The organism is Flavobacterium cheongpyeongense, from assembly GCF_003202435.1.
GTDB classification, from domain to species: Bacteria; Bacteroidota; Bacteroidia; order Flavobacteriales; family Flavobacteriaceae; genus Flavobacterium; species Flavobacterium cheongpyeongense.
On record NZ_QJHK01000010.1, the window covers coordinates 115,343 to 170,959 of the forward strand.

Annotated in this window: 49 protein-coding genes and 1 pseudogene (1 of these 50 running past the window's edge); 33 read left to right on the top strand and 17 right to left on the bottom strand. The window is 34.8% G+C overall.

Annotated elements, in window-relative coordinates; all coding sequences use genetic code 11:
- From DMB65_RS12720 to DMB65_RS12745, 6 genes are all read left to right on the top strand, one after another.
- On the top strand, positions 1 to 64 hold the 3' portion of the coding sequence (locus tag DMB65_RS12720) for a DUF5522 domain-containing protein (RefSeq protein WP_110307016.1). It extends 119 nt beyond the left edge of the window; 64 of the gene's 183 nt are visible here — the last part of the coding sequence; its start codon lies off the left edge, out of view; its stop codon occupies positions 62 to 64.
- Positions 65 to 270: 206 nt separating this feature from the next.
- The gene (locus DMB65_RS12725) at positions 271 to 2,247 is read left to right on the top strand and encodes a urocanate hydratase (RefSeq protein ID WP_110307017.1); all 1,977 of its coding nucleotides are present in this window, start codon (positions 271 to 273) and stop codon (positions 2,245 to 2,247) included.
- A 30-nt stretch (positions 2,248 to 2,277) separates the two neighbouring features.
- On the top strand, positions 2,278 to 2,817 hold the full coding sequence (locus DMB65_RS12730; protein ID WP_110307018.1) for a DUF4136 domain-containing protein: 540 nt from the start codon (positions 2,278 to 2,280) through the stop codon (positions 2,815 to 2,817).
- 339 nt (positions 2,818 to 3,156) lie between these two features.
- Positions 3,157 to 4,401: a threonine ammonia-lyase IlvA gene (gene ilvA / locus DMB65_RS12735; RefSeq protein ID WP_110307019.1), complete on the top strand. Its 1,245-nt coding sequence runs from the start codon at positions 3,157 to 3,159 to the stop codon at positions 4,399 to 4,401.
- Positions 4,402 to 4,481: 80 nt separating this feature from the next.
- Positions 4,482 to 4,865, top strand: a complete 384-nt coding sequence (locus tag DMB65_RS12740; RefSeq protein WP_110307020.1) for a group III truncated hemoglobin — start codon at positions 4,482 to 4,484, stop codon at positions 4,863 to 4,865.
- Positions 4,866 to 4,916: 51 nt separating this feature from the next.
- Positions 4,917 to 5,360: a hypothetical protein gene (locus tag DMB65_RS12745; RefSeq protein ID WP_110307021.1), complete on the top strand. Its 444-nt coding sequence runs from the start codon at positions 4,917 to 4,919 to the stop codon at positions 5,358 to 5,360.
- Between the two features lie 28 nt (positions 5,361 to 5,388).
- Here DMB65_RS12745 and DMB65_RS12750 read toward each other — a convergent pair whose 3' ends face one another.
- A complete protein-coding gene (locus DMB65_RS12750; protein WP_110307022.1) occupies positions 5,389 to 6,474 on the bottom strand; it encodes a DKNYY domain-containing protein in 1,086 nt (361 codons plus the stop codon).
- A gap of 236 nt (positions 6,475 to 6,710) precedes the next feature.
- Between DMB65_RS12750 and DMB65_RS12755 the strand changes: the two genes are divergently transcribed.
- A complete protein-coding gene (locus DMB65_RS12755; protein ID WP_110307023.1) occupies positions 6,711 to 8,468 on the top strand; it encodes an aromatic amino acid hydroxylase in 1,758 nt (585 codons plus the stop codon).
- Between the two features lie 78 nt (positions 8,469 to 8,546).
- Here DMB65_RS12755 and DMB65_RS12760 read toward each other — a convergent pair whose 3' ends face one another.
- The gene (locus DMB65_RS12760) at positions 8,547 to 9,167 is read right to left on the bottom strand and encodes a DUF4230 domain-containing protein (RefSeq protein ID WP_110307024.1); all 621 of its coding nucleotides are present in this window, start codon (positions 9,165 to 9,167) and stop codon (positions 8,547 to 8,549) included.
- A 254-nt stretch (positions 9,168 to 9,421) separates the two neighbouring features.
- Between DMB65_RS12760 and DMB65_RS12765 the strand changes: the two genes are divergently transcribed.
- Both DMB65_RS12765 and DMB65_RS12770 read left to right on the top strand, forming a co-directional pair.
- On the top strand, positions 9,422 to 9,796 hold the full coding sequence (locus DMB65_RS12765) for a SpoIIAA family protein (RefSeq protein ID WP_110307025.1): 375 nt from the start codon (positions 9,422 to 9,424) through the stop codon (positions 9,794 to 9,796).
- A gap of 21 nt (positions 9,797 to 9,817) precedes the next feature.
- A complete protein-coding gene (locus tag DMB65_RS12770) occupies positions 9,818 to 10,318 on the top strand; it encodes a pyridoxamine 5'-phosphate oxidase family protein (RefSeq protein ID WP_110307026.1) in 501 nt (166 codons plus the stop codon).
- A gap of 46 nt (positions 10,319 to 10,364) precedes the next feature.
- On the opposite strand, the gene DMB65_RS12775 is transcribed toward DMB65_RS12770, so the two are convergent.
- Positions 10,365 to 11,375, bottom strand: coding sequence for an LLM class flavin-dependent oxidoreductase (locus DMB65_RS12775; RefSeq protein ID WP_110307027.1), 1,011 nt, complete (start codon positions 11,373 to 11,375; stop codon positions 10,365 to 10,367).
- A gap of 170 nt (positions 11,376 to 11,545) precedes the next feature.
- Here DMB65_RS12775 and DMB65_RS12780 point away from each other — a divergent pair, with 170 nt between their 5' ends.
- The 4 genes from DMB65_RS12780 to kdpA all read left to right on the top strand — a co-directional run bounded on the left by DMB65_RS12780 (position 11,546) and on the right by kdpA (position 15,525).
- Positions 11,546 to 12,886 carry a sigma-54-dependent transcriptional regulator gene (locus DMB65_RS12780; protein ID WP_110307028.1) on the top strand — a complete coding sequence of 447 codons (1,341 nt, stop codon included), beginning with the start codon at positions 11,546 to 11,548 and terminating at the stop codon, positions 12,884 to 12,886.
- A 272-nt stretch (positions 12,887 to 13,158) separates the two neighbouring features.
- Positions 13,159 to 13,440, top strand: a complete 282-nt coding sequence (locus DMB65_RS12785) for a DUF7674 family protein (RefSeq protein ID WP_110307029.1) — start codon at positions 13,159 to 13,161, stop codon at positions 13,438 to 13,440.
- Between the two features lie 184 nt (positions 13,441 to 13,624).
- Positions 13,625 to 13,702 carry a K(+)-transporting ATPase subunit F gene (gene kdpF, locus DMB65_RS12790; RefSeq protein ID WP_073418200.1) on the top strand — a complete coding sequence of 26 codons (78 nt, stop codon included), beginning with the start codon at positions 13,625 to 13,627 and terminating at the stop codon, positions 13,700 to 13,702.
- A 104-nt stretch (positions 13,703 to 13,806) separates the two neighbouring features.
- Entirely contained in the window at positions 13,807 to 15,525 is a 1,719-nt protein-coding gene (kdpA, locus tag DMB65_RS12795) for a potassium-transporting ATPase subunit KdpA (RefSeq protein WP_110307030.1), read from the top strand.
- 80 nt (positions 15,526 to 15,605) lie between these two features.
- Here the strand turns inward: kdpA and DMB65_RS12800 are convergent, their stop codons facing one another.
- On the bottom strand, positions 15,606 to 15,965 hold the full coding sequence (locus tag DMB65_RS12800; RefSeq protein WP_110307031.1) for a four helix bundle protein: 360 nt from the start codon (positions 15,963 to 15,965) through the stop codon (positions 15,606 to 15,608).
- A 70-nt stretch (positions 15,966 to 16,035) separates the two neighbouring features.
- On the opposite strand from DMB65_RS12800, the gene kdpB reads away from it, so the two are divergent.
- The 3 genes from kdpB (at position 16,036) to DMB65_RS12815 (ending at position 20,181) form a co-directional block, all read left to right on the top strand.
- Entirely contained in the window at positions 16,036 to 18,093 is a 2,058-nt protein-coding gene (kdpB, locus tag DMB65_RS12805; protein ID WP_110307032.1) for a potassium-transporting ATPase subunit KdpB, read from the top strand.
- Positions 18,094 to 18,189: 96 nt separating this feature from the next.
- Positions 18,190 to 18,741 (top strand): K(+)-transporting ATPase subunit C, encoded by a 552-nt coding sequence (locus DMB65_RS12810; protein WP_110307033.1) that lies wholly within the window; start codon positions 18,190 to 18,192, stop codon positions 18,739 to 18,741.
- Between the two features lie 804 nt (positions 18,742 to 19,545).
- Positions 19,546 to 20,181: a hypothetical protein gene (locus DMB65_RS12815; protein WP_110307034.1), complete on the top strand. Its 636-nt coding sequence runs from the start codon at positions 19,546 to 19,548 to the stop codon at positions 20,179 to 20,181.
- On the opposite strand, the gene DMB65_RS12820 is transcribed toward DMB65_RS12815, so the two are convergent.
- Complete coding sequence (locus DMB65_RS12820; RefSeq protein WP_110307035.1) at positions 20,178 to 20,480, bottom strand: hypothetical protein; 303 nt, start codon at positions 20,478 to 20,480, stop codon at positions 20,178 to 20,180. The genes DMB65_RS12815 and DMB65_RS12820 overlap by 4 nt on opposite strands.
- Positions 20,481 to 20,645: 165 nt before the next feature.
- Between DMB65_RS12820 and DMB65_RS12825 the strand changes: the two genes are divergently transcribed.
- Positions 20,646 to 21,380: a hypothetical protein gene (locus tag DMB65_RS12825; RefSeq protein ID WP_110307036.1), complete on the top strand. Its 735-nt coding sequence runs from the start codon at positions 20,646 to 20,648 to the stop codon at positions 21,378 to 21,380.
- 514 nt (positions 21,381 to 21,894) lie between these two features.
- On the opposite strand, the gene DMB65_RS12830 is transcribed toward DMB65_RS12825, so the two are convergent.
- Together DMB65_RS12830 and DMB65_RS12835 are read right to left on the bottom strand one after the other, a co-directional pair.
- On the bottom strand, positions 21,895 to 23,673 hold the full coding sequence (locus DMB65_RS12830) for a cytochrome-c peroxidase (protein WP_110307037.1): 1,779 nt from the start codon (positions 23,671 to 23,673) through the stop codon (positions 21,895 to 21,897).
- An 81-nt stretch (positions 23,674 to 23,754) separates the two neighbouring features.
- Positions 23,755 to 25,212, bottom strand: a complete 1,458-nt coding sequence (locus tag DMB65_RS12835) for a PhoX family protein (RefSeq protein WP_110307038.1) — start codon at positions 25,210 to 25,212, stop codon at positions 23,755 to 23,757.
- Positions 25,213 to 25,548: 336 nt separating this feature from the next.
- Between DMB65_RS12835 and DMB65_RS22145 the strand changes: the two genes are divergently transcribed.
- Positions 25,549 to 25,704, top strand: coding sequence for an SMP-30/gluconolactonase/LRE family protein (locus tag DMB65_RS22145; protein ID WP_165834931.1), 156 nt, complete (start codon positions 25,549 to 25,551; stop codon positions 25,702 to 25,704).
- A 191-nt stretch (positions 25,705 to 25,895) separates the two neighbouring features.
- On the opposite strand, the gene DMB65_RS12840 is transcribed toward DMB65_RS22145, so the two are convergent.
- The gene (locus tag DMB65_RS12840) at positions 25,896 to 26,336 is read right to left on the bottom strand and encodes a cupin domain-containing protein (RefSeq protein ID WP_110307039.1); all 441 of its coding nucleotides are present in this window, start codon (positions 26,334 to 26,336) and stop codon (positions 25,896 to 25,898) included.
- Between the two features lie 224 nt (positions 26,337 to 26,560).
- Here DMB65_RS12840 and DMB65_RS12845 point away from each other — a divergent pair, with 224 nt between their 5' ends.
- The 7 genes from DMB65_RS12845 (at position 26,561) to DMB65_RS12875 (ending at position 35,117) form a co-directional block, all read left to right on the top strand.
- Positions 26,561 to 27,028 (top strand): response regulator, encoded by a 468-nt coding sequence (locus DMB65_RS12845; RefSeq protein ID WP_230470670.1) that lies wholly within the window; start codon positions 26,561 to 26,563, stop codon positions 27,026 to 27,028.
- A gap of 393 nt (positions 27,029 to 27,421) precedes the next feature.
- Entirely contained in the window at positions 27,422 to 28,015 is a 594-nt protein-coding gene (locus DMB65_RS12850; RefSeq protein ID WP_110307040.1) for a TetR/AcrR family transcriptional regulator, read from the top strand.
- Positions 28,016 to 28,325: 310 nt separating this feature from the next.
- On the top strand, positions 28,326 to 29,465 hold the full coding sequence (locus DMB65_RS12855) for an efflux RND transporter periplasmic adaptor subunit (protein WP_230470671.1): 1,140 nt from the start codon (positions 28,326 to 28,328) through the stop codon (positions 29,463 to 29,465).
- A gap of 11 nt (positions 29,466 to 29,476) precedes the next feature.
- Positions 29,477 to 32,641 (top strand): efflux RND transporter permease subunit, encoded by a 3,165-nt coding sequence (locus DMB65_RS12860; protein ID WP_110307042.1) that lies wholly within the window; start codon positions 29,477 to 29,479, stop codon positions 32,639 to 32,641.
- A gap of 130 nt (positions 32,642 to 32,771) precedes the next feature.
- Entirely contained in the window at positions 32,772 to 34,190 is a 1,419-nt protein-coding gene (locus DMB65_RS12865; RefSeq protein ID WP_110307063.1) for a TolC family protein, read from the top strand.
- 325 nt (positions 34,191 to 34,515) lie between these two features.
- Complete coding sequence (locus DMB65_RS12870; RefSeq protein ID WP_110307043.1) at positions 34,516 to 34,896, top strand: DoxX family protein; 381 nt, start codon at positions 34,516 to 34,518, stop codon at positions 34,894 to 34,896.
- 11 nt (positions 34,897 to 34,907) lie between these two features.
- Positions 34,908 to 35,117 (top strand): hypothetical protein, encoded by a 210-nt coding sequence (locus tag DMB65_RS12875; RefSeq protein WP_110307044.1) that lies wholly within the window; start codon positions 34,908 to 34,910, stop codon positions 35,115 to 35,117.
- Between the two features lie 332 nt (positions 35,118 to 35,449).
- Here DMB65_RS12875 and DMB65_RS12880 read toward each other — a convergent pair whose 3' ends face one another.
- On the bottom strand, positions 35,450 to 35,647 hold the full coding sequence (locus tag DMB65_RS12880; RefSeq protein ID WP_196239573.1) for a hypothetical protein: 198 nt from the start codon (positions 35,645 to 35,647) through the stop codon (positions 35,450 to 35,452).
- Between the two features lie 333 nt (positions 35,648 to 35,980).
- Here DMB65_RS12880 and DMB65_RS12885 point away from each other — a divergent pair, with 333 nt between their 5' ends.
- Positions 35,981 to 38,254 carry a glycosyltransferase gene (locus DMB65_RS12885; RefSeq protein WP_110307045.1) on the top strand — a complete coding sequence of 758 codons (2,274 nt, stop codon included), beginning with the start codon at positions 35,981 to 35,983 and terminating at the stop codon, positions 38,252 to 38,254.
- Positions 38,255 to 38,646: 392 nt separating this feature from the next.
- The gene (locus tag DMB65_RS22150) at positions 38,647 to 38,802 is read left to right on the top strand and encodes a hypothetical protein (RefSeq protein WP_165834933.1); all 156 of its coding nucleotides are present in this window, start codon (positions 38,647 to 38,649) and stop codon (positions 38,800 to 38,802) included.
- Between the two features lie 260 nt (positions 38,803 to 39,062).
- On the opposite strand, the gene DMB65_RS12890 is transcribed toward DMB65_RS22150, so the two are convergent.
- Positions 39,063 to 40,088 (bottom strand): helix-turn-helix domain-containing protein, encoded by a 1,026-nt coding sequence (locus tag DMB65_RS12890; protein ID WP_110307046.1) that lies wholly within the window; start codon positions 40,086 to 40,088, stop codon positions 39,063 to 39,065.
- Positions 40,089 to 40,253: 165 nt separating this feature from the next.
- Here DMB65_RS12890 and DMB65_RS12895 point away from each other — a divergent pair, with 165 nt between their 5' ends.
- The 3 genes from DMB65_RS12895 (at position 40,254) to DMB65_RS12905 (ending at position 41,935) form a co-directional block, all read left to right on the top strand.
- The gene (locus tag DMB65_RS12895; protein WP_110307047.1) at positions 40,254 to 40,748 is read left to right on the top strand and encodes a DNA-deoxyinosine glycosylase; all 495 of its coding nucleotides are present in this window, start codon (positions 40,254 to 40,256) and stop codon (positions 40,746 to 40,748) included.
- An 86-nt stretch (positions 40,749 to 40,834) separates the two neighbouring features.
- A complete protein-coding gene (locus DMB65_RS12900; RefSeq protein ID WP_110307048.1) occupies positions 40,835 to 41,422 on the top strand; it encodes a DUF4142 domain-containing protein in 588 nt (195 codons plus the stop codon).
- Between the two features lie 78 nt (positions 41,423 to 41,500).
- The gene (locus tag DMB65_RS12905) at positions 41,501 to 41,935 is read left to right on the top strand and encodes a DUF6526 family protein (protein ID WP_110307049.1); all 435 of its coding nucleotides are present in this window, start codon (positions 41,501 to 41,503) and stop codon (positions 41,933 to 41,935) included.
- Between the two features lie 91 nt (positions 41,936 to 42,026).
- Here the strand turns inward: DMB65_RS12905 and DMB65_RS12910 are convergent, their stop codons facing one another.
- The 4 genes from DMB65_RS12910 to DMB65_RS12925 all read right to left on the bottom strand — a co-directional run bounded on the left by DMB65_RS12910 (position 42,027) and on the right by DMB65_RS12925 (position 47,023).
- A complete protein-coding gene (locus tag DMB65_RS12910; RefSeq protein ID WP_110307064.1) occupies positions 42,027 to 43,256 on the bottom strand; it encodes a sterol desaturase family protein in 1,230 nt (409 codons plus the stop codon).
- Positions 43,257 to 43,402: 146 nt separating this feature from the next.
- Positions 43,403 to 44,689 (bottom strand): Glu/Leu/Phe/Val family dehydrogenase, encoded by a 1,287-nt coding sequence (locus tag DMB65_RS12915; protein WP_196239574.1) that lies wholly within the window; start codon positions 44,687 to 44,689, stop codon positions 43,403 to 43,405.
- A 469-nt stretch (positions 44,690 to 45,158) separates the two neighbouring features.
- A complete protein-coding gene (locus tag DMB65_RS12920; protein WP_110307050.1) occupies positions 45,159 to 46,013 on the bottom strand; it encodes a DMT family transporter in 855 nt (284 codons plus the stop codon).
- A gap of 98 nt (positions 46,014 to 46,111) precedes the next feature.
- Positions 46,112 to 47,023, bottom strand: a complete 912-nt coding sequence (locus DMB65_RS12925; protein ID WP_110307051.1) for an EamA family transporter — start codon at positions 47,021 to 47,023, stop codon at positions 46,112 to 46,114.
- Positions 47,024 to 47,119: 96 nt separating this feature from the next.
- Between DMB65_RS12925 and DMB65_RS12930 the strand changes: the two genes are divergently transcribed.
- On the top strand, positions 47,120 to 48,547 hold the full coding sequence (locus DMB65_RS12930; RefSeq protein ID WP_110307052.1) for an aminotransferase-like domain-containing protein: 1,428 nt from the start codon (positions 47,120 to 47,122) through the stop codon (positions 48,545 to 48,547).
- Positions 48,548 to 48,990: 443 nt separating this feature from the next.
- Here DMB65_RS12930 and DMB65_RS12935 read toward each other — a convergent pair.
- Together DMB65_RS12935 and DMB65_RS22430 are read right to left on the bottom strand one after the other, a co-directional pair.
- Positions 48,991 to 49,749, bottom strand: a pseudogene (locus DMB65_RS12935) (IS91 family transposase); the annotation flags it as partial.
- 117 nt (positions 49,750 to 49,866) lie between these two features.
- A complete protein-coding gene (locus tag DMB65_RS22430; RefSeq protein WP_230470672.1) occupies positions 49,867 to 50,016 on the bottom strand; it encodes a tyrosine-type recombinase/integrase in 150 nt (49 codons plus the stop codon).
- 895 nt (positions 50,017 to 50,911) lie between these two features.
- Here DMB65_RS22430 and DMB65_RS12945 point away from each other — a divergent pair.
- Positions 50,912 to 52,033, top strand: a complete 1,122-nt coding sequence (locus DMB65_RS12945) for a sensor protein KdpD (protein WP_110307053.1) — start codon at positions 50,912 to 50,914, stop codon at positions 52,031 to 52,033.
- A 72-nt stretch (positions 52,034 to 52,105) separates the two neighbouring features.
- A complete protein-coding gene (locus DMB65_RS12950; protein ID WP_110307054.1) occupies positions 52,106 to 53,827 on the top strand; it encodes a HAMP domain-containing sensor histidine kinase in 1,722 nt (573 codons plus the stop codon).
- A gap of 78 nt (positions 53,828 to 53,905) precedes the next feature.
- Here the strand turns inward: DMB65_RS12950 and DMB65_RS12955 are convergent, their stop codons facing one another.
- Positions 53,906 to 55,315, bottom strand: a complete 1,410-nt coding sequence (locus DMB65_RS12955; protein WP_110307066.1) for an APC family permease — start codon at positions 55,313 to 55,315, stop codon at positions 53,906 to 53,908.
- Between the last annotated feature and the right edge of the window lie 302 nt (positions 55,316 to 55,617).

A 55,617-nucleotide genomic window follows, 5' to 3' on the forward strand; every position in this document is an offset into this window, starting at 1 on the left:
CGGATGCCGACATTGCCCTTATGGCTTTGATAAAAATACAGGAAGAATCAGGAAATCTAATTAGATAATGCGTCAATTTGAAAATTAGATAATTAAAACAAATGTAAAAGTTCAATATGGATATCTATTCACGAAAATTCAGGGTTACAATACACAAATCCTATCACAGATCGGATGTCCGTTATCCTTAGTTCATTTTTTAACAGAAAATTAATCCGTTGCCTGAAAAACGTAGCAGCCTAGAATCCCAGTAACTTAGAATCAAAAAAAATGACTTTCAAAGAACAAATACAACAAGGAATTCCTTCTATATTACCTACAAAAAAAGAGTACGATTTAAGTATTAATCATGCACCAAAACGAAAAGAAATCCTTTCGGCAGAAGAAAAAAAACTGGCTTTAAAAAACGCTTTACGCTATTTTGAACCAATACACCACGCCGAATTGATTCCTGAATTTTCAGAAGAATTAGAAAAATACGGCCGAATTTATATGTATCGTTTTCGTCCGGATTATAAAATGTACGCAAGACCAATTGACGAATATCCCGGAAAATCACTGCAGGCGAAAGCGATTATGCACATGATTCAGAACAATCTGGATTATGCTGTGGCACAACACCCTCATGAATTGATTACGTACGGAGGAAACGGAGCTGTTTTTCAGAACTGGGCGCAATATTTACTGACGATGCAGTATTTATCTGAAATGACAGATGAACAGACTTTAACCATGTATTCAGGGCATCCGATGGGATTATTTCCTTCGCATAAAGAAGCGCCAAGAGTGGTAGTGACAAACGGAATGGTGATCCCAAATTATTCCAAACCGGACGACTGGGAAAAAATGAATGCTCTCGGCGTTTCGCAATACGGACAAATGACGGCAGGAAGTTATATGTACATTGGTCCACAGGGAATTGTACACGGAACTACGATTACGGTTCTAAACGGATTCAGAAAAATAAAACAAAATCCGGAAGGCCGTTTATTTGTAACTTCCGGATTGGGCGGTATGTCCGGTGCACAACCAAAAGCCGGTAATATTGCGGGCTGCATTACAGTCTGCGCCGAAGTAAATCCGAAGATTACAAAAATCCGACACGAACAAGGCTGGATCAATGAAATCGTAACTTCTACTGAAGAATTGGTTGCCAGAGTCAATTCGGCAAAAGCCAAAAAAGAAACGGTTTCCATCGCTTATTTAGGAAACGTGGTAGAAGTATGGGAATGTTTCGATCAGGAAAACATTAAAATCGATCTGGGTTCAGATCAGACTTCGCTTCATAATCCGTGGGCAGGTGGTTATTATCCGGTTGGGATTTCTTTTGAAGAAGCCAATGAAATGATGGCCAATACTCCTGAAGTATTCAAAGAAAAAGTCCAGGAAACTTTACGCAGGCACGCTGACGCCATCAACAAACACACCGCAAAAGGAACCTACTTTTTTGATTACGGAAATGCCTTTTTACTGGAAGCTTCACGTGCCGGTGCCGATGTAATGGCCGATAACAATATTGATTTTAAATACCCAAGCTATGTTCAGGACATTATGGGACCAATGTGTTTCGATTACGGGTTTGGACCTTTTCGCTGGGTTTGTACCTCAGGAAAACCAGAAGATTTATTAAAAACAGATACCATTGCCTGTCAGGTTTTGGAAGAAATGGCAAAAACGGCTCCAAATGAAATTCAGCAGCAAATGCAGGATAACATCAAATGGATTAAAGGGGCACAGGAAAATAAATTGGTCGTAGGTTCTCAGGCCCGCATTTTGTATGCCGATGCCCAAGGAAGAACTAAAATTGCGGAAGCCTTTAATCAGGCGATTGCAAAAGGCGAAATTGGAGCAGTCGTTTTAGGCCGCGATCATCATGATGTTTCGGGAACGGATTCTCCGTACAGGGAAACTTCGAATATTTATGACGGCTCTCGTTTTACGGCAGATATGGCAATCCAGAACGTTATTGGTGACAGCTTTAGAGGAGCCACCTGGGTATCCATTCATAATGGCGGAGGAGTTGGCTGGGGAGAGGTCATAAACGGTGGATTTGGTATGGTTCTTGATGGTTCTACAGAGGCTTCAAGACGTTTAGCATCAATGCTTTTTTGGGATGTCAATAACGGGATTTCAAGACGAAGCTGGGCCCGGAATGAAGGTGCTGTCTTTGCAATAAAAAGAGCAATGAAAGCTGAGCCACTATTAAAAGTGACTTTACCTAACCTGGTTGATGAAAACTTACTATAAGTAAAACAAAAACATTTAATACTAAAATTTATGAAAACATTCAAATTAGTTCCGATTTTGCTGCTATTGATTCTTACTTCCTGCAGCAGTATTACAGTATATTCTGATTATGATAAAAATGTAGATTTTGCATCTTATAAAACGTATGCTTTCTTTAAGCCCGGAATTGACAAGGTAGAGATTTCTGATTTGGATAAAAGACGTATCCTTCATGCAATAGAGAGCGAAATGCAGGCAAAGGGATTTACTAAAAGTGAAACCCCGGATGTGTTAGTAAACATTTTTACTAAATCGAGAGAGCAGGTAGATGTAAACCAATTTAACGCCGGATGGGGTTACGGATGGGGATGGGGATGGAATCCATGGATGATGTACGGTGGAAACAGAACCACAGTTTCTACATCTACAGAAGGAACTTTATACATCGATCTGATTGATGCAAAAAAGAAAGAAATGATCTGGCAAGGAGAAGGAATTGGGGTTTTGACCCGAAACATCGATAAAAAAGATGAAAGAATTGCTGAATTTGTAAACAAAATTTTAGCTCAGTATCCTCCGGTTAAAAAATAGTTCTCGGTCTCAGTTTTCAGCTTTTTTATAAAACTTAAAATAGTTGTGGACGACTTCAAAAAATAATTAATACATTTGTTATTAAGACAACAAAAATGAAAAACCTTAATAACATTATCCTCTCTATTAAAATTATTGTAATTCAGCAGTAATGGCGGGGTGTTGTATAAATTAAGTAAACAAATACAATTTATTAAACCTCCCAAACCGGGAGGTTTTTTATTTGGAAAATAATTAAATATAGCCACGAATTGCACTAATTAGCTCGGATTATTTTTTAAAATTTAAGCAGTAAAAATTAGAGCTAATTTGTGTAATTCGTGGCAAAAAACAAAAATCATGAATTTATTTACCGAAGTACTGAATGCAAAAAAACAGCTTGAAAAGGTTGTTGCTACCACTCCACTCAACCAAAATTTAAATCTTTCAGACGAATTTAAAGCCACTATTTTATTAAAAAGAGAAGATTTACAAATTGTCCGTTCGTATAAAATCAGAGGAGCTTATAACAAAATTTCTTCTTTAACAGATGCTGAAAAACAAATTGGAGTGGTTTGTGCCAGTGCCGGAAATCATGCTCAGGGTGTTGCTTATTCCTGTCATTTGTTGCAGATAAAAGGAAAAATTTATATGCCAAAAACTACCCCAAAACAAAAAGTAAAACAGGTACAGCTATTCGGAAAATCGTTTGTTGAAATTGTACTGACAGGAGATACTTTTGATGATGCTTACGCCTCGGCAATGGCGGACACCATTAAAAACCACAAAATATTTATTCATCCGTTTGATGATGAAAAAGTTATGGCAGGTCAGGGAACTGTGGGATTAGAGATTCTTGAAAGTTATAAAGAACCTATTGATTATATTTTTGTCCCTATTGGTGGTGGTGGGCTGGCATCCGGTTTGTCTGAAGTGTTTAAACATTTAAGCCCAAACACAAAAATTATTGGTGTCGAGCCCAAAGGTGCCCCTTCGATGAAAACTTCTATTGAAGCAAATCAAAACACGGTCCTTAAAACGATTGATAAGTTTGTTGATGGTGCCGCTGTAAAACAAGTGGGGGATAAAACTTTTGAAATCTGTCGTCATAATCTTGAAGACATTATTCTCGTTCCTGAAGGCAAAGTGTGCACCACGATATTACGTTTATACAATGAAGAAGCCATGGTTGTTGAACCCGCCGGTGCTTTGACAATTGCTGCTTTAGATTTTTATAAAGACAAAATAAAAGGCAAAACTGTCGTTTGTGTGGTCAGCGGAAGCAATAATGATATTGAAAGAACTGCCGAAATAAAAGAACGTTCCTTGCTTTACGAAGGACTGATGCATTATTTTATGATTCAGTTTCCGCAGCGTCCGGGAGCTTTAAAAGAATTCGTTAATAATATTTTAGGTCCTGATGACGATATTACCTATTTTCAGTTTGCTAAAAAAACGAGCCGCGAAATGGGTTCTGTTGTAGTTGGATTAGAGTTAAAAAACAAAAAAGACATCAAGTCCATTAAAATGAATATGACCCAAAATGGTTTTGAATTTCAATATCTGAATGATAACCAGGATTTGTATACACAGTTAATTGGTTAAACAAAATATACTGTTATGATAAATATCAACAAATAAAGAAGCTGTTATATCGTATTTTTGCAGCTCAAATTTAATTAATAATGACTATTCACGATATTACAACCATAGAAGACATAAAACTTTTAGTCAATACATTTTACGAAAAAGTACAAAACGACGATTTGATCGGACCTGTTTTTAACGAAAAGATGATAGGCAGATGGCCTGAACATCTTGAGAAAATGTACCGCTTCTGGCAGACTTTACTTTTAGAAGAACATACCTATTCCGGAAGCCCTTTTCCGCCACACAAACAATTACCTGTAAACCAGACTCATTTTGACCGCTGGATGGAAATTTTTACCAAAACTGTTGATTCTTTATTTGTTGGGAAATTAGCTGAAGAAGCGAAATTGCGCGCAGCCAATATGGCTTATATGTTCAACTATAAAATTGAATATTTCAGAAACCAGGGAAATCAATAAAAGAGCAATAATTTTAAAACAAGCTGAATAATTCAATACACTATTCTAGATATGAAAAAACTAGTTCTTCTTTGCCACATACTGTGTATGTTCTTTACTATCGACGCAATCGCCCAATCTGCCAAAAGTAATCTTTACAAAGGTACTATTGACGGAAAAATAGCAGTGACAATTTACATAAAAGAAGAAGAAAACCCCTGTACAGCTGATATAATGTATACTTCAATGTACCGTTATGATAAATCCGGCAACTGGATACAATTAGATATTACTCAAAATAAAAAAAATGAAAACCAATTTGTCTTGGTCGAATATGGATTTTCCGGAGTTATGATTTTGAAGAAAGAAAGTCTTAATTTTAATGGCATATGGATCAGTCCTGACAGTAAAAAGCAATTAAAAGTAAATCTGAAAGAAGTACGTATGACCAAAAAAGAAATCGAAAGTTACGAGGATAAAATGGAGAAAGTAAATTATGAAAATAACGATTGTTAGAACAGTGGTTATTTTCATAGTGATAAATTTATTTCAATTTCCCTTGAAGGATTTTTCCTTCTCTAAATTTATTTGTTCCGTCCTCCCAAACATCACTTTCAGAAGTCTTTTTAAATGTTTTTGGATTTGCCTTTTCAGCAATACTATTTTTATAAAACACGTTTTTATTATCTTTAGCATAATCCGGAGAGATTATTTCAAAATCTGAAATAGAAGCACCGGTTATTTTTTTTCCATCATAATACACGCTTTTCTTGTCTTTGCAATAGCCATAATCTAATGGCTCAAAAGATTGAATATCAATTTCAGGGTATGCTATTCCTTTGTAAATTAAGGTGTCGTTAACCACTATTGTAAAATAATTAACTTCTTTGGTGCTTTTAATAGTTTCGAAAGTATGAAGCGTAAATTCATCTTTTGTAAAAGCAGAAACAACAGCATTTCCTATTTGAACGTATGTATCGTTAACAATTTTAATTTCACCTGCAATTCTTTTATATTTTCGGATTACTTCATCAACTTCAAAAGCGTAAATGCCCTCGCCTCTTTGATTAATAATCGAATAAATATAATTTGCATCTACAGCAATTGCATCATTTAAAGGTTTAAAAGTAGTTGGATCTCCTTGTGTTTTTTTACTTCGGTAATAAACAGCATTATTATCTTTAAACCAGCTAATTCGTTTATAATCCGGAAGTGACGGGTCAAGCGGCTGATAACTTTTAGGGTCTGCTCCTTCTATGATTCCTAAGAAATTATATTCTTTTCCGTTAGTCGTATACACATGGTTTTTGTCCTTAATAATTCCGGTAGTATCAACCTGAAAAGTTGCATAATCAACTGCTTGTTTTCTTCCTTTCCAAAAAACATTGCTTTTATCTTTTCCAAAATCCCTGTTTATGGGCTGAAAAGATTCAACATCAGCATCAGATTCAAAATATCCCAGTTCAAACCAGTTGCCCATTGGCGAATGCACAATTAGATTTTTTCTGTAATGATAAAAATACGAATCGGAGACTTTATTGTTTACCGGATCACCTATCCGGAACAAAAAATATCTTATTCCCAAAAAAATCAAAACTACTACTGCCAGAATAATAAAAAAAACTTTCATACCCGTAAATACCTAAAAATTATACGCTCCGTAAAACTAAGTCTTTTATTGCTATTTTTTCAGGTCTAATTTATCTTCAGTCAATAATTGTATTCCTGTAAATTTCCTAAACCATCAAAAGACAAAAAACTGACAATTCATTAATAAAATGCCCTTATTTTTAAAATTTAATATCTAAAAAGTCATTTTTAATACCTCAAATTTGTAATTTTACATTTCATCTACAGTATTTCCAAATGAATCCGAACATTGAAACAAATCCGTTATTAGAAAGATTGCCTAAACATTTAAAGCAATTTATCAAGCCTCAGGATTATAGTGATTATACGCCAATCAATCAGGCAGTTTGGCGTTATGTAATGCGTAAAAATGTTGATTATTTATCAAAAGTGGCCCATCATTCGTATTTGGATGGTTTGAAAAAAACCGGAATCGAGATTGAATCTATTCCGAGTATGTATGGCATGAACCGAATCCTGACCGAAATTGGCTGGGCAGCTGTAGCCGTTGACGGGTTTATTCCGCCAAACGCTTTTATGGAATTTCAGGCCTACAACGTTTTGGTTATTGCTTCGGATATCAGACAATTAGAACATATCGAATATACACCTGCTCCGGACATTATTCACGAAGGTGCCGGTCACGCTCCTATTATCGCCAATCCTGAATATGCGGAATATTTGCGCCGTTTTGGAGAAATTGGCTGTAAAGCGATTTCATCTCATAAAGACTATCAGATGTACGAAGCGATCCGATTACTGTCGATTTTAAAAGAAGCTGAAGATACGCCTCAGGAAAAAATTGATGAAGCCGAAAAAGCGGTTGCTGATTTACAGAACAATATGGGTGAATTGTCTGAAATGGCTCAAATTAGAAACCTACACTGGTGGACGGTAGAATACGGATTAATTGGAACGGTTGAAAACCCAAAAATTTACGGTGCGGGATTACTTTCTTCTATTGGCGAAAGTGCCTGGTGTATGACGAATAATGTGAAGAAAATCCCTTATGATATTTCGGCTGCAAACCAAAATTTTGATATTACCCAATTGCAGCCACAGTTATATGTAACGCCCACTTTTTCGCATCTGAGTTTGATTTTAGAGGAATTTGCGAATAAAATGGCTCTGCGTACAGGAGGTCTTTCCGGAATCAGGAAGCTGATACAATCGAATGCTTTGGGCACTATTGAATTAAGTACAGGACTGCAAATTTCGGGAGTTTTCACAAATGTTATCGAAGAAGAAGGAAAACCGGTTTATATACAGACAACCGGAAAAACAGCTTTATCCTATCGCGAAAAAGAATTAGTTGGACACGGAACCCTTACGCACCCTCACGGATTTGGGAGTCCGATTGGAAAACTAAAAGGCTTCAATCTGGCAATCGAAGACATGAGCCCGAAAGATTTACAGGCATATAGCATTGTTGAAAGTGAAACCGTAAAACTGGAATTTGAAGGCAATATTAAAGTTGAAGGTGAAATCATTACCGGTTCGCGAAATCTGCACGGAGAAATTATTTTAATCAGTTTCAGGAATTGCACCGTAATGCATGGCGAAACCGTTTTATTTCAGCCGGAATGGGGAAATTATGATATGGCGATTGGCAAAAAAGTGATTTCGGCATTTTCCGGACCCGCCGATGTAAACAGTTTTGATTTGGTTAATATTCTTCCTTCAACTAAAACTATAAAAGCGAAACATACAGATGAGCGTGATGATTTGGAAGTTATGTATTTGGTAGTCCGAAATATTCGAAAAAACAAAGATTCTAAATCTGAACTAAAAACTGTTTTTGAAAAGCTCAAAAATGATCATCCTAACGACTGGCTGCTTGCTGTTGAAATTGCAGAGCTTTTGAAAGATGCTGACGAAAAACAGTTTTTACAGGAAGTTCTGGATTATTTGGAGCGATTAAAAGAAAAACGCACCGAAGTAGCACATTTAATTTCGGGTGGACTGGACTTGATTTTTGATAAAGAAGCGGTTTAAATTATTGCACATGGTTTTTTAATCTCGCAAAGATGCGAAGTCGCAAAGCTTTTTGCTCCTCAACTTTTGAACATTAAATTACAACTTCAAATCCTCATTAAACTCAGACTCCGATTCAATAATTTTTCCATTATATTGTAATTTCCAGCCCATAGAATTGGTCATAATTAAAATCTTAGACAATTCGCTAATCAGACGGTTTTTAGCATTGGTTTTTAGGGTAGATTTTTCGATCTTTTTTGCCAGATTGGCTTTTACCGATTTATTGATTTTATTATAATCATCTCCCGTAAAAGGGTTTAGTTTACTTTGCTCGACATCGTAAAACTGAATATCCGGATTGATTGTAATTTCTTCTTTAGGAATATTCAGGATCGTAATTGTTTTGTTGTTTTCGTCAATATCATATTTCATTTGATGTAAATCATAAGCAACCGTAACATTTGCGTTAACCACAATAAGCGCTTTTTTCTCAAAAGAAATCATGTTCATCAAATACTTCTGCTGGTTTTTATAGGTGATGACTTCAGAAAAATGCCCTTCGGTTACAACCAGTTTTCCAACATTTAAAATTTGCTGTTGAATCAGATTTGTGTTATACTCCATTGCAGAATCATCATGTTTTTTGAATTCACAATATTTGAAAGCAAGTAAAATAGCAACTATAATTGCTGCAACAACTGAAATTCTTTTTAGCATAATCTGAATTTAATGTTTGATGATAACGCATTGGGTGTAATTAGTTTTTGAATAATTTCACCCAACGGTTAATAATATAGCTAATTTAATGCTTTTTTGAGAAGTAGTCTTTAGTTATCAATAAAACCTTTTGACAATCTTTAAATTTTAAACATTGGAATTATGTAAGAATATCAGCTGTTTACATAAACCTAAACACAGCCTTTTCTTTAATTTTGTGAAAAATGAAATTTAACCTGCTCAATTAAAACGATATGATTGAAAAAATTAAGGAATTACCCGCGAATATGATTGGTTTTAAAACAGCTGGTCACGTAGTTAAAGGCGATGTTGATTTTGTTAAATCAGAAGTTCGTCTTTTAATTGATAAGACATCAAAACTCAATTATTTATTGTTTTTTGATAATTCTCCAACCGATTTCACATTAGGTGCATGGTTACATGAAGCATTGTTAAGTATTAAAAACATCACTAAATGGACCCGCGCTGCAATTGTAACAGATTGTCAGAGAATGATCAATTTTACTAAAGTCTTTAATGCGGTCATGCCAGGAGAATTTAAAGGTTTTAAAAAAGAAGATTATTTACTTGCAGTTGACTGGACAGCAGAAAAAATCGATTTGGATTAAACTATAAAATAAAGATATATCATGCATAAAGATTTAAACAATAAAGAGGCTTTAGCTAAATTAATTTCATTAGTGAAGGATATTAACGTTGCTGTTTTTGTTACCGAACTTACAAAAATGCCTCTGCAATCAAGACCAATGAACGTTCAGGATATAGACGATCAGGGTAATTTATGGTTCATTAGTTCCGCAAGAAGCAATAAGAATTTTGAGATTTTAAAAGACGACCATGTTCAGTTGTTTTTTGCCAATAATTCAAGTTCCCAGTACATTTCTATATACGGGACCGCCACAATATATAAGGATCAGCAAATAATAGATGAATTATGGACTCCGGTTGCCAGAGCCTGGTTTGAAGAAGGTCAAAAAGATCCAGCTGTTACGGTTATTAAAGTAACACCTTCAGATGCTTATTATTGGGATACAAAAGATGGAAAAATAATTTCCTTGATAAAAATGGCCGGCTCAGCAATTTTTGGTACAACATCCGATGTAGGGGCTAAAGGAAAACTCAAACTATAAAAAAGTGACTCAATTGTGTCACTTTTGGGCTGTATTACATCTCAAATTAGTTATTGGCATTCAACTCATCAACCACCTCCTTGGCTAGTTGCAGGCTTTTCAATTTCGCCTGATGGTCAAAAATTGGACTTGTAATCATCAGCTCGTCAATTCGGGAATAACCGATGAATTTTTTTAAATCTGTTGCCAGCTGTTTTTTACTCCCCACAAAAGAACAGGCTGTCATCTGATTGACATGAAAACGCTCTTCTTCACTCATGATATCGTCAAGCGAATCTACTGGCGGCTGAAGACCTTTGCGGTCATTTCGAATTAAATTTAGAAACATCTGGTACAAACTTGTAGCTAATTTTTCAGCCTCTTCATTAGTATCAGCTGCAATAATGTTTACACAGGCTATTGTCTTAGGTTTATCCAAAACTTCGGAAGCCTGAAAATTATTACGATAGAATTCAAAAGCCTGTAGCATCTGACGCGGTGCAAAATGCCCTGCAAAAGCATACGGAAATCCGTACGAAGCTGCCAAAGAAGCACTTTCAATACTTGACCCTAAAATCCAGATAGGTACTTTGATCCCTTCGGCAGGAAAAGCACGTACTTTTGCAGTAGCATTTTCTGCAGAAAAATAATCCTGTAATTTCGATACATTTTGCGGAAATCGCTGAGCCTGTTCAAAGAAATCTTTGCGAATGGCCTCTGCTGTTGGCTGATCAGTTCCGGGAGCCCTTCCCAAACCGAGATCTATTCTGCCCGGATACAAAGTTTCGAGTGTCCCAAATTGTTCTGCAACAATTAAAGGAGAATGATTTGGCAACATAATTCCGCCGGAACCTACCCTTATATTTTCAGTAAGACTGGCGATATATCCAATTAAAACCACAGTTGCACTACTGGCTACGTACGCCATATTGTGGTGCTCGGCGAGCCAAAACCTTTTATAACCTAAACGATCTGTTAGTTGGGCAATTTCTTTTGTTTTATGTAATGTTTGAGCTGCGTTGCTGTCATTATTGATAATAGCAAGTTCTAATATAGAGATTGAAATTGGATCTTTCATGTAATAAATATCTTTTTTACAAAATTAATTCATTTGATATAAAAGCTAAATTCTTAGGTGTTAATAGATTTATAATGTTTGAAACAAATTTAGAACTGGATAAATAGTCGAATGATTTAAAAGCTAAATTTGTACAACTAAAATAATATTCGATTTTAGCAATTTCCATAATGGTACACAAGATTTTAATTATTGACGACGAAGATAAATTGAGAAGTCTGCTGGCACGTATAGTAAAATCAGAAGGTTTTGAAGTTTTTGAAGCCAAAGATTTGAGATCCGGTTTTAAGAAATTGGAACAAACCGATATAGATGTGGTTTTGTGTGATGTAAAATTACCGGACGGAAACGGAGTTGATTTTGTACAAAATATTAAAAGAAGTTTTCCTTTAACGGAAACTATACTTTTAACGGCTTTCGGTAATATTCCGGATGGTATTCAGGCGATGAAAAATGGCGCTTTTGATTATATTGTGAAAGGCGATGATAATGATAAAATTATTCCCCTACTTTATAAAGCCGTTGAAAAAGTACAATTACAGAAAAAAGTACAACAGCTCGAAAAACGTATTGGAGATAAATATTCCTTTTCCAGCATAATCGGAAAATCAAAAGGGATCGAACAAGTAATTGATCTGGCTCAAAAAGTCGCCAAAACCAATTCGACTGTTTTGTTAACCGGAGAAACCGGAACCGGAAAAGAAGTTTTTGCTCAGGCTATTCACGAAAACAGCAGTCGCGCAGGAAAATCTTTTGTGGCTCTAAACTGTAGTACATTTACCAAAGAAATTCTCGAAAGCGAACTTTTCGGACATAAACAAGGCGCTTTTACCGGAGCTGTAAAAGATAAAAAAGGTTTTATAGAAGAAGCCAACGGCGGTACATTATTTTTGGATGAAATTGGTGAAATGCCTATTGATCTTCAGGCAAAATTATTGCGTGTTTTAGAAACCACTGAATATATTCCGGTTGGTGATACGACTTCAAAAAAATCAAATTTCAGGTTAATTGCAGCAACAAACAGAGATTTAAAAGAAGAAAGCGAGGCGCATCGTTTCCGTTCTGACTTGTATTTTCGCTTGAATATTTTCGAAATCAAACTTCCTTCTCTTAAAGAAAGAGTCAAAGATATTCCGTTACTGGTTCATTTTTTTGTGAAGCAGTTTTCTGAAAAAACGAATAAGAAAACCTTATCTGTTTCAGAGGATTTTCTACAAAAATTGGAAAATTATTCATGGCCTGGAAACATTCGCGAACTCAAAAATGTAATTGAAAGATCAGTGATTTTAAGCAATGGCGATACTTTGACTTCTGATATCCTGCCTTATGAAATGCAGCATCAAACAGAAAAAAACACAAAATCAATGTCAGCTTTCTCTATGCAGAGTGTTGAAAAACTGCATATTCAAAAGGTTTTAAATTATACTAAAGGAAATAAAGCTGAAACGGCCAGATTATTGGAAATTGGAATTGCGACTTTGTATCGAAAAATTGAAGAGTATGGTATTTAAAATTCCAAAACTTAAATTCCAAATTCCAATATCAATGGCAATATTAATATTAATGGCAATATCAAATTCACAGAGATTACATTTTACAATTCATAATTCATAATTAAATAAAGCTTATCATTTTAATAAAAGCTTATCATTTTGATAGGCTTTTATTTTGCTCCGTTTTTGGCACAAAACAATAATCTCTTATTATACAACACCTTAGACACCCCTTGTCTTTTTAGGAACAACTTTTGGCATAAGGAGAAGGAACATCAAAATTCCTTCTCATGAAAAATCAGGTTAATTCGATTTACAAACAAGCGGAACGCTTTGCTGAGATCACTAAAAAAAATATTATCTGCGGCAATATCGTTCGGGCTAAAAAGTGTTTAGCACTTGCTGAACGGTTATTTATTACTGGAAGTATCGAAACTAAAAATGCTATTTCTAACGTGTATATTTTTTCCGTTTCGTCTTTTATGGAAATGCGTCACTGCAACATTTCGCAGCTTTTTCCGCAAACGCTAAAAGCAGAATATATCAAACAAGTTAATACTTCGGGAGTATAGTGTGAAATGTTGTTTGTGAGATGTAAGATGTACTGATCACTTTTCACAAATAACATTTTACTTCTCACATTTCACAAATCTAAAATCTAAAATAATCATGGTCACATTTCTTTTACTCGCATTGGCCGTTGTGCTATTTGCTATTTGTTTTCTCTCTGTTGAATTCTTTGAAAAAATCTAAATCATGACAGCACTCTTTATTGTTTCAATCGCCGTTTTCGTGTATTTGATTTATGTATTAATCAAACCTGAAAAATTTTAAATATGTAAAAAGTGAAATGTGATTTGTAAAATGTTAGAAGTTGAACGTCAAGTCCATTTCACATCTCATTTTTACAATTTCACATCTCACAAAAAATAAAAATTATGAGTACAGAATTACCAGGTGTCATAGGTATTTTTATCCTGACAATTGTTTTAGCGATTCCTTTAGGAAAATATATTGCTAAAGTTTTTTTAGGAGATAAAACACTTCTTGACCCGATTTTCAATCCAATTGAAAAATTTATTTTTAAAATCAGCGGTATTAATCCGTCTGATGAAATGAACTGGAAACAGCATCTAAAAGCCTTTTTGAGCATCAACATGGTTTGGTTCTTTCTCTGCTTTTTTGTTCTGCTTTTTCAAGGTTGTTTACCATTAAATCCGGATAATAATCCATCCATGTCACCCGATTTAGCTTTTAATACCGCTATTTCATTTGTTGTGAATTGCAACTTACAGCATTATTCTGGTGAAACTGGTGTTTCGTACTTATCACAGATGGTTTTGATGTTTTTACAATTCGTTTCGGCTGGTGTGGGAATAGCTGCTGCTGCAATGGTTTTTATGGCTATGCGCGAAAGAACTACAGACAAATTGGGAAATTTCTACAATTATTTTCTAAAAAGCTGTACTCGTATATTATTACCGCTTTCAGTAATCGTAGCTATTGCTTTAGTTTTTAGCGGAACCCCTATGACTTTTGAAGGGAAAGATGCGATCACTACTTTGCAAGGCGATCACGTTGAAATCTCTCGCGGACCAGCTGCCGCGTTTATTGCCATTAAACATATCGGCACAAACGGTGGTGGTTTTTTTGGAGCTAACTCGGCCCATCCTTTAGAAAACCCAACTTATTTTACGAATGCAGTTGAACTTTGGGCACAACTGATTGTTCCTTTTGCGATGATTTTCGCACTTGGTTTCTTCCTAAACAAAAGAAAATTCTCTTCTATCATTTTTGGAGTAATGACGGTTGGATTTTTACTCTTAGTAATTCCAACAATTTCAAGTGAACTTAATGGGAATCCTGCTATTGCAAAAATGGGAATTGCCCAAACTACCGGAGCAATGGAAGGAAAAGAAGTCCGTTTTGGCCCGGCTATTTCAGGCTTCTGGAGTATTGCGACAACGGTGATTTCTACAGGTTCTGTAAACAGTATGCACGATAGTTCAATGCCGGTCTCAGGAGCTATGCAATTATTGGCGATGATGGTCAATGCCTTTTATGGTGGATGCGGAGTTGGTTTCCTGAATTTTTATATATTCATTATTCTTGCGGTATTCATTTCCGGATTAATGGTTGGGCGAACTCCCGAATTTTTAGGAAAGAAAATCGAAGCCCGGGAAGTCAAAATTGCTGCCTTTATCGCTATTCTTCACCCGTTATTGATATTAGCAGGAACAGCTTTAGCTTCTTATTTTGCTGCGAATGATACCGCAATGGGATATTGGTTTAACGGAAATGCAACGGGCTGGCTGAACAATCCCGGGAATCACGGATTTTCAGAAATGCTTTATGAATATACGTCGAGCGCTGCTAACAACGGTTCTGGTTTTGAAGGTTTAAGCGATAATAATCCGTTTTGGAATATCACTACAGGAATTGTTTTGCTGCTAAGCCGTTTCATTCCAATCATCGGGCCTTTGGCAATTGCTGGTTTATTAGCTAATAAAAAATACATCCCGGAAAGTACTGGAACTTTAAAGACAGATACCACAATTTTTGGCATCATGATTTTTGCCGTAATCGCTATTATCGCTGCTTTATCTTTCTTTCCAGCTCTGGCATTGGGACCTTTGGCGGAATATTTTGGAATGTAAGATGTGAAAAAGTGAAATGTAAAACAACCAAACTCAAACAACATCTTACAACTCACATCTCACAAATAACAAATAACAAATCATAAACGTGTTTCAAGATTCTTAATTAATCCATAAATAAGTTTTCCTATGATATCTAATTTTTCAATCAATTGTTCACATTCTTTTTCATTGAAAAAATCTAATTCCTTGCTTAGTAGAATCAAAGTATCGAGTTCTGATAAAGAACCTAGCGAGATATGTAAAAAATGGATAAATTCTTTTGTTCCTTTTCTTGCTGCTCCCTCTGCAATATTAACAGGTACAGAAACTGCAGCTCTACGAATTTGGGAAGTAATTCCAAACTTTTCCTCAGAAGGAAATTGTCTGGTAGCTAAATAAATTTCTTTAACGAATTCAAAACTTTTAATCCATGAATTCAATTTTTTATGTGGTTTCATATTCAAATAAACAATTTATACAAAAGTAGGAAATTTCATATTTCACATCTAACATTTTACACAAAGAAAAATGACAACTAATAAATCCGCATCATTGTTTGAAAGCCAGCAGGTAAAAGAAGCTTTATTACAGTCTTTTGTCAAACTGAATCCAAAAATGATGGTTAAAAATCCGGTAATGTTTACCGTAGAAATAGGAACTGCCATTATGTTTGCCGTTTGCGTTTCCATTTTAATGGGTGCCAGCGATCAGGGCAGTTTCATTTACAATTTAATTGTTTTCTTAATCTTACTCGTAACGCTTTTGTTTGCCAATTTTGCCGAAGCAATTGCCGAAGCCAGAGGAAAAGCACAAGCAGACAGTTTAAGAAAAACCCGTGAAGAAACTCCGGCCAGACAGATCTTGCCAAATGGAGAAATCAGAAACATCAGTTCTTCACAATTAAAAAAAGATGATATTTACATTTGCGAAGCCGGCGATTTAATTGCTGCCGATGGTGAAATTATAGAAGGTCTGGCAACAATCGATGAAAGTGCCATTACCGGAGAAAGTGCGCCTGTGATTCGTGAAGCTGGCGGTGATAAATCGTCTGTTACCGGAGGAACAAAAGTCTTATCTGATAAAATCATTGTAAAAGTAACTTCAGAACCCGGCGAAAGCTTTCTGGATAAAATGATTGCTTTGGTAGAAGGGGCAAGCCGTCAGAAAACGCCAAACGAAATTGCATTGACTATTTTGTTAGCTGCATTTACTTTAATCTTCGTGATTGTATGCGTTACACTAAAACCTTTTGCAGATTATGCTAACGCTCCTATTACTATTGCTGCTTTTATTGCGTTGTTCGTTTGTTTGATTCCGACCACAATTGGCGGTTTGCTTTCTGCGATTGGAATTGCGGGAATGGACAGGGCTTTACGTGCCAATGTAATTACAAAATCAGGTAAAGCAGTTGAAACGGCGGGAGATATTGACGTTTTGCTTTTGGATAAAACCGGAACAATCACCATTGGAAACAGAAAAGCAACCAATTTTTATCCAACAAAAGGAATTGCTTTTAATGATTTTGTAAAATCTGCTGTTTTGAGTTCACTAGCCGATGATACTCCGGAAGGGAAAAGCATCCTTGAGCTTGGTAAAACGTTAGATGCAAATCATAAGGTGCAATCAGACATTTCACTTCTTACAGAAAACATCTCACACTCCATCAAATTTACTGCTGAAACCAGAACATCGGGCGTAATTTTAAAAGACGGAACCAACATTCGTAAAGGAGCTCAGGACGCTGCAAAGAAAATCGCCGGGCAAGCCGGACATGATTTTCCCGAAGATACAGCACAACAAATAATTACCATTTCATCAAACGGAGGAACGCCATTGGTTGTGATTAAAAACAATGAAATCCAAGGTGTTATCGAATTACAGGATATCATTAAAACCGGAATGAAAGAACGTTTTGAGCGCTTACGCCGAATGGGAATCAAAACGGTTATGGTTACGGGAGACAACCCGTTAACCGCCAAATTTATTGCCGAAGCAGCCGGAGTTGATGATTTTATTGCCGAAGCAAAACCGGAAGATAAAATGAATTACATCCGAAAAGAACAAGCTGAAGGACGCCTTGTTGCTATGATGGGTGACGGAACAAACGACGCTCCTGCCCTTGCCCAGGCGAATGTTGGCGTTGCCATGAACAGCGGAACTCAGGCTGCAAAAGAAGCTGGAAATATGGTCGATTTAGATAACGATCCAACGAAACTTATTGAGATTGTCGAAATTGGAAAACAGCTTTTAATGACACGCGGAACGTTAACCACTTTCTCAATCGCAAATGATGTTGCTAAATATTTTGCTATTGTTCCGGCACTTTTTATTACTGCAATTCCGGCATTACAAGGTTTGAATATCATGCATTTGCACAGTCCTGAAAGTGCTATTTTATCGGCTGTAATTTTTAATGCTATTATCATTCCTATTTTAATTCCGCTTGCGCTGAAAGGCGTTGAATATCGCCCGATTGGAGCGAGTGCGATTTTAAAACGCAATCTTTTGATTTATGGTTTAGGCGGTTTGATTGTTCCTTTTATTGGAATTAAGTTAATTGATTTACTTGTAACCCTTTTTATGTAGTGAAATGTGATTTGTAAAATGTAAAATGACAAAATCAAAAAATACAGCTAACAATTTACAGATCACTTTTTACCTCTAACATTTTACACAAAAGACATGAAAAACATATTTTCTCTATTAAAACTTACTGCGGTTACTCTAATCTTATTCGCAGTTATTTATCCTCTTGCGATTTACGGAATCGCACAAATTGCTCCCAATCAAGGAAAAGGAGAAACTATTTCAGCTAACGGAAAAGTAGTTGGTTATCAGAAAATCGGACAAAAGTTCGATAAGTCGAATTATTTCTGGGGAAGACCTTCGGCTGTTGATTACAATGCTGCCGGAAGTGCCGGAAGCAATAAAGGGCCGAGCAATGCTGAATATTTGGCTTTGGTTCAAAAAAGAATTGATACACTTTTACTTGTTCATCCTTATTTGAAAAAATCTGAAATACCAGCTGATATGGTTACAGCTTCCGGAAGTGGTTTAGATCCGAATATTTCTCCTCAAGGCGCTTTGATTCAGGTGAAACGTGTGGCTAAGGAAAGAAATTTAGCTGAAGCTAAAGTAAAAGCTTTAGTTGATTCTAAAATTAATACAGCTCTTGTTGGACCAGAAACAGTGAATGTTTTGGAATTGAATATAGCGCTGGATAAGCTTCGCTAAAAAAGGTTTTGAGGTTCTGAATCGAAGGTACTAAAGTTTTTCTATACGCATTCTTGTCATTTCGACGAAGGAGAAATCTTCGCAAGAAGCTCCACAAAGAATGTCAATCTGTGGCGATCTAGCAACGAAGATTTCTCCTTCGTCGAAATGACAAACTAAACGTGAAACTAAATTTTAAAAATAATACCTACAAGGTTTTGAAAACCTTGCAGGAAACAAAACACCTTTTTTATCCCAAATGCCCTAGCCCCGATAGTAGTGGAAATCCTTTTGCTGGCTTCTTTAGCCGGCAAAAGATTGAAACGGATAGCGGGATTAGCTCCTGAAAAATATACTGCCAAACAGCTAGAATTTCAAGAGGCTATCGCGCCTTTTTTTTGTAGTCATATCTTATAGAATTTAATTATATTCGTAAGATACAAAATAATCAAATGCGCTACCGAAGGTTTAGTTCAACAGCCACAACAACGGATTTGGGTAATAAGCTTAATAGAAAGTTGGTTTTGTATTTGGGATGATTTGACAAATCCGAATAATGGGCTTAATTTAGTACCAAACCACTAGCAGCAAGGGAACACTAGTAGTAATTTCTACTAGACTCACGCCCTAAGCTAACGGCTGAAATGAAAAATAAAGGTACCTAATAAGAAGAAAAAACTTTGTAAATATTTGATTTACAAAACATCAAAAAAACGTTAGTTCTAATTTTACAAAACCGACACAAATAGAACAAAACTGATGCAGAATGAACAAAAAATTAACACAAGAAATTATCAAAGGGTATAGAAAAAGAGACGTTTAAGTATGGAAATATTATTAGTATTAATTGTTTTATTTTTTGGATTTTTTATCTATGTTATTTTTTGGATTTTCAAAAACCCTTTAAGAAGAAAAACAGCATTGATTGCATCTGGTACGATTGCATCTCTATTAGTAATGTACAATCTATTTTTTGTTGATCATAGTATGAAATTCATTCAATCAAAAGTTTACCCCAATTTATACCTTGTGGAAAATGAAATAAAGGATCGTGATTCTTTAAATAAACTAATCAAACAAATGGTTATTAAAAAAATGAACAGTGAATTTATTGGCAGAGAAGAAAAATATAAGTCGAAATATCAATATACGCCTGATTCACCTTCAAGAACAGATTTATATTATTTCCTTAATTTTTATACCTATTTTGAAGGTTGGGGAACAAATCCATTTGGAGAAGCAGGAACTGCATATTTCATAGAAAACGAAGAAGACCCGGGTGGTTTTTCAAGCGAAGAATTAGACCATTATCGAAAATATAAAATTGCTGAATTCTATATTCGTTTTTGCGAAAAGGACACAGTAAATTATATTGGAATTCTTAAATATTATCGAAATGACGAGATTACCAAAACAGACACAATAATAAATAAATGTGGCAGAACTCAAATAGAAAATTAGACTAAAAAAACTACAAATAATTGACTAGACGGCACCGTCCCAAACGAAACGGACTGCGCCTTTCTAATATTTATATTCACAAAGTATTTTTTTGTTCTTTTGGAAGTATAAATACTTCGCATTTCAATTCCTTCACTTCTTCCTGATTGCAAACCAGCTTGCGACGTGCTAAGCGTTAGGGTTTCAATCCATAAGTAAGGGACTTTCACCTCTGAAAAATACACGTTGTACGATTTGTTTTCTAATCCGAAATTTGTATTTTCGAATTTCATCAAAGAGACAGCGCATGTTCTGCTCATGCAGAGTAAACAAAGCTATTACAAAGAATTTGGGTAATTGGAGTAAAAATTTCGGTTTTTAATGGAAAGTTTTGGGCTTATAAATCCCCAACTTCTTAAAGCCTCTATACGTTATGAGAAATACTAAAGCAATCCTCGTCAAAAAAATGAAACGATAAAAAACATATGAAAATAATATTCAAACTTTTAATACTCTCTTTCGCCTTACAATCGTGTGAAAACAAAACAAACGTAAATAAACAAAAAGATATAATTCAAGACACTATAAAAAGTACTTCTATAAAAGTTGATGAAAATCAAATTAAGGAAAAAAAACCTATTTTTTTTACAGATACCTTTGAATTTGAATACTATAATGATAATGGGGATTATATGTGGTTGTATGCAAAAAAAGACAAGAACAGTTATGGTTTTGTAAATGACAATAACAATCAGAGAAACCTTCTAAGAGGTGATATATGTGAAATTACATGGAAAAAAGATACAATATACATTGCTGGAGATGGAGAAACACCAAAACTTGCAGAATACCTGGTTTCTATTAAAAAAACTCAAGACGGAAATGTATCTAAATTTAGAAAAGAATATAAAAAAGAATTAAAATACCACTATTCCGACGAAAGTTATTCGAAAAGTGGTTTAGATGAATTATATCTTTCTGCTGAATTCTATATTGCAAACTCAAAAAATAAATTGATACAATCGGTTATTCAAAATAAAGAACAATTAGAGTATTCTATCGAAAGCCGGACAGAAAACAACAGATCCTTTCAGGTTTTGGGAATTGGCTATACTTTTGAGCATCGATTTACTATAATTCAATGGATATATATTGATGTTGAAACACAAAAAATATATGAATATGATATAGCAAATGAAAAGTTAATTGAATTTAAATAAAAACCTGAATATAGCACCGAGCATGCCTGTAAAGTACTCGTCGGTTCGTAAAGAGACAGGGTGAGTTCGATATAAACATCGTTTAAGCATTGATAACCAAGCTATTTTAAGCATTTCAAAATGATGGTAGTACTCAAACTTGAATACTGTAAAATTGCCCAACAGCCTTTACGGATGCGACCAAAGGTAAACATCTCTTTGCGTATTTTTTTATACTCTTGTGAGAAGTAAATCGGTCAAAAGTCTCCCGGATTTTTAACAAGTGTTCTTATAAGCGCAATGAGGAATATAAATGAGTATTTTTTTACCCGTTGAGTGTAATTGATTGAAATTCTTATTTGATATAAAAGCAAATAAATCAAAAAGTATAAATTTTAGTAAAACATCTTTATACTTTCAGTACTCCATGTCACGCTGATCAGAGTCAAAAGCTCTTTTGCAGGTAAACGGTTTCGACTCCGTTCAGCCTGACAACTATCCTGAATTACAGCTCAACAGGTTAAAATTTTAATACTTATTGATAACTGATTTTCTTATCAGTTAAGGTTCTCATAAAAGCAATGAGCTGTTTTTTTTCCTGATCTGTTAATTTTAATTTGTCTTCGGGTAAGGTTTGATTCTCTAATGAAAAGCCTAAACCTTTTCCTCCTCCTTCATTATAAAAATCGACAACCTCTTCAAGGGTTTTAAAAACACCATTGTGCATGTAAGGAGCTGTCAATGTTATGTTTCGTATAGTAGGCGTTTTGAAGGAATTCTTATGAATCGCTGCCCTTGTCAATTCATATTTACCTAAATCAGCATCTAATTGATTGTATTTATTTGGTACTCCAAGTACTTCGCTTTCTGATTTTGTAAAACCGGGAGGGACAGTTCCGTTGGTTAACGGGATAAAATGACAGGTAGCACATTTGGCTTTACCGGCAAATAAATTAAAACCTGCTTTTTCTTCAGCACTAAATGAAGTTTCATTACGCATATAACCATCAAATTTGGAATCATAGGAACTCAATGACCGAATGTAAGAACCCAGTGCATTTTTTATGGCAAAGGCATCAATTTCTTTATTTGGAAATGCCTTTTGGAATTTGGTAGCATATTGTTGGTTTTTCTTTAAAGCATTGGCTGATTTTTCTAAAGAACCGTGCATTTCGTTTTCATTCATAATAACAGCTACGGCCTGATCTTCAAGATAGCTTACCCGTGAATCTGAGAAAAAAGCACGCTGAAAAGCAATATTGGACAAAGTAGGAGTATTTCTTTTGATTAAAGATTTGCCATCTATGGCCGTTGCTTTTTCCAAACCGTCTGAAAAGGCTTTGTCAGCATGATGACAGGAAGCACAGGAACGTGTATTGGTTCCGGACAAAATAGGATCGTTAAACAATTCCTGCCCTAATTTTATTTTTTCGGGAGTGGTTTTATAATCCGGGAATCCTGAGAAAGCCTCTGCGTCAAAAGCACCTTTTTCAAAAAGTGTTTGTGCTGTTGTTTTGAGACCCCTCACTTCTTTTAGAAATGGAATTTGTAGTTTTATTTGAGCCTGATAAATGCTTTTGCTTAGTGGATTCGTAATTTCTCTGATAAAATAAGCCCTGTCAAAGGAATTGAAATTTTGATGCTGCTGTAGGTATTTTTTCCCTTTGTCTATGGTAGCCAATGTGGTTTGTAATTCTTTTATTTCAGATTGTGAAGCGTAAATTTTGCAATAGGATTTAATGCTTTCTAATGATGCTGCCGTTTCCGGAATGGAATTTTGTGCAATTGGTGAATCAAAACCGGTAATTCCCAAAGTAATGATTCTAAAAACCTCCAGTCGCATGGCATCGAAAATATGGGAATCGGTCAAAGTATTTGTTTGCGAAACTAAGTCTAGCCGATTTAAATTGGCTTTAAGAATTCCTAATTGATTTAAAAGTTCGGGTTTGTCTTTTTTATTGTATTTCGGAAAAATAAATTCTTCAATTACCTGAAATCCTTCCGGAGGGACAGTTAAGTCTTCATCTGTTTCATACTCATCTAAAGCGGGACCATTTATAGCTTTTGAAACGGTTGGAAAATAATATTCGCTTAAAATCTCCACTTTTTTATATGCTTCGTGCGATTTTAGGAACTGCTGTTGAATTTGTTTCGCAAAAGCATCCTCCTGAATAAGATGTTCCAGTTGCGTAACTTCTTTTTTCAAAGCAGCAATATCACTTTTAAACAAATTGTTGGTCAGTTCAACTGTCGTTTTATGATCAGTACAGGAAAACAAGAGTAAAAATAAGGGAATAAATAAAAAAATTTTCATTTGAAAAAAGAACTTGATTACAAAAAACAAAACCACGATTCTTGTAATAGAACCGTGGACTTTGTGTAAAAATGGTGTAATTTATCTGGCTAATCCTTTGATAACCACAATTTGACTCGCTTGTTTTTCAGAAGTACGAAGCGTACCTCCGTCAACACCTTTGTATTTATCTCCTGTCCAGGTATGAGGCTGTACGCTTAATAAAAAGGTATCTTCGATGCCCAATTGTTCAGAAACATCAATTAGAGCGCCATATTCCCAGGATCCAAAAGCAGATGTTCCGCCTACGTTGTATTTAGCCGCATCAGTTGCTGTACGACGGTGGTCTAATTCTACAACCACTTTAAGTTGTTTTTTGGCAATATCATATTGATAAATGTAAGCATCATGTGTTTCATCTCCATAGCCATTGGCATCTTCCTCAACATAAACATAGTTTTTTGTCACACAAATATTGTCCGGATCCTGAAATTTTCCGGCAATTCCTGTACGATCATCTCCATCAAGAACAACTTCCAGCTTACCAGCCAATGGATTTGATTTGTCTAAATTTAATCTATAAACTCTGCCGTATTTTGTTCTTGAAGCATCAGCATTTGTTCCTGAAACAGCTTGTCCGGTTACATTAAAATAAATTTCACGATCGGCATCATTTCCGCCTTTTCGGTAATCTAAATCTTCAACTCTTCCAAATTTAATAGCTTTTAGTGTATTTACTGAAACATTTATCTGAGCGCCGGTCATTGTCGTATGATTGTCAATTTTCACAAAAGAAACAGGGTAGGTTTGACCTGTAACCATATCTTTCTCTTTTTGGTTATCGTCATTTCTTTTCATCATATACAACGAACCATTTTCTAAATCGCCCACAGTATTGGATACGTACATAAAAACCTGCCCGCCATAAGTTCCTGAATCGTCATCGCCAATAACAATAACTGTTTTTCCTGAATAGGCAGATTTAGGCAAAGGCAAGGCATTTTCGGCACTTAATCTGCCTAATCCTGATAATTCTTTTGTTACCGATGCTCCTCCCACATTGGCATAAGGATTTACACCATGTGTGCGGGATTCTTCACCAGATTCTCCACAAGTTAAATACAAAGGACCAAAACCATGTTCTAAAGGTGTTGCCATAGTAGCACCGCATAATCTCCAGGTTCCCCCGTTAGAGTTTAGCAAATATTCTCCTTTTACCGGTTTGAATGTTTTGTCTAAAGTAATTCTTGAAACCGCAAAATTGTCTTCGTTGTTCACTAAAAATGTAAAAGTTCCATCTGAATTTTTTAATAAACCAGAGCCATCTGCCGAACCTCCAAAAACATAACCTGGACTTTCTGGTAAAACATCATCTGAAGTCAGCAGCGAAAATAATTCCAGGTTTTCAAAACCGGTTTGTTTTTTTAGTAATACAGGTGTTACAGATTGGTTACTCAATACAACATCTGTTTTGGCAGCGGTATTATTATCGGATTTATCGTTATTATCGCAAGAAATTAGTGTTGCTAAAAATAACATTGGTAAAATAGTTTTTTTCATCTTTTGGAGTTTAAATTTTTCACAAAGAAATGCGCTACATTTAAACTAAAAATGAATTATATATTACCAAAAGAATACTATTGATTGCGGATAATTTGTTAGAACAAACAATTAATTTACATTCTAACACTTTCGGAATAAAAGCCTGGTTATTAATTAACTTAACCCGTTGGGTATAATTTTTTGTAGTAAAACAAATCATTCACATATTACACAAGTCACTGAAATTCAAAATCTTGAATTGGTCAAATAAACGAATATCTATGTTAAATATAGTAAAAAAATTAGAGCTTTAGAAGTTATAAGCAAACAAAAACTCCTGTCATAAAATCAATAATGATTGTTCATCCAGGAGAGAAAATAGTCTACTTTGATGTAAAAGAACCCTGGAAAGCCAATGTCTCTTTTGGAGGAAAAAAATTCAAAACATTATTAATTACCACCGCCAAAAAGTGTTTATACACTGGAGACGAACATTTGCGGAAAGAGTAATTGAAAACGGTAATACATTTACACTTTTTAAAATAAGCTTTTACCCGATCATCAATAACAATAAGCCACAGTTATAAAAATTTAACTAAGTCTTTTGAATTACACTTTTCTGTTGCTCAAAACCAAAATAAAACAGTAAAAAAACTTCTGTTTTTGCTATTGGATATTTTTAAGTGTCCTCAATAAACTCTTTACCTCAAATCCTTCTTAATCACCAAATATTTTAAATCGGTTTTTCCGGCATTGCTTATTCCGTGTTCAGCATTTGGAGGGCAATATAAGCTTGTATTGGGACCAACAACAACTGTTTTTCCGTCTAAATAAAAAGAAGCAGAACCTTCTAAAATATAGAAAAACTCTTCTTCGGGATGATGATGCGGCGCGTGTGTTGATTTCCCAGGCTCGACGATACTCATTTTGAGCGTATTTTCCTGAGTGAAGTTTTTATCGCCAAACCAATATTGGTAGCCTGCTTTTGTTTTTGTGGCTTTATCTAACTCAAAATGATTCACACAGTTTTCAATTGAATATTTTATATCAGTTGGGGTTGTTTCGTTTTTTGCCTCCTGAGCCTTTGTTGATTGTACAATTAAAGTAACAATCGCAATTTTTATAAATGTTACTGGCTTCATTTTTTATTTTTCTGTAATAATACAAAAATGATTATAATAAATCTAAAACTTAATTACGCTACAGGTAAATGTTCCTTATATTACTTCAAAGACCTTCAAAATGTTAAGATTTATAATTTGTTCAACATTTTTGGTAGAAAGCTTGGCTGAGCAAATAAAGAAAATGTTTGGATGTCATACTGAGCCATAAAATTCCCAGTCAATATCATTCTAAAAAATTAAAATTGCATACCGGATTAATTGAACTATCTTTATCAAAAACACAAATGAACAAGGGTGGCCCAATTATTATTATTGAAGACGATTTAGATGATCAGGATATTTTAACTGATGTATTTAATGAACTTGATTATAAAAATGAAATTATCTTTTTTGCTGAGGGCGAAAAAGCTTTAGAATATTTAACCACCACAGAAATTGAGCCTTTTATCATTTTTTCAGACATTAATATGCCCAGGCTAAGTGGAATTGAACTGCGGGAAAAAATCCATCAAAATGAAGATTTAAGACTTAAGTCCATTCCATACTTGTTCTTTACCACAAGCGCTGAACAAAGTCATGTTGTCGATGCTTATTCTAAATCTATTCAAGGATTTTTTGTAAAGCCTACTGATTATAATGAAATCAAACAAACAATTAAAACAATTGTAAGTTACTGGGAAGCCTGTGTATCTCCAAACTACGTTAAATAAATACACGGCAAACAAATACAATACTAAAAATTTGGTATCCGGAATTGATTTTTTTTTAAGATATATGGATTGGATAGTTATTTTCTGTGAAAAATTATGAAAACAAGATGTCCTTTATCTAGCCCAGATGAGAACGGCATCCTTTTTTGTCTCGTTTTTTTCTAACGGGATAAAAAAGATATAGTGTAGAGCAGGACTAAAGCTTCTGAAAAACAAATAAAAATCTGCTACAAAAAAATAAAAATCTTAAAACCCCAATAAATCAAGGCTTAGGAACTTATTTAGAACAGGCTGATTGTACTATAAGAAAAAATTATGACAGAATTATAGTGTAATTCGAAAAACCGTCCTACATTTGCCTAACAGTGTTAAACCATTTAATACTTATTCAAAATGGCTAGTAAAGATCGTATTTTAAGACAAAAAGAAGAGACAAGAAATAACATTCTTGGCGCTGCTTATGATATCGTGAAAGAAGAAGGCTGGACGGGATTAAGTATGCGCAAGATTGCTGACAAAATTGAATATACTGCTCCTATTATCTATGAATATTTTTCTAATAAGGATGCGATTTTAAGAGAATTAACCGGAAAAGGTTTCCTTAAATTAGGCAAAGAACTGGAAGATGCAAAAGCTAAATTTGAAAAGCCGGAAGAACAAATTGAAGCCATGTGGATGGCCTATTGGGATTTTGCCTTTACGGATACTGAGATGTACCAGGTAATGTTTGGCGTACAGGTGAACTGTTGTTCTGAACAATGTGATGCTGCTAAGACGCCTTACAAGTTATTTACTGCTGTTATTGCAGAAATAATGAAAAAGAACAACCCTACTGATGAAATCATTAAACAAAAGTATTTTACTTTCTTTTCGGTCATTCATGGTTTGATTGCGATCAACATCATCAACAAAAGTGATGTAATGGAAACCATCAACAATCAGATTCTGAAAGATGCAATTGGCGGTATTATAAAATCAATACAATAAAAAAATTTCACTATTACTTAACAGTGTTTAATAATTTAATGCAGTAATAAAAAGTTTTTTTGCCCGCTTGCTTAACAGTGATAAATAATTTAATTAACATAAAAACAGCTTCCTTTAGCCAGTTACTTAACACCGATAAATAATTTAATACCGATTTACAGAATGAAATTGGAACATCATTATTTGAATTTTTACATCAATAAACTTAACATCGTTAGATAATTTAATACTATTAAAAATGAATTTGCAGCCTATCAGAAATAAAAAATTTAAAAACGAGAATGTCCAACAAATTAAAACCAATACGAAAATGAAAAATGTAATTATAACCAGCTTTATTCTGGCGCTTGTATTAAGCAGCTGCGCAGATAAATCACAGGCACCAGCTCCACCACCACCTGTTTTACCTGTTGCAGCCATAACAAGCGAAAACACCACCACTGATAATGAATATCCGGCTTCGATACAAGGAACAGTAGATGTTGAAATTCGTCCACAGGTAAACGGAAATCTTGACCGTGTTTTAGTAGATGAAGGTGCGTATGTTTCTAAAGGCCAGACTTTATTCAAAATAAACGAACGCCCTTTTCGTGAGCAGTTAAACAATGCTTTGGCAAGTCTTCATGCTGCAGAAGCTGCTTTGATCAACGCTCAGTTAGAAGTAGATAAATTAACACCTTTGGTACAAAACAAAGTGGTTTCTGATTATCAGTTAAAAACAGCGAAAGCTTCTCAAAAAATTGCTGCTGCCAATATCGAGCAGGCAAAAGCAATGGTCGCTTCTGCTAAAATCAATTTAGGATATACTAATGTTACGGCTCCTGTAAGCGGTTACATCGGAAGACTGCCTAAAAAGCAAGGTAGTTTAGTGTCTGCAACTGATGTTGAACCTTTAACTACACTTTCTGATGTACATGAAGTATTTGCTTATTTCTCTTTGGGAGAAACCGATTTTATCAATTTTAAATCTCAGTATGCTGGAAACAGTATTGGAGACAAAATCAAAAAATTACCTCCGGTTTCTTTGATATTGGCTGATAACAACGCCTATCCGCAAACCGGAAAAATTGATATGGTAAACGGTCAGTTTGATAAAACTACAGGTGCTATTACTTTGAGAGCTACTTTTCCAAATGCAAACGGAACTTTACGTTCCGGAAACACAGGAAGAATCCGTCTTGGCTTACAACATGATAACGCTATTCTGGTACCGCAATCGGCTACGATAGAAATGCAGGATAAAATATTTGTCTTTACGGTAGATAAAAACAACAAGGTTACAAAAATGCCAATTACTGTTATCGGAAAAACAGGAACTAATTACCTCATTAAAGATGGTGTAAAATCCGGTGACCAAATTGTATTGAGCGGTATTGATAAACTTCAGGAGGGGCAAGTGATTCAACCTGAGAAAGTAGCTAAAGTTGCCCAAATAACTAACAAAAAATAATTTTTACAAAAATGTTCAAAATATTTATACAAAGACCTGTACTGGCAACCGTAATCTCCATCTTACTGGTGATCCTTGGAGTACTTGGACTTACGAAATTGCCTTTACAACAGTTTCCTGATATTGCGCCTCCCTCAGTTTTGGTTACAGCGGTTTATCCTGGAGCTAACGCAGAAACGGTTTTACGTTCTGTGGCACCTTCTCTGGAAGAATCTATAAATGGTGTTGAGAATATGACGTATATGAGCTCTACTGCCAGTAACGATGGTACGTTAGCGATTACGGTTTTCTTTAAATTAGGTACAGATGCCGACCAGGCTGCGGTGAACGTTCAGAACCGTGTGGCACAGGCGACAAGCCAGCTGCCTGCAGAGGTGGTTCAGCAAGGTGTAATTACGGCAAAACAACAAAACAGTTTCATCATGGCGATTGGTATGTACTCCGAAAACGAATCAAAATACGATCAGACTTTTGTTGCCAATTATGCTCAAATTAATATTATTCCGGAGATTAAACGTATTCCGGGTGTAGGTTCTGCCAGTATTTTTGGTGGAGTTAAAGATTACTCGATGAGAGTTTGGCTCAATCCAACTCAAATGTCGACTTACAATGTGACGCCAAATGAAGTTATGGCAGCTATTCAGGACAAAAGTTTAGAGGCTGCTCCTGGTAAATTTGGAGAAAGAAGTAAAGAAGTTTTTGAATATGTAATTAAATACAAAGGAAAACTAACAAAGCCTGAGGATTATCAAAACATTGCGATTCGTTCGAATGCAGATGGTTCTGTACTTCGCTTAAAAGATCTTGCCAGAGTTGAATTGGGTGCTTACTCTTATAACAGTTTAACACGCCTGAATGGCAAAAAAGGAATTGTAATCGGGGTTATTCAGTTAGCCGGATCCAATTCTAATGATATACAGATTGCAATTAATAAATTGATGGTGAAAGCCTCTAAAGATTTTCCTCAAGGAATAAAACACAATATTTTCTACAGTACAAAAGTATCTTTAGACCAATCTATTGAACAAGTAGAGCATACATTACTGGAAGCCTTTATACTGGTATTTATCGTAGTATTTATCTTTTTACAGGATTTCAGATCAACATTAATCCCGGCAATTGCTGTACCTGTAGCAATTTTAGGAACGTTCTTCTTCATGCAGTTATTCGGATTCTCGATCAACCTTTTAACGCTTTTCGCTTTAATTCTGGCGATTGGTATTGTGGTTGATGATGCGATTGTCGTCGTCGAGGCCGTGCATGCGAAAATGGAGCACAAACGTTTGTCTCCAAAAATCGCCACACATGAAGCTATGCACGAAATAACGGGTGCTATTATCTCGATTACGCTGGTAATGGCTGCTGTATTCCTACCGGTCGGTTTTATGGAAGGTTCAACCGGGGTTTTCTATCGTCAGTTTGCTTTTACGATGGCGATTGCAATTGTAATTTCAGCCGTAAACGCTTTAACATTGTCCCCTGCCCTTGCCGCTTTATTCTTAAAAGACAATCACGGAGCACACGATGGAAATATGCCATATGTCAAACAGGGATTTAAAGAGAAATTTTTCATCGGATTTAACAACAGTTTTAATGCTTTGACCAACCGTTATATAGGCGGACTAAAATTCTTGATCCGTAACAAATGGGTTAGTTTAGGCGGATTGGCTTTAATTACCATTGCTACGGTTGTAATGGTTAAAACTACTCCTGCCGGATTTATTCCAACAGAAGATCAGGGTTTTATTGCTATTGCTGTTAATACACCATCCGGTACATCATTGGACGGAACTCAAAAAGTAATGACAGAAGCAGAGAACACACTGAAGGCTTTGGATGCATCCCGATTTGTAACTGCAATCTCAGGTTTTAACTTATTGACCAATTCAACTAGCCCTTCATCTGCAGTTGTTTTTGTATTGCTTAAGCCAAATGAAGAGCGTGGCGAGGTCAAAAACATTGAAGAAATTATGAATCAGGTTCGCGGCAAATTGGGCGCGATTTCCGGTGGAAGCTTCTTCGTATTTAGTTTCCCGACAGTTCCGGGATTTAGTAATGTTGAAGCTTTGGATTTAGTATTACAGGATAAAACCGGAGGCAAACTGGATAAATTTAGCGGAATTTCGCAACAATTTATTGGTGAGTTAATGAAACGTCCGGAAATTGCGGTAGCCTTTACAAGTTTTAAAGCAGATTATCCTCAATTGCAATTGGATATCAATGATGCCAAAGCAGATCAATTGGGTGTTAAAGTAAAAGATATTCTGCAAACGATGCAGGCTTATTTTGGTAGTGCACAAGCTTCTGACTTTAACCGATTTGGTAAATATTACAGAGTCGTAGTTCAGGCTGATATTGCCGACAGAGCAGATCCTACCGCCATTGACAGGGTTTTTGTAAAAAACAAAAATGGCGAAATGGTTCCTATAAATACTTTGGTAAAACTAAGCCGTATTTATGGTTCTGAAACGGCTTCCAGATACAATTTGTTTAACTCGATTGCGATTAATGCGATTCCGAAACCTGGATTTAGTTCCGGAGATGCCATTAAAGCAATTGAAGAAGTGGCAGCGCAACAATTACCTGCGGGTTATAGTTACGAATTCTCAGGTCAAACCCGTGAAGAAATTTCTTCCGGAGGGCAATCGGCAACTATTTTCTTATTGTGTTTGATATTCGTCTATTTCTTACTTGCTGCACAATATGAAAGTTATATTTTGCCTTTAGCTGTAATCTTATCCATACCTGCAGGAATTTTTGGAGTATTCGCAGCCATTGGTTTAACCGGAATTGAAAACAACATTTATGTACAGGTTGCACTGGTAATGCTTATTGGACTGCTCGCCAAAAACGCGATCCTGATTGTAGAGTTTGCCGTTCAAAAACGAAAATCCGGACAGGCTCTGGTAAAAGCTTCTCTTGATGCCGCTAAATTACGTTTGCGTCCTATTATCATGACGTCGCTGGCTTTCGTAGTAGGATTAATTCCGATGATGAGTGCCAAAGGACCATCGGCTCAGGGTAACCACTCTATTAGTATTGGTGCCGCCGGAGGTATGGTTTCGGGAGTAATTCTGGGATTAATGATTATCCCGGTTTTATTTATCGTATTCCAACATTTACAAGAAAAGGTTTCGGGAAAACCGATTGCCGTAATTCATAACGAAGAAAAATAAACATGGAAAATTATATAACGACAATTCTGGTGGCCATTATATTTGGCATCGGCTATATATCGTACAGAATCTCAAGAGACCTTGAAGTTAAAAAAGATACTTGTACAGAAATTTAATGCCTACTTATAAAATGAAAAAGTATATAACCAAAATCGTGATGGTCGCTATTTTGATCACCTCACTAATATCCTGTAAAGTTTCTAAGGATATTGAAACTCCAAAAGATGCATTTCCTGAAAACTTCAGGAGCGCATTGGCTTCAGGCGATACCACTAGTATCGGAGATATGGAGTGGAAAAATTTCTTTACAGAACAGGATATCATTAAATTAATTGACAGTGCTGTAACTCGAAATAATGATTTACAGATTGCACAAAAAAACATTGAGATTGCCCAATACAAATTCACACAATCTAAATGGGGAAATGTGCCTCAGGTCAATTTATTTGTAAATGCAAATACCAGTAATCCGTCTGATAATAGTTTTACAGGATTAAACCTGAGCCAGGCCATTGGCGCCAAACATATTGACGATTACTCTGCTGGCGCTTCACTTTCCTGGGAAGCAGATATCTGGGGAAAAATCAGAAATCAGAAAAAAGGAGCTTACGCAAGTTACCTTCAGTCATCAGAAGTAAAAAAAGCGTTGCAGACTACTATTGTTGCGAATGTTGCCAAAGGATATTATAATCTTCTGATGCTGGATACACAGCTTGAAATTGCAAAGAAAAATGTTCAGTTAAATGACAGTACAACCAACATTATAAAACTAAAATATGATGCAGGACAGGTAACTTCATTGGCAGTTCAACAATCTGAAGCACAAAAATTAACTGCCGCTCAATTGGTTCCTTTATTAGAACAAAATATTGCGATTCAGGAAAATGCATTGAGTGTTTTAACAGGATCTTTTCCGGGTGCGAAAGAAAGAAATACACTTTTGACCCATATTACGATTGAAAACAATACTAAAATCGGAATCCCGTCTTCTGTAGTAAGCAGAAGACCGGATGTCAAAAGTGCTGAATTGGCTCTAAAAGCTGCCAATGCTAATGTTGGAGTTACAAAAGCAGATTTATATCCTGCCTTAAGAATCACAGCGCAAGGCGGATTAAACTCTTTTGAAACCAGCAACTGGTTCAATATTCCGGCTTCTTTATTTGGTACTGTAGCCGGAGGTCTGACTCAGCCAATATTCAATAATAAAAGAGTCAGAACGCAATATAATATCGCTGTAGCCGAAAGAGAAAAAGCAGTCTTAAACTTCAGACAACAAGTTTTGGTTGCCGTAAGTGAAGTGGCTGATGCTATGATTAAAACAGAGAAGTTACAGCAACAGGAAACGCTTTTGCAGGAGCGTGTAAAAACATTGCAGACTGCGATCAGAAATGCTAATTTATTATTTAAAAATGGTATGGCTGAATATCTTGAAGTGATTACAGCACAGTCGGATTTATTACAAAGCGAACTAGAACTTGCCGATATAAAAAGACAACAACTTTCTGCTAATACCGATTTATACCGCGCATTGGGCGGAGGTTGGAGATAATACCCGTTTTTCATTATTTATTTCTGAAAACGCTGTGAGACTTCGGTTTTGCAGCGTTTTTTATGAGACACGGATAACACAGATTCGCTAGGCAAAAATGCGGGTAAAAACAGATTTTTTTACTGAAAATTTCATGCAGATTTTACAGATTTAGTAAATCTTCTACTTTCTGTTCCCTTTATTCTTTATTCTAAAATCAACATTCTAAAACCTAAAATCATTAATATGTCTTAAATGACCCTAAAATAGGCAGAAATACGTATTTCATTAAAAAATAACAATAGTAGATTTGTAGTAAATAATTAACCGATAACTATTTAATACCATGAAAAAAGCGAAAATCATTTTCTGGACTACAACCATTCTTATTTTTCTATTTGAAGGCGTAATGCCGGCACTTACTTCTCAATCTGAAATGGCAAAAGAAGGAATCAGGCATTTGGGATATCCTGAATATTTTGGAAATGCGTTATTCGTTTTCAAAATTTTGGGCGTATTGGCATTAGTAATTCCGCAGGTGTCAAATCGTATTAAAGAATGGGCTTATGCTGGTTTCGTCTTCGATTTCATATTTGCATCGATAAGTCATTTTGTAGTTGACGGAATTGATTTTCAGGGCTTCTTTCCTTTAATAATTCTGGCAATTTTAATGACTTCTTACCTCTATCATCATAAAATAGAGCACTACAAAAGCAATTCAATATAAATCAATTTGTGATGATTGAAGTTTTTAAAACAAATGTTCAGGAGGCTGCACAATCAGAAATGATGGTTGGGAGGCTTCTTGAGCATTTTCCAAACAGTGTCATCAACTTTGATCTGGAAGACTGTGATAAAATTCTGAGAATTCATGCCACAGAAATTTCAAATCACAAAATAATTGAAGTTTTAAATTCACATGGCTTTCATTGCGAAGTACTTTTATAATACCTATTTTATTGATTAACAAAACAATAAAACAAAAACTCGTAATTTTAAAACTCAACTTTAAAAGATCAAAAATGAATCTCCCATCAGAACATCAGACTATAATGTCTTATTTGATTTTGCAGAGCAGGTCCTGAAATCTTTGACTCTGAAATATTCCCCAAAAATTTCATGAATATAATCCTGACCATGTGGCTTTCCAGGATTTTCGTGTCTCCGTTTTTCATCATAGTATTTAAAAACCACTCAATCAGAGATCTCTTAGTATTAAAGGACTAATTTAATGAGTTTTTTTAAAACTATATTTCAGAAAACTTTCTGAGAGGACAATGTTATATTAAATTATCATCGAAATAAAGAAACATAACAATTGTTTTTACTTTTCGGACAGCCTCTCCTCCTTCCTTACATCTTTCTATCGGCATTGACTTATCACTTACATAAACCAAATCTAACTTTTCAATAGGCAGTTCATGTTTTGTAATTAAAAGAGTTATTAACTTTTGCTCTGCTTTTATAGTTTTATTCATGTTGATTTTTCGAAAACAAGATTTTTCTAAAACCAAAATACAAATTACTGATTTACAGAATAATTACTTATTAACAAATTTTAAAAAATAAAAAATATAGTATTAATCCTATTGATTTTTTTTTTAACTTTAAAAATATTTTTTATTTGCAGGTTGAATTATATAATTTCCATATATACCTTTTTGAGTTAATTTTTTAATGGATTGGATTAATTTTCGCTTGAGCTGATTTATAATTTTATAAAATTAATCTTAAATAAACAATCCAGTTTATTTCCAGTTTTACAGATGTAAGCCTTAACAATATAATAAACGTACTAAAAAATAATACCAATGAAAACGCTACAAACGACTAAATCAAAAATCATTTTTCTATCAACTTATCCTCCAACTCAATGTGGTATCGCTACTTATACGCAAGATACCATCAAAGGGATTATGGATGTATATGGAAATTCAATAAGCTGTGAAATTTGTGACCTGGTAAAATCTCCAAAAGAGAACCCAACGCATGCCTTTACCCTAAACACAAACGATAAAGAGGACTATGTAAGGGTTGCCGAAGAAATCAATAATGATGATTTGGTAAAACTCGTGCATATCCAGCATGAATTTGGCTTATTTGCCGGTCATTATGGAGAGTATTTATTAGAATTTTTAAATGTGATCAAAAAACCGGTCACCTTTACTTTTCACAGCGTTATTCAAAATCCTAATGAGGAATTAAAATCTTTTGTCAAATTATTGCTTTCATACAGTAATTCGGCTTTTGTAATGACTAATCAATCTCAGGAAATTCTGGTGAAAGATTATGACATTCAAAGAGAGATTATTACCTGCGTTGCGCACGGAACACACGTTGTTGTTTACGAAACCCCTGCACAGGCAAAACAAAAAATTGGTATTAATGACAAAAAAGTACTTTCTACCTTCGGACTTTTAGGCGAAGGAAAAAATATTGAAACGGGTTTACAGGCTTTGTCTAAAATTGTAGCAAAAGAACCAAATGTTCTTTATCTGATTATTGGCAGCACACATCCAAACCTGATTACCGATGGTGTAGATACCTATCGTGATAAATTAGAAACACTTGTTGACGAATTAAATCTGCGCAACAACGTTCGTTTCATTAATGAATATTTAGAGATTAATGAACTTTTGGATTACCTGAAAGCAACAGATATCTATTTATTTACCTCAAAAGATCCTAATCAGGCTGTGAGCGGCACTTTTGCTTATGCTATGAGTTGTGCCTGTCCGCTTGTGGCTTCTAAAATTCCGCATACCGTAGAAGTTTTAAGTTCAGATTGCGGGGTTTTAGTTGATATTGGAAATGTCGGTCAATTTGCTGAAGCTACATTGAAGCTGCTCTCTGATGATAATTTAAGAGAAGAAATGGGTAAAAATGCATTCCGCAAAATGAGAGCATCATCCTGGGAAAATGTCGCTATTATTCATATGAATACCTACAAAGATCTAATCGAAAGTGATACTACAATTGACTTTGATTATCCTCAAATTCAATTATCCCATGTCAAAAAACTGACTACAGAATTAGGAATGATTCAGTTCAGCAACATTTCTATTCCGGATTTATCTTCCGGCTATACCCTGGATGATAATGCGAGAGCACTGGTTGCAGTTGGGATGCATTATAAATTAACGGGAGACAAAGATGATTTACCTTATATCCTGATCTATCTTGATTTTATTCATCGTTGTCAAAAACCGGACGGAAGCTTCATCAATTACGTAGATGAACACAACAGGGAACATATTGAACAAAATGCAGAGGTTAATCTGGAAGATTCAAATGCGAGAGGAATTTGGGCCTTAGGTAGTGTGATTGCCATGAAAGATATTTTGCCTGAAAATATTGTGCATACTGCTTCTGAATGTTTTCTGAAAAGCCTGCCGTGGGCTGAAACGATTCAGTCGCCACGCTCCATCGGATTTGCTACAAAGGGATTGTATTTGTATAATTCTGTAATTCCAAATTTATACGTTTCAGCAATTATCAATAAACTGAATGCAAAATTAGTTTCGAATTACGAAATCTGTTCTACCAAAGACTGGAAATGGTTTGAAAATTATTTAACCTACGGAAACGGTATTCTTCCGGAATCTATGCTGTATGCTTATTTGGTAACCAATAAACCTATCTATAAAAAAATTGCATTAGAATCCCTTGATTTCCTTCTTTCAAAAATGTTTACAAAAAATGGATTCAGAGTAATTTCAAATAACGGATGGTACTATAAAGGTCAGGAACCTAAAGAACATGGAGAACAGCCAATCGATGTTTCCTACATCATTCAAACTTTGAATAGCTTTTACAATGAATTCAAAAATCCGTTGTACAAAGATTACATGAAAACAGCTTTTAATTGGTTCTTAGGTAAAAACCACTTAAAACAAATTATGTACAATCCTGTCAGCGGAGGGGGTTATGACGGTCTTGAAAAAGACAACATAAACCTTAATCAGGGAGCAGAATCAACCGTTTGCTATCTGACAGCCAGATTAATCATGGAAAATATTAAAGAGGCCGAATGCAAGGTAATCGACCTTATTAAAACAAAAGCAGATTTGATCATAAATTCTTAAACCCTGAATCCGTATTAACCTTCGTAGTGAAACTGAATTATCCAATAAAAACAAGAGCTAACAGACTATTTTTGTATAAGGAATACTTTTGTATTTTGAATTTAAAACGGAAGGAAGTTCTTGGTTTTCCAGAGGGCATCGAAGTTTACATTTGACCAATACAACAATATCAAAAACAAATGAATCCAGTTGAAGTAGATTTCTAATGTGTAATTTGGGTTAAAATGACTGACACAAGATAGAGTTGGGATAAAGGCATTGATTCTTCAAGACTTACAGTTGGATATGAAAAAAATGGCAATGCCTATGAAACCGTAAAAAAACAAAAAACCAAATGCAGCAGATGATTGATTGAATATAATTGAAGATGAGGACGTTTTTTAATAAACGTAATGAACGGAGATGGACTCTCTAAAGAAGTTTGTAATGAAATGAATTCGTATCAGGTACAAAAGGAAAACATTCCGGCCTGGGTTTTGAAATTGATGATCTGGATAATCAGCAATATGCTTTATCACACGGAGGATCTTAGAATGGTTCGCAAATAATTATGTTTAGTATTCAAAAGACAAAACAAAGTCTTTTGATTTTTACCAATTCAGACACAGGAGTTAACCTACATGAAAATTTACTCAAACATTATTTAGCTGTTAATGGACAAAAAATAGTTGATATAGAAACAAAATAAAAAACTAACCTTAAATTTTTGACCATTTTGAAACTATAATTTACTAAAAAATTAACCCAGATCAAATTATTAGACCAGAGTTAATTTTCATATAATTCTAATTGGAAGTAAAAAAATAAATTATGCGGTAATAGCCAACTGATTTTGACTAAACTTGTATTCTTTGGGACTACAGTTAAATTTTTGCTTAAAAATTTTAGAGAAATAACTTCTGCTGGTAAAACCAATGCAATACACTATTTCTGAGATATTTAAATCGGAGTTTTTAATCAGGATTTCGGCTTTTAAAATTCGCATGTGAGTAATAAAATCATTTACCGTTCTGTCGTGAATCATTTTAAAACCCTCCTGCAGTTTGTTTGGTGACAAACCAGATTGTTTGCTGAGCGATTTTATGGTAAAATGTTCCTCCGGAGATTCTTTTATAAGGTCTGAAAGCTTTTTTATTTCTTCCATTTCTTTTAAAGTGAAGCAGTTTATTTCTTTCGAAAAATTATTCATGTCGTCAGAATGCTGTTGGATTTGCATCGCTAAAATGATTTTCAAAATACCTTCTTTTAATAAATTCCGAACAATTCCGGTTTGGGCAATGGCGTTTAACTGTTCAATTTTTTCGGCTATTTTCAAATTATAAGAACCTACATAGAAAAAGTTACCAGAAGGGTTCTTTTCGAAAAAAATTTCTTTCACTTTATGATTCAAAAAATTATTTTCAAGTGAATCCGCATTTTGAGTTACTACTACAATTAAAGTGACTTTAGTGCTGGTATTCTTTTCAAAAAATAAAATATTATCTTCATTTAGGCTGGATGACGCTATAGCAGTCTGAAACTTTTTTAATTTTCTTTCTGTACCGGATATTCCAAAACTATGTGATAAACTTCCTTTTGAATAATAGCAAAAATAAACCGGAGAAATATCCCGATTTCCAATGCTGATTTTTATGTCTTCTGAAAAAGTCATATCAAATTGTAAACAGGAAACAGCATTATTAAAAGAAAATCCAACAATAGTCCCTTTGGCAAAATTATTGCTGACCTCTAAAGTATATTCGTCAGCATCAAAAATTATTTTGCCTCCTAAACCAGATGTCAGTTCTTCAAATATATTTTTAATGTTATCTTTATGTATAGTTACTATTTTCATTTTGCTCGGATTTAGATTCAAAAAATATATTTATAAGTAAAACAGATTCCTTTTTACTGTGAAATCTGAACTTCAAAATTCGTCCAAAAGAGTATGAAATGTGTTATATAATTTTTAGGATTTGTTTTATAATTACTTCTGCATTATTCTTTTAAACCATTAAATATGAAAAGTTTTTCTTTTGCCCCAATCACTTCAACTAATGCAGTTGTCTTGGTTTTAGGAACGATGCCCGGCACAAAATCCTTAGAAATACAACAATATTATGGTCATGCCCAAAATAATTTCTGGCGATTTATGTTTGAAATTTTAAATGAAGACTTCTCATCTGACTATGAAATTAGGAAAGGCCTTTTAATAAAGAACCACATCGCCTTATGGGACGTTTTGCAATTTTGTGAAAGGATTGGAAGTCTTGACAGTGCTATCAAAAATGAAATTTCAAATGATTTTGAACATTTTTTAAACCAGCATCGAAATATTAAGACTATTATTTTCAACGGTCAGAAAGCAGCTGCTTTTTTTAAAAAACATGTTGCCTTACAGAATATGGATTACGAGTTTATAACCCTGCCCTCTACAAGTCCGGCCAATGCAAGTCAAACATTTGATTCAAAACTAAAGGAGTGGAAGATTATCCAAAAAATGCTAAAAGTCTGAATGATATAACATTATCGAAACAAAGTGTAAAATTTGATAATTATGTTTAAATAATTTTACTATTATAAATTTTAAACATAATTATCATGAAAAAGATACTTTTAGTAAGTAAAGTAATTTTAGGAGCAGCTATCGTTTTAGTAAGTTTACACTCCTGTAAAAATGAATCCAAACAAGAAGATCCTAAAGAAGTAGCAGAAGATCAGAACGAAGCAAAATTTGACAGTATTGATTCTAAAGAAGATGATTCTGAATTTTTAATAGATGCAACCGAAATCAATATGGCCGAAATTGAAATTGGAAAACTGGCTCAAACAAAAAGTAACAATCCTGAAGTTAAAAAATTTGGTAAAATGCTTGTTGATGAACATACAAAAGCAGCCGCAGAGGTCAAAGCCATAGCTGACAAGAGAAATTTTTCACTGCCAACTTCAATTACTGAAGAGGGAAAAGATGAATATGATAAACTAAACAAAAAAACCGGTACCGATTTTGACAAAAAATTTGCCGATATGATGGTTGGCGGTCATGAAAAAGCAATAGACAGATTTAATAAAGCCGCTGAAAATACAACTGATGAAGAGATTAAAACATGGGCTTCTAATAGTGTTACCGCATTGACCGCACATCTTCAGCATGCTAAACAACTTCAGCAGGATTTAGATAAAAAATAAAATGGGTTACTTAGATTATTTAGGTTAAAAAGCTATTCTATTTTAGAGTAGCTTTTTTTAGATTTACAAAAAATAAATATGAAAACACAATCTTACAAAAATCATGTACGGTTTTACCCACCACATCATTTTATATATTACCCTATTTTGACAGTATTGATGTTTATTGCAATTTATTTTGCATTTACAACTCCGGAGAAACTTTTATGGGGATTTATAACTGTGATTTTTATATTTCTTTTCTGCCTTGCCTTTATGCTGCGCCAGCATTATGCATTGATTTTACAAAACAGGATCGTAAAACTGGAAATTCGGTATCGTTATTTTGTACTTACCGGAACCCGGTTTGAAACTATTGAATACCAATTTACAGATGATCAACTATTTGCGTTCCGATTTGCACCAGACAAAGAATTTTTACCCTTAATTGAACGTGCCCTTGCAGAAAATCTTTCGGCTGATGCCATAAAAAAAGCCATTGTAAGCTGGAAAGGGGATTACAACAGGGTATAAAATATGTTCCGTACAACTAACATATCCTCTTTAACTCAAAACACAAGTCATTTGATTTTATAAACCGAATGACTTGTGTTTTATTTTTATTCTATTCGTATTCTGAATTATCTAATTGAAGTAACACATCCTGATATCGTTTACTAAGTGAAAACAATTGTTCGGCAAAAATCATGATAGCCAACGGAACAAACAAAAACGTGATTAAATCTTCTTTGTATAAAAAATAGGCGGTTACCATAAATATTCGACCATATTCCAGATAATACATCCATTTTCGCTGTTCTAATAAAGCACCACAATTTATAAGCGTAATGAGTATAAAAGACAAAACAAAAACTTTATCAAAAAGATCTAAAAGGTCAAAATAATAAGTAAAGACACTAAGAACCAAAGCGCAGATGCCCAATTGGATGTAAAGGTAATTTCTAAATCGAAGTCTTTGATGCGGACTGCTTTTATCTTGCAAAAATCGTTTTTCCAATATTGGTCTGATATCCTGATCCATATCGGCAGGACTGCCAAAAACCGCTTTCCATCCAGCTTTAAAACCCTTTGAGCGTTTCCATAATTCATAAATTTCAAAGTAATAATGAAAATGCTGCCAGAGAAAACTATAACTTTTTAACGGATGGGTTAAACCATATTTTGGTTTCTCTTCCTCTTCCTGAAAAGTGCCAAAAATTCGATCCCAAAAAGTAAACATATCTCCGTAATTTTTATCTAAATATTTTTCATCAGATGCGTGATGCACTCCATGAATAGAGGGTGTTACAAAAATATATTCCAGCCATTTTATTTTACCAACAAGCTGTGTGTGAGTAAAAAACGAATAGGTGCCGTGTACAATCAGCATCATAATTACCATTCCAGGATGAAACCCGATAAACGGAAGCATACACCAGAAACCAGTTCTGATAATCGCCTGAAAAGTAGTAATCCTGGCTGCAGCAGTAAAATTAAATTCTTCGCTATGATGATGTACAATATGTGCCGCCCAGAAAAAATTAACTTCATGACCTAGTCTGTGATACCAATACCAGACAAAATCGGTTGCAAGGATTAAGGCAAACCAGATAAAAACATTCCCTGAAATATCGAACAGCCTGTAGTTGTCATAAATAAAATAATACAACTGATAAAAACTTGCCGCAATAAAAAGATTGATTAATCTTTCTGCGATACCAATACTAATGTTAGAAACAGAACTTTCGTAATTGAAAATCTCTGTTTTTTTTCTGCGCTGCATCAGCTTATATTCCAGAAATAAAAAAATGAAAAAGGCAGGCATTGCAAATGCCAGAAAATTAATATGTCCCATTTTTAAAATCATTTTTAAACCATAAACTTTATTAATATAATGCTTTGGGGGTAATAGTCTTTGACGCTTTTTTTTTATTCCGCTTCTCTTTACAAAAAAATCTAACTGACGTTTTTAATAAATACACCCAACGGATTAAGGTTAATTTAATTATGCCTGAATTTTTCAGCTTCCAATGCTACCTCTTTTATCGCCTGAGTATCGGCTACTTTTTGCAAAGCAATAACATATGCAGCAATACGAGGTGTCACATTGTGTTTCTCTGCTACTCTGAAAACAGTTTCGAAACCTTTTTCTAAAATATCTTCCAGACGTTTGTTAATTTGATGGATTCTCCAGGACTCCAAAAGAGAGTTTTGAAGCCATTCAAAATACGAAACTGTAACGCCGCCTGCATTCGCTAAAATATCCGGAACAACCAAAACATTATTTTCATGCAGGATTTTATCCGCATCTGAAGAAACCGGACCATTTGCTCCTTCTATAATTATTTTTGCTTTAATAGCACCGGCATTTTTTTGTGTAATTACATCTTCTTTAGCCGCTGGAATCAATACATCAACTTCCAAAAGCAAAAGTTCCTCATGTTTGATTGCTAATGAATTAGGGTATCCTTTTATACTCTTATTATTCAGGTTATAATACAAAATCAATTCCGGAATATTAAGTCCTTCTGGATTGTAAAAAGCTTCTGAAACATCGCTAATAGCAACAATTTTTAATCCTTTTTCATATAAAAATAATGCCGAATGCAGTCCTACATTTCCAAATCCCTGAATCGCAACTGTAGTTTTTACTGGTCTCAGTTTTAATTTTTGAAGTGCAAGAAGGGTAATAATACTAACTCCTCTGCCGGTTGCCTCTACCCTTCCTAATGAACCTCCTGAATGCAGATGTTTTCCGGTAACAACAGCATGAATCGTTTTGCCGTGTACCAAAGAAAACTCATCCATCAGCCAGCCCATTTCATCCGGACCAGTTCCCATATCCGGCGCAGGAACGTCTTTCTCTGGACCAAAAATATCAGACAAAGATTTGGTATAGGCTCTGGTAATTTTCTCTAATTCAGTTTTTGAATGTTCTCTCGGATCGCAAATAATTCCGCCCTTTGCTCCTCCAAACGGAATTCCGGTTACCGCAGATTTCCATGTCATCCAGGCTGCCAGTGCTTTTACCTCATCAAGGTTCACAGCAGTATCATAACGAATCCCTCCTTTTGAAGGCCCTAAAGCTGTATTGTGAATAACACGATAACCTTCAAAATTTTGAATTTTACCATTATCAAGTGTAATGGTGAAATTTACTACAATTTGCTTTTCGGGTTTTTGTAATCTCTGTCTGATAGATTCATCAAGGTTTAAAATATCGGCTGCGATATTAAAACGGTCAATCATAGACTGAAAAGGATTCTGTTTAATTATTTCTAAGCTCATAATTTTTAATTTTAAGATTTTTATACAATTGATTTTGAAATTTTTATATTTTAAGACTTTTGTAATTTAAAAAGATGTTTCACATTTCCTGTACTAATAATTACTGTAGCTCCAACATGGAATTTTTATAAGGCAGCATTGCATCAGCGTATTGGTATATTTATTTGGTCTCATATCTATAATTATATTAATTCTTCAAAAAAAAGCCTTTCATGGGTATGAAAGGCTAAAAAAAAAAAATAACTAACAAGTACTTTTCTATTAACGCCATTTCAAGACATGATTCAACATGCAGCACATCGTAAAGCTGCATCTGAAAGACATCATATTTAGAATATAGTTTCTCATAGTTGAGGCAAATTTATAAATTATATTTATAAATTCTATAGAAATAGTAGAGTTATTTTAAGTAAAAGAGAAAAAAAACCAATAACAACCTATAAAACAAGCTGTTATTTTTAAATAAAAATTACTTAATTTGAGAATAAACAATAAAAATAATCGAAATTAAGGCTAAAATGACGCCCAAAAAGTTCATTTTAGATAACTTCTCTTTGAAAAAAAGGATTCCAATAAGACTTCCTAAAACAATAACCCCCATATTCATTCCCGCAAAAACAGTAGATGGATTTTTTGAAAAGGACTGATGTGCCTTTAGGTAAAATAATATATTTCCGAAATTAAATATTCCTGCTAATGCTCCAAAAAGAATGTTTTTGAGTTCCGGTTTTACTTTTTTCAAAACAAGATCACAGATCACAATAAGCAAGGAGACAACCAAAGCGATATTAAAAACTAAAAATAAAGAAGTCGTAAATGGTAAAGTGCTATAAAGAGCAATTTGTTTAAAAAGAATATCGATTACTCCAAAACCTAATAAAACAATCGCTGGATAAATCCACTTATTCTGTTCGTTTTCGGAAGGTTTTCTCAAAATAAATAAAAGCGCCAAAAAGCCAATGACAAGTCCAATTATTTTATAAATATTAAATTCTTCCTTAAAAATAAACCAAGCCGCGAGTATCGGGATAAAAAGTGATAACCGCTGTGCCGCATCTGTTTTTACAATTCCCATATGCTTGATGGAAGCTGCCAACATCACAAAAACAACAGGAAGCAGAACCCCCAAAGCTATATAAATATTCCATGGATTAGTTTTTGAAACCTCAGCCAAATTTGGACTAAAAGCCAAATAAGAAAATAAGATGGCAAAAACATAGTTGAAAGTAATTATCTGAACGGAATTGCAATTGTAACGGCGGGTTATTTTAAAAATAATTCCTATTGTAACACTGCAAATGATACTTAAAATCAGAAATAACATACTACAATTTTTTACTGTAAAAATAGTGTTTTAAATCAAAAAAAAAGCCCGAATTAGATGGATCATCTTCCATGCAAATATTTAAAGCTTTATATCCTTTAGTTTTCGGCTGCTACTATAGCTTTTGTTTTTTTAGCAAAAACATGATGTGAATTAAAAACCAGTACAGCAAGAAAAATAATACTATATGCCAGAACCTGCAACGGTGTAATTTTCTCTTTATAAACAAAACAAGCCAATGCAAAACCAATCATCGGGTTGATGTTTAACAACATTCCAACAGTTGAAGAATTGATTCCTCCTAATGCATAGAGGTTTAAAAACAAGGGGATAATCGTAAAAAATATTGCTATGGTTTCAATACAAAAATAAAAAGTAAAATCTGTAGGTACCGGACCACTGTATACCGGATAAAAAGGCAATAAAAATAAAGCTGCTAATGTAATATGGAAAGTCAGGACAATAAACGTATCAAAACCTTTATTTACACGCTGACTTACTAAATAAGAGGCATAAGTGAATCCAATAATGATACTAAAAAACATATCCATAATAGCTGCGTACGACAACAACAAACAACCTGAAATACTTAATACAACAGCAAACCATTGCGTTTTTTTTAATTTTTCGTGCAAAATAAAATAAGCCAATAAAGTGGTTAAAATAGGACAAACCAAATAAGCAAGGGAGGTCGCTTTTATGCTAACATGATTCATAACATAAATAAAAGTAAACCAGTTGGCCATGAGAAAAAAGCTTCCGCCGATGTTGAGCAAAATAGCGTTTCTTTTTTTTGAAGAAGATAAGGATTTGAAAACTTCAATGGTTTCACTAATCTTTTTTCGTTTAAACACAAAAGCAATCAGCAACATTAGAACGCTGCAGCTAAAAACGCGATAGAATAAAATATCCAGTGAAGCATATTCGTGTATTGGTTTCAGTACAAGGCTGAAAAATCCCCAAACGGTATAAGCTGTAATGGCAGCGAGGTAATATTTTGTAGTTTTCATGAGCTTTTCTGGTGTAAATCCGATAAGGCAAATTTCTTAAAAATAAAACAGCAATACAGATACAGTTTTTGTAAATTGCACCATAACAGTTTTTAGATGAAGCATTCAAATTACCTGTATTTGCAGTTTGCCGATGTGATTGAAAAACAGATAAAATCGGGACTTTTAAACGTTGGAGACAAATTGCCTTCGATTAGGGAAGTATGTGCAGAAACCGGCTACAGCATGAGTACCGTGAGTAAAGCCTATTATGAAATTGAAAGCAGGTCATTAATAGAATCAAGACCACAATCCGGCTATTATGTGAGTAATGTTTCTGCCAGAGTTATTCCTGAACCAACGGCGAGTTCCCCTATTCTGACCACACAAAATATTGAAAGAGAAGATTTGATTGATTTGGTGTATGGAAACATGACAGACAAAAACGTAACCATGCTTTCATTGGGATTCCCTTCAAATGAACTTCTTCCTATTGCAAAACTGAATAAAGGAATGGTTCAGGCAATGCGTCAGCTTCCTAACAGCGGAACCAGTTATGAAGAAATACAGGGCAATGTTAATCTTAGAAAAGAAATCGCACGCTGGTCTTTTGCCTGGGGAGGGTCTTTAACAGAAGATGATATCATAACTACTCCGGGCTGTGTAAGTGCCATCTCACATTGCCTTATGGCGGTCACAAAACCGGGAGACACCATTATTACAGAAAGTCCGGCTTATTTTGGCGTTTTACAACTGGCAAAATCTTTAGGCTTGTATGTGATGGAACTTCCAACCAATATAACGACCGGAATAGAATTAGATGCACTAAAAAAAGCCATTTCTACCAAAAAAATAAAGGCTTGTGTATTGATGAGTAACTTTAGCAATCCGTCAGGCAGTATGATGCCTAATGAGCATAAGGAAGAAACTGTCCGCTTAATGGAACTGTATAATATTCCGCTTATCGAAGATGATATTCACGGTGATTTGTATTTTGGCTCCGGCCGGCCATCAAATTGTAAAACATACGATCAAAGCGGAATTGTGATGTGCTGCAGCTCGGTTTCTAAAACCCTGGCTCCCGGATATCGGGTGGGGTGGGCAATTCCCGGGAAATTTAAGAAAGAAATTCTACGTACAAAATTATATCACACCATCTCTTCTCCTACCATTACTCACGAAGTTGTGGGTGATTTTTTGAAAAACGGCCGTTATGAGAACCATCTTCGGAAAATTCGCCAGATATTGAATCATAATTGTAATAATTACATCAATATCATTTTAGAATCTTTTCCAAAAGGTACAAAAGTGAGTCAGCCTCAGGGTGGTTTTTTTCTTTGGATAGAGCTTGATAAAAAAATAGATACCGCCCAGTTTTATCATTTGGCCATGAAACATAATATCAGTATTGCGCCGGGACGAATTTTTTCTTTTCAGGATCAATTTTCAAATTGCATGCGGCTTAGTTTTGGCTTGCCATGGACAAACGAATTACGTAAATCCATTCAAACACTGGGTAAACTAGCCACTCAGCAAACCTTATAAATTCATGAAATGACACTACTTATAATTATTTCGCATGTAACCGTACTGAGCATTTAATGATTGGCTTAGTAGTCTGCTTAAACCCAAAATACAAATCGCTCTAACGATTCTCAATAGATTTTTTGTTCCGTTTCTCTACACAAAAAAAACTCGAACTGACATTTTTGAATAATTTCACTCAACAGCTAGAGCTCGTTGGGCTTGAAAAGCCAACAATGAAACTCCTTTTGAACGGAACCGCTCTACATCCATCTCTATGAGTTTTCGATAAATGAGTTATAAGAATTTCAAGAAGCTATCGCGCCTCTTTTTTTTGAAGTCGTTTTTAAGTTTGTTTTTTTTGATGTTTTTCCTCACTTGTGGGCATAAGTTCCCTTACCCATGAATTAGCTTTTACAGGGATTTGAATTTTGGCTATTGCCAAGATACCATGCTGACGGACCACGCTGGTCAAAAGTGACATTATCGTTGTCAATGCTTTTGATTCGATGGTTGCTAATGGCAATCTTATGGGTGTACCTCCCCAAATATTCCACCACTGAATTTGAGCTACCAAAAGGCTTTTTGGCAAAAACTACCCACGGTTTTTGCCAAAATTCTTGCCGGATTTGTTTGTACTTTATAGGTTCTTTCGCTTTGAGTTTCTCACAATATTTAGCACTAAAAACTTTTGATAATGCCTTGACTGGAAACAGAAATTTTCCATTGCTTCGGATATTTTGCCATTGTCCGTCTTTATTCACTTCGCCACCTGAAACAATGCAATGCAAGTGCGGATGCAAACCTAATTGCTGTCCCCAGGTGTGCAAAACCGAAATCATTCCCATTTGTATTTCTTTGGCTTTGCCAAATGTTGCAAAGTTTCCCAAGTCGCTTCAAACAATGCATCGTAGACCATTTTGGGTTGATGAATGTCCAAAGAATGAATCGCTTCGGCAAGGTAAAAACCACATCGAAATAAGGAACTGGTAAGAGTTCTGTGCTTCTAGCTTCTATCCAATGCTCTCGCTTTTTGCCTTGACATTTTGGACAATGCGATTGCAACAAAAGTTGTAACTGATAGTGAGATTCCGAAATTCATCCCAAGCATCGATATGACCACCTAACTCAACAGTTCTACATTTTTTTATTACCGAAAGTGTGCGAAGTTGCCGGGTATTTAATCCGTAGTTTTCAATTTTGGAACCAATTTTTAGCAACATATCGGCTACTTCATTTCGACTGCGCTCAATGCAGGCTAGTTTGCCGCTACATTATGCAAAAAGCGTATCGAGTGGACTAAATTTGTGTTGACTAGCGGGTTGGGCAATGTGCAGATACTACATTGTGGTTTCAATATTCTGGTGTCCCAAAAGGTCTTTAAGAATCATACCATATTCGAGTAAATGTGTGGCATAACTATTCCGCAGTGTGTGGGTGTGAACTTCCTTTTGTTTACTGCTGCCTTCGCTACTTGACGCACCACCCATTGTACACCAAGCTGGGAATAACGATTGTCAAAATCACCTCCTGACCGGTCAATAGGCTGACCATTAAATAAATAGTTCTGAGGTTTTCCCTTAGATGTATTTTTTGAGTCCGCGTATTAAATGAACCGATAAGGGAACATAGCGTTTTTTTTCCTTTCCCTTGAACCACTTTAAGTTGCTTGCTATCAAAATCCAAGTCTTGCAATCGTATTTCTAGCTTCCATACAATAAAGTTCACAGCTATAAAGCAAGCCAATAAGGATGCGGTGTTTGAGCAATTTTGCGTTTTGAAGCATTGCCCAGACTTCTTCTTTACTCAAAACAACGGGCAATTTTTTCTCGTGTTTTATAGAAGGTAAACGAAGAAACTCACACGGTAAACCTTCGGATTTGAGTAAAAACCGAAGTCCATAGACGCAATGTTTGAAATAGGTTTACGAGGGTGTTTTAAACTTTTTTTGCAAATAAAACAAATAGTCTTGTACTTGTTCAGGATCGAGCTCAGTCGGGATTTTACCAAAATACAACGAAATAGACCCTACATGACGAGCGTAATTATTGAAAGTACTTTGGCTTCTGCCTAAAACCAATCGTACGCTCAAAACGAATTATGAGTCCCTCAAAACCTGGGACTTCCTGCTTGGCCTGCTAAGGATTTTGTTTTCTCTTAATTCTTCAACATTCTTTTTTGTAGTCATATCTTATAGATTTTAATTATATTCGTAAGGCACAAAATCATCAACTTTACTACCGAAGGTTTAATTCAACAGATACTAATATGTCGTTTGTAATGAAATCTTTGGCGATTAGTTTTTAATATGTGAAATGATTTCTGTAAAATGTGAAATGTGTTTGACCATTTTACATTTTACAGAAAACTTCTTACCCTGAAAACATGGAAAACGAAAATAACGCACAGCACTTTCTCAATTTGATTCAGAAATCACGAAAGGGGAAATTTAAAATCTACATTGGAATGAGCGCCGGTGTGGGAAAGACTTTCCGTATGCTTCAGGAAGCGCATTCGTTATTGAAGAACGGGATTGATGTAAAAATTGGTTACATCGAAACACATAACCGGAAAGAAACACATGAATTAGTAGCCGGTCTGCCTATTATTCCGAGACGAACTATTTTTTATAAAGGAAAAGAACTCGAAGAACTGGATTTTCAGGCGATTATCAATCTGCACCCCGAAGTTGTTATTGTAGATGAACTGGCGCATACCAACGTTGAAGGAAGCAAAAACGAAAAACGCTGGCAGGATGTTCTGGAAATTCTGGAAGCGGGAATTAATGTGATTTCGGCTGTGAATATTCAGCATATTGAGAGTTTAAACGAAGACGTAAAACGTATTACGGGAATTGATGTTCAGGAACGAATTCCCGATAATGTTTTGCGTCTTGCAGATGAAGTGGTCAATATCGATTTGACTTCAGAGGATTTGATTGCACGTTTAAAGGAAGGAAAAATTTATACGGCAGATAAAATTCAGACAGCGTTAACTCACTTTTTTAAATCAGAACAAATTCTACAATTACGTGAATTGGCTTTGAAAGAAGTAGCGAGTCAGGTGGTTCGAAAAGTTGAAAATGAAGTTCCACATCTGCATGCTTTACGACATGAAAAATTGCTGGCCTGTATCAGCAGTAACGATAAAACGGCTAAAATTGTAATTAGAAAAGCATCACGTCTGGCAAGTTATTATAACGGAATCTGGTATGTTTTGTATGTAGAAACGCCAAAAGAAAGCAGTACAAGAATTGCTCTTGATAAACAACGGCACTTAATTAATAACTTTAAACTCGCAGTTCAGCTTGGTGCAGAAGTTATTAAAGTAGAAAATTCGAATATTTCCAATGCAATTTTGACAACTGTAGAAGAAAAACAAATTACAACTGTCTGCATCGGAAAACCGCATTTGAATTTATTTAAAGTAATTTTGTCTACAACAATTTTCAGGCGTCTGCTAAATAAATTATCATTATCAAACGTCGATCTTGTTATATTATCGTAAAATGTTTTAATGTGAGATATAAGATTTTTCATTTCACATTTTACAGGAAACATTTCACTCAAAAAATAAAATATGAGAATTAAAACCAAATTGAATCTGGGTGTTGGATTGTTATTTTTGATGATCATCATTCTCTCGTTAGTGAGTGCTTATTCTGTTTTTTTAATTAAGCAGGACACCGAGAATATTCTGAAATCCAATTACAATACGCTGGAATATTCGCGAAATATGATTTCTGCTTTGGACGGAATTAAATTGGGTTCGAAAGAAACCATTCAGAATTTTGAGGAAAATCTCGAAAAGCAAACCCATAATATTACAGAACCAGGCGAAAAGCAGGCAACCGAAAAACTGAAAGAAAGTTTTGCTCTTTTAGCGAAAAATAATGCCGATGAAGCTGTAAAAGCGCAAATCCGTCAGGATATTTTTGCCATTATGAAACTGAATCTGGATGCCATCAAACAGAAAAGTGATATTGCTAAAAAAACGGCAGAAACGTCCAATTTCTCCATTGCTATTGTGGGAACTTTGTGCTTTTTGATAGCGTTTAATTTATTGGTTAATCTGCCAAATAACATTGCAAATCCAATTAGGGAATTAACGCTCAGTATTAAGGAAATTGCGAATAAAAACTATTCAGAACGTGTTCATTTTACGAGTCACAGCGAATTTGGAGATCTTGCCAAATCATTTAATACTATGGCTCAGAAACTTGAAGAATATCATAACAGTAATTTGTACAAATTATTCTTTGAGAAAAAACGACTGGAAACGCTTATCAATAATATGAACGATCCGATAATTGGTTTGGATAACGAAGGTATTGTTTTGTTTGCCAATGATGAAGCACTGAAAATTATTGGTCTGAAATCAGAAAACATCATTAACACACAGGCATCTGAATTGGCGGTTACGAATGATTTAATCCGTTCTTTAATTTTGAAAGAAAGTGAAAATGAAATTCCGAAAAAACAGCCTTTAAAAATATTTGCCAACGGCAAAGAAAGTTACTTTGAAAAAGAAATTCTCAATATTACGATAACACCGACCGGTGAAGAAAAAGAAATCAATATTGGTGATGTGATTATTCTGCGAAATATTACGCTTTTTAAAGAACTGGATTTTGCTAAAACCAATTTTATCGCAACAGTCTCTCATGAATTAAAAACGCCAATCGCTTCGATAAAACTGAGTTTACAATTGCTTGAAAATGCCCAAACCGGCGGTATGAACGACGACCAGAAACAATTGGTCGAAAGTATTAAAGAGGATAGTCAGCGATTGTTAAAAATTACAGGCGAATTACTCAATCTGTCACAACTGGAAACCGGAAATATTCAATTAAATATCGAAAAAAGTAATCCGAACACAATTGCAAATTATGCCGTTGAAGCTGTAAAAGTTCAGGCAGATCAAAAGCAGATTCAATTGATTATTGATGCTGATGAAAATCTAAAAGACGTAAAAGCCGACAGCGAAAAAACAGGATGGGTTTTGATTAATTATTTATCGAATTCGATTCGGTATTCGCCTGAAAAAAGTACGATTCACATCAAATTAAAAGAAGAAAACAATCAAATCGTTTTTCAGGTTATCGATACCGGAAAAGGAATTGACCCCAGATACAAAGACAAAGTTTTTGATAAATATTTCCAGATTCCGGGAAGTCCAAAATCAGGAACAGGACTGGGATTGGCAATCAGTAAAGAATTTATAGAAGCTCAAAACGGAACTGTTGGAGTAGAAAGTAATTTAGGATTGGGTAGTACTTTTTGGTTTGCTTTAAATGTTTAATTTTTTATCTCAAAACAAGAGACATAAAGTATAGGAAACGCCATATTTTCGTTAATATGGCGTTTTTATTTTATAATCTTATTCTTTTGGGTTCATAAAATAATAAACCGGAATTCCAATTAACATAATCAGGATTCCCCAACCACAGGTTGAAAACTTTGTAATCAATAAAGAAACGCTTATCGCCGATGCTACAATAATGTAAAGCAATGGTAAAAACGGATATCCAAATGCTTTATAAGGCCTCTCTGCATTGGGCATTTTTTTACGTAAAATAAAAATCCCGTAAATCGTCAAAATGTAAAAAATCAAAACAATAATGATAACAAAATCTAACAAATCACCATATTTCCCAGTCAGGCATAAAGCCGAAGCCCAAATGCACTGTGCCCACAAAGCCCATGAGGGTACACTAAAATTATTCAGTACTGCTGCTTTTTTAAAGAACAAACCATCGTTTGCCATTGTATAATACACTCTCGCACCCGCCATAATCAAACCATTATTACAGGCAAAAGTCGAAATCATAATCATAATAGCGATAACCAAAGTTCCAATATCTCCAAAAATATATTGCGAAGCTACTACCGCTACCCTATCCGATTTGGCTGTTGCAATTTCGTCTAACGGAATCACTGCCAAATACATCAAATTTGTCAAAACATAAATAATAGTCACGATAAAAGTCCCTAAAAACAAACTTAAACCCACATTACGTTTTGGATTTTTAATCTCTCCCGCAATAAAAGTTACCCCCACCCAGGCATCACTCGAAAACAACGAACCCACCATCGCTGCCGAAATTCCGGTAATCAATGCCTTTCCGCTAACAGGAAGCCATGAACCATTATCTGCATTATAAGAATGAGGTGTCCAGGCATCTGCCCAGTTAGCATCCCAAACCGATGCTTTTGCTGCAAGTGTTAATCCAAAAACGATCAAACCCAGCAATGATAATATCTTAATTATGGTAAGAATAGTTTGAAGTATTTTTCCGTTTTTTACGCCCCGACTATTAATGTATGTCAGTAAAACAATAGTTACAATTGATACAATCTGAGCTGCGTTGAGTTTAAAAGCCCCTAATTCAAATAATATATTTTCATCACTCAGAGGTTCATAAAGATAGGCTGCAAACTTAGAGAAAGCTACACCAACGGCAGCAATCGTTCCGGTTTGGATTACCGCAAAAAAGCTCCAGCCATACAAAAAGGCAATCAGTTTATTGTATGCTTCTTTCAGGTACACATATTGCCCTCCTGCTTTTGGAAACATGGCACTCAGCTCTCCATAACTTACTGCTGCAATAATGGTAATGAGTCCTGAAATTAGCCAAATCAATGTCAGCCATCCTGCCGATCCTACTTGTCTGGCAATATCTGCACTCACAATAAATATCCCGGAGCCAATCATAGAACCTACCACAAGCATGGTTCCATCTAGTAATCCGAGTTCTCTCTTAAAATTTTCCTGGTTGTCTTCTTGCATTATTTTTTGGTTTTTTGGGTTGGTTAAAGATATACTTTTTTTGGACATTTTTTAATTAGCCCCCTAGATTGTTAGAATTTTAGATTATTTGATTTTATTCTTTTGGGCGTGTCCCAAGGGCCGGGCTTTCGGCTATATCTTTTGTTCCGTTTCTCTTCACAAAAGGATACCGCCTCTATCCCAATGTCATTAAGTTAAGACATAAATAGATAAAAACCATTGGGTTACGAACCTAAATTAGGTTCTTTGTAATTGACAAAAAAACAAACCCAATGGTAGAAGCAAATATAAAAATAATAGAA

Coding starts and splice junctions, on each gene's coding strand:
- DMB65_RS12725 (WP_110307017.1), top strand. CDS start 271: ATGACTTTCAAAGAACAAATACAACAAGGAATTCCTTCTATATTACCT.
- DMB65_RS12730 (WP_110307018.1), top strand. CDS start 2,278: ATGAAAACATTCAAATTAGTTCCGATTTTGCTGCTATTGATTCTTACT.
- ilvA (WP_110307019.1), top strand. CDS start 3,157: ATGAATTTATTTACCGAAGTACTGAATGCAAAAAAACAGCTTGAAAAG.
- DMB65_RS12740 (WP_110307020.1), top strand. CDS start 4,482: ATGACTATTCACGATATTACAACCATAGAAGACATAAAACTTTTAGTC.
- DMB65_RS12745 (WP_110307021.1), top strand. CDS start 4,917: ATGAAAAAACTAGTTCTTCTTTGCCACATACTGTGTATGTTCTTTACT.
- DMB65_RS12750 (WP_110307022.1), bottom strand. CDS start 6,474: ATGAAAGTTTTTTTTATTATTCTGGCAGTAGTAGTTTTGATTTTTTTG.
- DMB65_RS12755 (WP_110307023.1), top strand. CDS start 6,711: ATGAATCCGAACATTGAAACAAATCCGTTATTAGAAAGATTGCCTAAA.
- DMB65_RS12760 (WP_110307024.1), bottom strand. CDS start 9,167: ATGCTAAAAAGAATTTCAGTTGTTGCAGCAATTATAGTTGCTATTTTA.
- DMB65_RS12765 (WP_110307025.1), top strand. CDS start 9,422: ATGATTGAAAAAATTAAGGAATTACCCGCGAATATGATTGGTTTTAAA.
- DMB65_RS12770 (WP_110307026.1), top strand. CDS start 9,818: ATGCATAAAGATTTAAACAATAAAGAGGCTTTAGCTAAATTAATTTCA.
- DMB65_RS12775 (WP_110307027.1), bottom strand. CDS start 11,375: ATGAAAGATCCAATTTCAATCTCTATATTAGAACTTGCTATTATCAAT.
- DMB65_RS12780 (WP_110307028.1), top strand. CDS start 11,546: ATGGTACACAAGATTTTAATTATTGACGACGAAGATAAATTGAGAAGT.
- DMB65_RS12785 (WP_110307029.1), top strand. CDS start 13,159: ATGAAAAATCAGGTTAATTCGATTTACAAACAAGCGGAACGCTTTGCT.
- kdpF (WP_073418200.1), top strand. CDS start 13,625: ATGACAGCACTCTTTATTGTTTCAATCGCCGTTTTCGTGTATTTGATT.
- kdpA (WP_110307030.1), top strand. CDS start 13,807: ATGAGTACAGAATTACCAGGTGTCATAGGTATTTTTATCCTGACAATT.
- DMB65_RS12800 (WP_110307031.1), bottom strand. CDS start 15,965: ATGAAACCACATAAAAAATTGAATTCATGGATTAAAAGTTTTGAATTC.
- kdpB (WP_110307032.1), top strand. CDS start 16,036: ATGACAACTAATAAATCCGCATCATTGTTTGAAAGCCAGCAGGTAAAA.
- DMB65_RS12810 (WP_110307033.1), top strand. CDS start 18,190: ATGAAAAACATATTTTCTCTATTAAAACTTACTGCGGTTACTCTAATC.
- DMB65_RS12815 (WP_110307034.1), top strand. CDS start 19,546: ATGGAAATATTATTAGTATTAATTGTTTTATTTTTTGGATTTTTTATC.
- DMB65_RS12820 (WP_110307035.1), bottom strand. CDS start 20,480: ATGAGCAGAACATGCGCTGTCTCTTTGATGAAATTCGAAAATACAAAT.
- DMB65_RS12825 (WP_110307036.1), top strand. CDS start 20,646: ATGAAAATAATATTCAAACTTTTAATACTCTCTTTCGCCTTACAATCG.
- DMB65_RS12830 (WP_110307037.1), bottom strand. CDS start 23,673: ATGAAAATTTTTTTATTTATTCCCTTATTTTTACTCTTGTTTTCCTGT.
- DMB65_RS12835 (WP_110307038.1), bottom strand. CDS start 25,212: ATGAAAAAAACTATTTTACCAATGTTATTTTTAGCAACACTAATTTCT.
- DMB65_RS22145 (WP_165834931.1), top strand. CDS start 25,549: ATGATTGTTCATCCAGGAGAGAAAATAGTCTACTTTGATGTAAAAGAA.
- DMB65_RS12840 (WP_110307039.1), bottom strand. CDS start 26,336: ATGAAGCCAGTAACATTTATAAAAATTGCGATTGTTACTTTAATTGTA.
- DMB65_RS12850 (WP_110307040.1), top strand. CDS start 27,422: ATGGCTAGTAAAGATCGTATTTTAAGACAAAAAGAAGAGACAAGAAAT.
- DMB65_RS12855 (WP_230470671.1), top strand. CDS start 28,326: ATGAAAAATGTAATTATAACCAGCTTTATTCTGGCGCTTGTATTAAGC.
- DMB65_RS12860 (WP_110307042.1), top strand. CDS start 29,477: ATGTTCAAAATATTTATACAAAGACCTGTACTGGCAACCGTAATCTCC.
- DMB65_RS12865 (WP_110307063.1), top strand. CDS start 32,772: ATGAAAAAGTATATAACCAAAATCGTGATGGTCGCTATTTTGATCACC.
- DMB65_RS12870 (WP_110307043.1), top strand. CDS start 34,516: ATGAAAAAAGCGAAAATCATTTTCTGGACTACAACCATTCTTATTTTT.
- DMB65_RS12875 (WP_110307044.1), top strand. CDS start 34,908: ATGATTGAAGTTTTTAAAACAAATGTTCAGGAGGCTGCACAATCAGAA.
- DMB65_RS12880 (WP_196239573.1), bottom strand. CDS start 35,647: ATGAATAAAACTATAAAAGCAGAGCAAAAGTTAATAACTCTTTTAATT.
- DMB65_RS12885 (WP_110307045.1), top strand. CDS start 35,981: ATGAAAACGCTACAAACGACTAAATCAAAAATCATTTTTCTATCAACT.
- DMB65_RS22150 (WP_165834933.1), top strand. CDS start 38,647: ATGAACGGAGATGGACTCTCTAAAGAAGTTTGTAATGAAATGAATTCG.
- DMB65_RS12890 (WP_110307046.1), bottom strand. CDS start 40,088: ATGAAAATAGTAACTATACATAAAGATAACATTAAAAATATATTTGAA.
- DMB65_RS12895 (WP_110307047.1), top strand. CDS start 40,254: ATGAAAAGTTTTTCTTTTGCCCCAATCACTTCAACTAATGCAGTTGTC.
- DMB65_RS12900 (WP_110307048.1), top strand. CDS start 40,835: ATGAAAAAGATACTTTTAGTAAGTAAAGTAATTTTAGGAGCAGCTATC.
- DMB65_RS12905 (WP_110307049.1), top strand. CDS start 41,501: ATGAAAACACAATCTTACAAAAATCATGTACGGTTTTACCCACCACAT.
- DMB65_RS12910 (WP_110307064.1), bottom strand. CDS start 43,256: ATGGGACATATTAATTTTCTGGCATTTGCAATGCCTGCCTTTTTCATT.
- DMB65_RS12915 (WP_196239574.1), bottom strand. CDS start 44,689: ATGAGCTTAGAAATAATTAAACAGAATCCTTTTCAGTCTATGATTGAC.
- DMB65_RS12920 (WP_110307050.1), bottom strand. CDS start 46,013: ATGTTATTTCTGATTTTAAGTATCATTTGCAGTGTTACAATAGGAATT.
- DMB65_RS12925 (WP_110307051.1), bottom strand. CDS start 47,023: ATGAAAACTACAAAATATTACCTCGCTGCCATTACAGCTTATACCGTT.
- DMB65_RS12930 (WP_110307052.1), top strand. CDS start 47,120: ATGAAGCATTCAAATTACCTGTATTTGCAGTTTGCCGATGTGATTGAA.
- DMB65_RS22430 (WP_230470672.1), bottom strand. CDS start 50,016: ATGGGTGGTGCGTCAAGTAGCGAAGGCAGCAGTAAACAAAAGGAAGTT.
- DMB65_RS12945 (WP_110307053.1), top strand. CDS start 50,912: ATGGAAAACGAAAATAACGCACAGCACTTTCTCAATTTGATTCAGAAA.
- DMB65_RS12950 (WP_110307054.1), top strand. CDS start 52,106: ATGAGAATTAAAACCAAATTGAATCTGGGTGTTGGATTGTTATTTTTG.
- DMB65_RS12955 (WP_110307066.1), bottom strand. CDS start 55,315: ATGCAAGAAGACAACCAGGAAAATTTTAAGAGAGAACTCGGATTACTA.